This window comes from Mycobacterium sp. DL592 (genome assembly GCF_011694515.1).
Taxonomy (GTDB): domain Bacteria; phylum Actinomycetota; class Actinomycetes; order Mycobacteriales; family Mycobacteriaceae; genus Mycobacterium.
This window is the reverse complement of the sequence record NZ_CP050192.1, coordinates 4,827,212-4,884,882: the sequence shown is the minus strand read 5'-3', so window position 1 is coordinate 4,884,882 and position 57,671 is coordinate 4,827,212. Positions and strand designations below refer to the sequence as shown.

Below are 57,671 nucleotides of genomic sequence, written 5' to 3'. Positions count from 1 at the left end.
CATCATGATGATCGGCGGTGAGTTCAACACGCCGTCGGACTGGATGCGTAGCGGCAACGTGATGCCCATCATCGACGGCTACGCGAAGAGCCACGGCGGACAGGCCCCGATCTTCGTCTTCGTCGACTCCGGTGGAAGCTTCAACAACGACACCGAGTGCGTCAACGGCCCGCGCGGCAACGCCGCAGACCACCTGACCAAGGATGTCCGGCCCTACGTTGTCGATCACTTCGGTGCCTCTGACAAGGCCGCGAACTGGGCAGTGGTCGGCTGGTCGATGGGCGGCACCTGTGCTGTCGAGCTCACCGTCATGCACCCTGACCTGTTCAGCACCTTCGAGGACATCGCAGGCGACCACGGGCCCACGGCCGGTACCAAGGACCAGACCATCAGCCGGCTTTACGGCGGTGACGCCGCGGCCTGGGCTGCGTTCGACCCCCGAACAGTGATGTCGCGCCACGGACCCTATGACGGTGTCGCCGGGTGGTTCGAGGACACCGTCAAGCCGGCCAATGCCGCGTCGCCGTACGCCGGTGGGCACCGCCCGCAGTCTGACGCCCCGCTCGGGTTCGGCGGCCACGACGAATATCGCGACTCCGATCAGGCGGGTGCTGCCGACGATCTGTGTGCGGCGGCGCACGCCGTCGACATCAACTGCTCGGTGCATCGCATCATCAGCTTCCACACCTGGCAGTTCGCCGAACGCGCCTTGTCCGATGCACTTCCGTGGCTAGCCGCGCAGATCAAGACACCGGGCGCCACCGTCAGTTAGGAACGGCGCATGCTGACCACTCCGACCGCCGCGGCGCCGAGACAGGCCAGTGCCACGATGCCGGCGAACCACGGGAAGACCTCAGCCAGTGGCCACTGGGTGGCCGCCCATCCGGCCGCGATCGTCGGCAGCGCCATCGCCGTGTAGGCGAGCAGGTAGAACGCCGACATCGTCTCGCCACGGCGGTTCGCCGGAACCACATCGGACAGGTGCCGCAGCGACCCGCCGAAGCCGAGTCCGAAGGTCGCCCCGAGCAGCGCCGCCGCTGCGAACACCAGCGGCCAGCGATGCGTGAGCAGTACTGGGATCGTCACCAACAGGGCGACGGCCATGCCCACATCGCCGATCACCGCCGAACGGCGGGCGGGCAGCCGGGTGGCCACCAGTTGCGCCATCGCGGCTGAGAACGCGGTCACGCCGACGACTCCGCCGCCGAACACCAGGTTGTGGATGTGGGTCTGCTGGGCGGCTAGGGACGGGTACAGGCTCAGCAGCACCCCGAGCACCGACCAGGATGCCATCGCGCCCAGGGCCGCGAACCAGAAGTCGTCCCGAATCTCTTGTGGCACCGCCGGTTTGCTGATCCGGATCGGGCCTCCGGTGCGCCCGTCATGGGTCTCGCGCAAGGCGAGCACGCCGACGCCGACCACGGCGCACACGACGGCGACCACCGCGTACGGCGTGCGCAGCGGGTGCGCGACGTACTGGGCGAGCAGTGCCGAGCCGACGATCGCGACGGTCATGCCGATGTTGAAGCTTACGCCGCTGAGTTGCCCCGAGCGCACCCCGTGGTGGGGCCGCAGGTCCAGAAGTGCCGCCGCGCCGGCCACCACGATGGAGCCCACGGCCGCCCCGTGGATGGTGCGGGCCAGCAGCAGCATGCCGATGTTGTCGGCGATCAGGAAGACGCCGAGCCCGACGATGAGGGCGGCCAGCGCACCGAGCAGGACGGGCTTGCGGCCCACGACGTCAGAGATCCGCCCCGACACCAGCACCGCCGCCAGTGCGGCGAACGCGTACACCGCGAAAACGATCGTGGTCGCCAGCGGCGACAGGTGCCAGTTCTCCTCGTAGATGCCGTACAGCGGGGCGGGCAGCCCGGAAACCCCCAGCGCCACCCCGGACAGCACCAGGAGCAGCGGGTAGGCCCATCTCTGAGTGTCGGCGTGGTTCGTCGGTGCTTCGACGGGACACGTCATGACCACTCCCAGGTATGTTTGACGGTTATCGAACTTGCTCGAGAGTACGCTCGGTTTGACGGTCATCAAACCCGTGGTGATGGAGGACACAGCGTGAACGAAGCCGATGTGGCCGAGCACCCGACGCACCCCGTCGGCGCCCTGCCGCAGGTTCTTGCCGCCCTCCAGGACCCGGTCCGCCTCGAGATGATCCGGCGGCTCCGCAACGCCGGCACCCCCCTGCAGTGCAGCGCGCTCTACGACGGCATCAACAAGTCCACGGCGACACACCACTTCAAGATCCTGCGCGAGGCCGGACTGACCGAACGCCTGGTCTGCGGCGGGCTCATCCACCAACGACTGCGCGTCGACGAGGTCGACGAGGCACTGCCCGGCCTGCTGCAGTCGGTCGTCGACGGTGCCAACCGCGAGGCGAGCACCCGCGCCTGACTCACCAGCCGCCGCGGTGGACCACCTCGTCGAAGGGCCTGCGGTTCGGCTTGCGGATCGGCACGAGCGGGCGATCGGCGGGGTAACCGATTCCGAGCAGATAGGCCACCAGGTAGCCGTCGGGCACACCGAGGATCGCCCGCGCCCTGTCCTGGTCGCCGACCGCCGAATGCCCGGTGCCGATACCGAGATCGGTGGCCGCGATCGCCATCGCCATGGTGGCCTGACCGAGGTCGTACTGGTCCATCAGCTTGCTGCGCTCATCCGGTGGCTCAGGCAGCACCAGCGCGACGGCGGCCTTGGCGGCGGCGATGTGGCCCGCGCCCAGCCACACCGTCGAAAGGTCCTGCAGCACTGCGGGATCGGTGACTACCACGAAATCCCAGTGCTGGTTGTTCCGTGCCGACGGCGAGCGCCAGCCCGCCTCGAGGATCCGGTCGAGGTCCGCGTCCGGAATCGGGGTATCGGTGTACTTGCGGACGTTGCGCCGCGCGCGGATGGCGTCCCAGGCGTCCACGCTCAGCTCCAGATCCGGACCCGCTGCTGCGGTTCCAGGTACAGCGCGTCGTCTGGATCGACCTCGAAAGCGTCGTAGAACGCATCGATGTTGCGGACCACCCCGTTGCAGCGGAATTCCGGCGGCGAATGCGGGTCGATCGCCAGCCGCCGGAGCGCCTCTGCCTCGCGGGACTTGGTGCGCCACACCTGGGCCCAGCCGAACAGCACCCGTTGCACCCCGGTCAGCCCGTCGATCACCGGCGCCTCTTTGCCGCCCAGCGACAGCTTGTAGGCCAGCAGTGCGATGGACAGCCCGCCGAGGTCACCGATGTTCTCGCCGACCGTGAACGCGCCTTGGACATGAGGGGGGTCGTGGCGTCCGGTCAAGTCACGCGGCACGTAGGTGTCGTACTGCTCGATGAGTTTCCTTGTCCGCGCACCGAACTCGGCGCGGTCCTCATCCGTCCACCAGTCGACAAGATTGCCGTCGCCGTCGTACTTGGCGCCCTGGTCGTCGAACCCGTGCCCGATCTCGTGGCCGATCACCGCACCGATGCCGCCGTAGTTGGCGGCGTCGTCGGCCGCGGCGTCGAAGAACGGCGGCTGCAGGATGGCGGCCGGGAAGACGATCTCGTTCATTCCGGGGTTGTAGTAGGCATTGACCGTCTGCGGGGTCATGAACCACTCGTCGCGGTCCACCGGGCCGCCCAGCTTGGCGGTCTCCCGGTCCGATGCTACCTGGGCGCCCCGAACGATGTTGCCGTACAAGTCGTTTCGGTCGATCACCAGGGCCGAGTAGTCGCGCCACTTCTTGGGGTAGCCGATCTTGGCGGTGAACTTGTCGAGCTTGGCCAGCGCCCGCTGCCGAGTCTCGGGTGTCATCCACTCCAAGTCGTTGATGCTGACCCGATAGGCCTCCCGCAGGTTGTCCACCAGCACGTCCATTCGTGACTTGGCGTCCGGCGGGAAGTGCCGCTCGACGTACAGCCGGCCGACCGCGTCGCCGAGGATGCCCTCGACCAGCGACACCGCACGCTTCCAGCGGTCACGGATCTGCTCGGTGCCGCTGAGCGTGCGGCCATAGAAAGCGAAGTCTTCCTCGACCAGCGCACTGGTCAGCGCCGCTGCCCGGGCGTGGATCAGCCGCCAGCGCAGCCACCACTTCCAGTCGTCGAGCGACTCGCCGGCCCACAGCGCGGCGAAGGCCGTCAGGTAATCGGGCTGGCGGACCACGAGTTCGGCCGCCGCCTCCGGTGAGGTGCCCAGCGCGGTGATCCAGCCGATCCAGTCGAAGCCGGGCGCCTCGTCCGCCAGGTCGGCGAACTTGCGAAGGTTGTAGGTCAGGTCGGCGTCGCGGCGCTTCACGACGTCCCAGTGCGCGGCGGCGAGTTTGGTCTCCAACGCGACGATGCGGGCCGCGGTGCTCTCCCATTCTCCGGTGTAGTCCTCGCCGTAGACCAGGGTGAACATCCGCGCGATGTGGGCGGGGTAGGCGCCCAGGATCGAGGCGTGCTGATCGTCGCGGTAGTACGACTCGTCGGGCAGTCCCAGGCCCGACTGGCTGACGTGCACCAGGTAGCGCGAGGAGTTCTTCGAGTCGGTGTCGACGTACACGCCCACACCGCCGCCCACCCCGGACCGCTGCAGTGCCCCGATCGCCGCGGCCAGCGCCGTATGGTCGGTCGCGGTGTCGATGGCTTTCAGCTCGTCGAGAAGCGGCTGGACGCCCCGGCGCTCGATCGCGTCCTCGTCGAGGAAGCTGGCATACAAGTCGCCCACCCGCTGCTCATCCGTGCTCAGGCCGATCCCCGAGTCGCTGCGCTCCTGCCCGCCGGGGGCCGCCCCCGTCGCCGCGGTTTCGATAATCAGCTCGCGGACCTGCTCTTCGGCACGGTCGTACAGCGAGCGGAACGCCCCGTCGGTGGCCCGGTCGGCCGGGATGGCGTAATCGGCCAGCCAGCGGCCGTTGACATGGCCGAACAGATCGTCCTGGGGGCGAACCGAGGATTCGACATGGGACAGGTCGATGCCCGAGCGCAGAGTTTCTACCGTCACCCAACCATCCTTACCAGAGGTGAGCGGCCGTCGTCCTCGGTGCGGGGCGGGCCCGGTAGCCTCCCCTGCATGCCCGAGGCGGACGAGACGACGTCGGAGCGCACGACCGCGGCCACGCGGGTGTTCTCCGGTTACGGCATCGCCTCGGCAGTGCTGGGGGCCCTTGGCGTGGTGACGGTGGTGCTGGGCGGGTTGATCTGGTCGGATCACCGCAGCGCCGCCGACGAGCGCACCTATCAGTCCCGGGTGCTGGCCGCCGCGGCGGACTGGACCGGTGTGCTGATCAACATGAACGTCGACAACGTCGACGCCAGCCTGCAGAAACTGCACGACGGAACCGTCGGTGGGCTGAACTCCGACTTCGAGTCGTCCATCAAGCCGTACCGGGAAGTGGTCAAGACGCTGCAGGCGCGCACCACCGGGCAGATCGAGTCGGTGTCCGTCGAGGCGGTCCACCACGATCTGGACCCCGCGGCCGGACAGCGTCCACCCCAGCAGGCGCCACTGCCGCCCGAACTGGCCCAGCGCACCGACAACGTCATCGTCATTGCCACCTCGGTGAGTGAAAATGCCGGCAACAAGCCGACGACCGTGCGGTGGAACCTGCGGCTCGGGGTCTCCGACGTCGACGGAAAGCTGTTGATCTCGCGGTTGGAATCGCTGCGATGAGGAACCTGGCCCGGGTACTGGCATTCGACATCGTCGCGCCGTTAGCGGCCATCGCCGCACTGATGGGCATCGGTGTGGTGCTGGGCTGGCCGCTGTGGTGGGTTTCGGTGTGCTCGATGATCTGCCTTCTCGTCGTCGAAGGCGTGATCGTCAATTTTGTTCTCTACCGGCGTGATTCGGTCACAGTGGGCACCGACGACGACGGGCCCGGGCTGCGGCTGGCGGTCGCGGCTCTGGCCACGGCGGCATTGGTGGCAGCGCTGGCCGTCGGATACACCCGGTGGACCGTGCCCGACCGGAACTTCCACAGCGACACCGCCGAGGTGGTCCGGATCGCCACGGCTGTCGCCGAGGCCACCGCCACCTTCACCCCCGGCGCCCCCACGGCATCGATCGACCGGGCGGCCTCGTTCATGGCACCGGACCGGGCCGGCGCTTTCAAGGACGAATTCGCAAAGGCCACAGCCGATCTCGCCAAGCGTAACGTGACGGCGCAAGCGCAGACCATCTCAGCAGGCCTGGAGGCGCTAGGCACCTCCGCGGCCAGCGTCGCGGTGGTGATGCGAGGCACCCAGATTCAGCCCGGGCAGCCGCCGGACACCGCGGTGCTCGCCCTGCGGGTCGGCCTGGCCAAGCAGGATGGGCAGTGGCTGGTTCTCGACGTCGCGCCGATCAACTCCCGATGAGCCGGGCGTAATCCACCTTCAGGCACCGGTCCATCACCACGCGCAGACCAGCCGCCTCGGCTTGCGCCGCAAGGTCTTCGTCCCACAAGCCCTGTTGCAGCCACAGGTATTTCGGGCGCGGATTCAGCGCAAGGGTGTCGGCCAGCACGGTGGGCAGCTCCTCGGTGCGGCGAAACACGTCGACCATGTCGGGCACTGTGGGAAGCGCGGCAAGCGACGGGTAGGCCGGGGTGCCACCGACCGCGGCGATGGTCGGGTTCACCGGGAACAGGTCGTAGTGACTTGCCCGGGCGAGATAGTCGAACACCCCGTAGCTGGGGCGGGCGGGATCAGCGGAGGCGCCGACCACCGCCACCGTGCAGGTGTCTCGCAGAATATGTTGCAGCGCAGCCGAATCGGGGTTGGACCACACCGACGGCGTCAGCTCTCGCCGTTGGCCCGCTGGGCCCGCATCTTCGCGAACCGGTCGGAGAGCCTGCGCATCCGGATCATCAGCGACGCCGGCGGGCTGACGCTGGCGTCCAAGTAGGTACTCAGGTCGGCGGGAGCCACACCGATGCGGGAGGCGAACTCCGGCTCGGTCAGCCCCGAGCGGTCCAGCAGCAGCCGCACATGCCGGGCGGCCTCGGCGCGCTCGTTGGACTCCAGGTGATTTCTGGCCCGGATCAGCACCTCGGCGAGCGCTTTGGAGATGCCGTACGGCTGGGAGTTCTCCAGCACCTCCTCGACCTGCCGGGCGGTGCGGCCGAACGGATCACGCTTGACGGCGACCACGATGCGCTGCCACACGGTGATGTCGCCGTTCTCCAACGCCGCGCGGATGGAGGCCGTCGGCCAGAATTCGACCGGACGATCGTCAAACGCGGTCGACGTGCCCGGCGCGGGTACGGCATCAGGGAGGGAGTCCGCTGCCACCGTCACCTCGCCTCCTCCAGGATCGCCACTGCCACCGAAAGGCAACGTTGCCTGATCGTCTCCCATTCAGCGCGGCCCTCCGCACCCGCCCAACGCTCGTCGTCGTCCGACGGGGTGGGGTCGGCTAGCCTGCGCACCAACTGGGTTGCGATCCATTGTTGCTCAGTTCGCTGTGAACAGTAATACCGGTCCATTCCGCCGAGTACCACCGCAGCGGTCTGGTAATCCATCACATCGACCAGTCCGGCGAAGTCGGCGTAGTCCGCGTGGTTGTTGCGGCACAGGATCAGGAACGCCTGCAGTCGCAGTGTCTCCGCGCAGGTCGGAATCTGCAGCCGGTCGCCGGTGGGAAGCTGCACGTTGGTGGTCTCCACGGGGCTGAGCCGCTCGACACCGGCGAGGGTGACGTCGCTCTCGGTCTCCAGCGCCTCCAGCGCGATGGCCAACCGGCCGCGCCACATCGTGACCGGGTGCACCGGGCGCGGGGCCGACGTCCTGGCGCCCAGGTAGGACCGGATCGGTTTACGTTCGACGGTGGTGGTTCCGCCCGCCGGAATTCGCTGGGGCAAGGGCCGGGTGGCATCATCGCTGCCACGCACACTCCCGGCCAGGGCGCCGAGCTTTCCGCACCCGGTGAACGCCATCGGATCGGCGACGCTGACGGCGTCGGGGGCCAGGTCCTTGAGCCGGGCCGCGTCCTTGACCACCATCTTCAAATCCGCCGTCGGCGGCATCAGCGACGAGATGTCGTCAGGGATGACGACCAGATCACCGAGGTCGACTTTCGGCAGCGGCTTCTCGAAGTCGACCGACGGCAGGATGCGGGCCAGCCATCCCGGCAGCCACCAGTTCCACTGGTCGAACATCGCCATCAGCGCGGGCACCAGGATCAGCCGGACCACGGTGGCGTCGACGGCTATCGCGACCGCACACGCCACGCCCATCTGGGCCACCAGTGGCATGCCCGCGAACGCGAACCCGATGAAGACCGCGATCATGATCAGCGCCGCGGAGGTGATGGTGCGCGCACTGGTGGCCACGCCGTAGGCGACCGAATCGCGGGTGTCGCCGGTCTGCAGGTACCGCTCCCTGATGCGGGTGAGCAGGAAGATCTCGTAGTCCATCGACAAGCCGAAGGTCATGGCCAGCACCAGCGGCGGGATCGTGCTGTCGATCGACGTGATCTGCTCGAAGCCCAGGCCTTCCAGCCAGCCCCACTGGAACACCATCACCAGGCTGCCGTAGGCGGCCGCGACGGACAGCACCGTCATCAGCACGCCCTTGAGCGCCAGGAACACCGACCTGATGGCAATCAGCAGCATGACGAAGGCGATCAGCGCGACGAAGACCAGGACCAGCGGCTGTTTCTGCGACACCTGGTCGTCGAAGTCTTTGATCAGCGCGGTGGGGCCGCCGACGTCGATCTTCACGCCGGCCGCGGCAGGCACCCTCGGCAGGTTGGCGCGCATCCAGTCGACGGTTGTGCGGGCGGCCAGGTCCTCGGGGTCCACCGAGAGCACCGCCGACATCAACGCGCTGCGGTTATCGTCGGCGAACACCGGCGGTGACACCGAGACGATGTTGGGCGCCTTGCCCATCTCGCTGCTGATGCCCTCCAGCGCCGCGGCGTTCTTGGGATCCGAGGCGCCGCCGCCGGAGAACTCCGCCAGCACCCGCACCGGACCCAGGGCGCCGGGCCCGAGCGCTTGGGCAGCCGCGGCGACACCGCCGCGGATCTCGTGTGACGACGGGAACTGCCGCTGCATGCTGTTGCCGAGCACCATCGAGAACGCCGGGGCGGCCATCAGTAGCAGCACCACCGTCGCCGACATCGCCGACAGCCACGGACGGCGCATCACCTCACCGACCCAGCGGGTCCAGAACCGCGACTGGGTGGCGTCCGCGCGACGCGACCACTGCAGCAGCGGCGAGCGTTTGGCCGCCGAACGGCCGAACGTCGCCAGCACCGCCGGGATCAGCGTGGTCGACGTCAGCACCGCCACCGCGACCGCCAGGATCGCTCCGGTGGCCATCGACCGCAGAATCGGCGTGTCGATGAGATAGATGCCCGTCAGGGAGGCGATGACGGTCAGGCCGGACAGCACCACCGCCAGGCCGGAGGTCGCCATGGCCGCATCGGCCGCCTGCTGGGGGTCGCGCCCAGCGCGCAGTTCCTCCCGGAACCGCATCAGGATGAACAGCGAATAGTCCACCGCCAGCGCGATGCCGAACATCGATACCGTCGAGGTGACGAACACCGACATCGACATGATCGTCGACAGGGCGTAGACCACCCCCATCGTGATCACCACGGTGAACAGGCCCAGCACCAGCGGGATGGCGGCCGCTGCCAGCGACCCGAACACCGCGAGCAAAACAATCAGAACGATCGGAAGGTTCCAGCGCTCGGCGGCGGCGATGTCGTGCTTGGTGGTGGTCTGGGCGGCAGCGCCGAGCGCGCCCTGCCCGATGACGTAGAGGCGCACCCGACTGTTCTCGGTCTGGCCGGGCTGGTCACCCCGGACGCCGATCTTCTGGCGCAGCTGTCGGGAGACGTCGACGGCGCCGGTGTTGTTGAAGTCCAGTCGCAGCGACACGACGTAGGGGCGGTCCGGGGCGGGTGCGGGCTGCGCCGGGTTGGGCACCACCGACACGCTCGGCACCTGCTTGGCGGCCGCCTCGAGCTGGGCCACCGCCTTGTTCATGTCCTCGTAGGAGGCGTCGGCGCGCGGTGCGGCGACCATGGCCAGAGGGGATGCCCCCTGATCGGGGAAGTGGTCCTCGAGTTGGTACTGCACGTGCAGCGACTGCGACCCGTCGACGTCGAAGCCGCCGCCGGTGAGCTGGTGAGACTGAGTGAGCGCCAGGTAGATGGCCGGAACGAGGGCCAGCAACCAGCCTGCGAAGACCAGCCAGCGGAATCTGCGCAGGTAGCTGCTCAGGCGCATCATGAACTGCTGGATGGCGATCTCCCCGCATTCTTCTCGGGTTTCGTGGCTGCGAGCCTACCGCAGGGCGCTGTGCACCGACCTGCCGTGATCCGCGGAATTAGCTGGATCGAGACCTGCCGGTGCCTGTTCGTTACCGGCGGCGAAGTGGCCGCCGGCTGCCGGTGATGGCAGGATGTGCGGTGCCAAACAACGGGTCGGGGACCACCGCCGTCGCGACGTGATCGCGGCAGCGGCCGGTGATCGTCGAACCGTGAGGAGCCTCCAATGCCTTGGCCCATCCCGTCTTTTGCTGCCGGATGGCGGCGCTGTCTCGGCGGCGTGCTGGCTGTCACCGCGCTCGGTGGCGGCGCCGCGCTGGCCACCACGTCGGCCACCGCGGCCCCGGACCCCTGCGCGGCGAGCCAGATCGCCAAGACCGTCGGTGGTGTGGCGAACAACACCGGCACCTATCTCGATGCGCACCCGCAGACCAATCAGGCGCTGACGACGATTTCCCAGCAACAGGCCGGGCCGCAGACGCTGGTCGCGCTCAAGACATACTTCGACGCCAACCCGCAGGTCGCCAAGGACCTGCAGTCCATTCAGCAGCCGCTGACGAGCCTGTCCACCCAGTGCAAGTTGCCGGTGAGCCTGCCCCAACTGCTCGGGTTGATGCAGACCGCCCAGGCCGGAGGCACGACGCCCGCCCAGGCCGTCGCCGGCTCGACCGGTGCCGCGACTCCCACCACGTCGTCGGTGCCCGCCGTCCCGGCGGGACTGGGTCCGCTGCCCGGGCCGTCGGCGTCCACGGCCCGCTAGACCGGGAGACATTCTCACGATTGGTTAAGCTCAAGGCGGGAAACTCAGCAGGGTTTCTGCTTAGCTTTCTTTTGTTGGTAATCCGTACTGACACGGTCTCGCCGAACCCTCAAAGGAGTCCGAGATGTTGATTTCTGCCCGCATGGCCTGTCGCACGGTCGTCGGAGCGATCGGCGCGGGCGCTGCCGCCGGTGCGATCCTGGTTGGCACGGCCCCCTTTGCACTGGCCGACCCGCCGCCGAACTGCACTGCCGCCGATCTCGCCGGGGTGTCCGCCGGGGTTTCTGCCGCGACGTCGGCTTACCTGTTCACCCATCCGGACGTCAACGCCTTCTTCACCGGCCTCGAGGGTGCGCCGCGTGACACCATCCGCACCGAGGTCCAGAAGTACCTGGACTACAACCCGTCGGTGAAGGCTGACCTGCAGGGCATCCGCCAGCCGCTGGTCGACCTGAAGAACCGCTGCGGCGGTGGCGCTGATCTCCCAGCCTCCTAGGCCCCAATGCGGGTAGGTCAACAGCCCGCGCACGAAGGCGCCGGCCGCACCGTCCTGATGGTCGATGACGACCCGGACGTGCGAACGTCGGTTGCGCGCGGGCTGCGGCATTCCGGTTTCGACGTCCGAGTGGCTGCGACCGGCAAGGAAGCGCTGCGGTTGCTCTCGACCGAGAACCACGACGCGTTGGTTCTCGACGTTCAGATGCCCGAGCTCGACGGGGTGGCCGTGGTGACAGCGCTGCGCGCGCTGGGCAACGACATCCCGATCTGTGTGCTCTCGGCACGCGACACCGTCAACGACCGCATCGCCGGATTGGAGGCGGGCGCCGACGACTATCTGACCAAGCCCTTCGATCTGGGTGAGCTGGTGGCGCGGCTGCATGCACTGCTGCGCCGGGCTGCCAATTCCGCCGAGGGGTCCGACTCTGTCACGATCGGACCGCTGACCATCGACACCGCCCGCCGGCTGGTGTTCGTCCAGGGTGACCGGGTCGAGCTCACCAAACGCGAGTTCGATCTGCTGGCGGTGCTCGCCGAGAACTCCGGTGTGGTGCTGTCCCGGCAACGGCTGCTCGAACTGGTCTGGGGTTACGACTTCGACGTCGACACCAACGTCGCCGACGTGTTCATCAGTTATCTGCGGCGCAAGCTCGAACGCGACGGGGTGCCGCGGGTGATCCAGACCGTCCGCGGGATTGGGTATGTGCTGCGGGCGGAGCCGTGAGGTGGCCGGGACGTAGCACCTCGCTGCGCACCCGGGTCGCCATCGCCGCCACGCTGGCCGCTGCGATCGTGGTGGCGCTGCTGGCCGTACTGACCTCGATCGTTCTCGCGAATAACGATGTGGCCCAACTAGATCGGCGACTCGAATCGATCGTCGACGCGAGCATGTACCCGGAGCAACTCCAAGATCCCCGGCACGGTGTCCTGACGACGGGACGATCCCGCTCGACCGGGCAGGTGATGTTTCAGCGTGGCTTCCAGTTGCCGCAGCTTCCTCCCGGCACGGCGACCGTGAGCGTCAACGGCGTCGACTACCGGGTCCGGACCGTGCCGGTCGATCAGGCCGGTGGGATTCTGGTGTCGATCGGCATCCGCGAGGACAGTCTGCTGTTGAGCCGGGCCCGGATTCCGGTGTACATCCTGATCGGTTCGACTGCCCTGCTGGTCGCCGCCGGGCTGGGCTGGCTGCTCGCCGGGCCCGCGGTGCGGCCCCTGCGCCGGCTCACCGAGCAGACCCGCCGCCTCGGTAAGGGCACCGAGCAGATGGAGCCCGTGCACGGCGCCAAGGAGGCCGAGGATCTGTCGGAGGCGATGGCCCAGATGTTGCGCCGCCTCGCCGATGCTCAAGCGGCAACCACGAATTCACTTCAGGCCGCGCAGGATTTCGCCGCCAACGCCGCCCACGAGTTGCGCACCCCGCTGACCGCGATGCGCGCCGACCTGGACACCCTGCGCATCCACGATCTGCCTGCCGAAGAGCGCGCCGAAGTGGTGGCCGACCTGTCGCGGGCGCAGCGGCGGGTGGAGGCCATCATCACCGCACTGGGCCAGCTGGCCTCCGGGCAGCTGGCCCGTGTCGAGGACCGCGAGCCGATCGACGTCGCGGAGCTGCTCGATCGGGTGGCGCGGGAGAACATGCGCTCAGACGCCGAGGTCCAGATCACGGTCGAGGCCGACGACCCCGGCACGATCTGGGGCTGGCCGGCCGGCCTGCGGCTGGCCGTGGACAACCTGGTCCGCAACGCGGTAACCCACGGCGCGGCAACGCGTATCGTTCTCACCGCCCGTCGCAGCGATTCTGATCTGGTCATCACCGTTGACGACAACGGGCGCGGCCTGCCTGCCGAAGAACACCATGTCGTGCTCGGCCGGTTCGCCCGGGGCAGCACCGCCTCGGTGGGCGGTTCCGGTCTGGGCCTGGCTCTGGTGGCTCAGCAGGCCGCGTTGCACGGCGGCGGGATCGAACTGTCCGACGGACCACTCGGTGGTTTGCGCGCCACCTTGACGGTATCGACGGGCGCGCCGGACACGACGGCCTGACTGTGCGGACTAACCGCGGCGTCTGCCCACCAACGTCACCGCAGCCCGCCAGCCGAGAAGCAGCAACGCCGTCACCAGTGAGGCCACCACGACGAAGCTGACCGCCACGCCCTGAGAACTGGCTTTACGCAACAACATTCCGATGACAACGGTGGACACCCACACGATCAGGCCCGTCGGAGCCACAGCTGTGGGAGCCCGCCACGCCCGCGCCAGCAGCCAGCCGGCCAGCGTTCCCGACAGGAACGGCCACGCGGTCTCAGCGATGCCGCCCAGCGTCAGGCCTTCGGCGTGGCTGCGGCGCCCGATCGCGCAGAACACCACGACCATGACGATGTCAGCCGCCAGTGCCGTTGCAATGGAATGATTTTCGCTACGACTGTCCATACGTCATCACATCCAATACCAGTGGGCTGACATCGGTGTGCTCACTCGGCTGGAAGGCCGGTTGCATCACCGCGGGTTCACCGGCTTCCAGCCGGTCGACTTCGGCCGCCGACGCCAGCCGGTTGACCAGCCGGAAACCGGTGAACACGAAGGGCAGCCCGTCGGAAACCAGCGGGTCCGGACTGCTCATCACATGGAAATGCAGATGCGGCGCACTGGAATTGCCGCTGTTACCCAGTTGGGCGATCGTCTGATCGGCGGTCAGCGCATCGCCGACCTTGACCCGGATGCTGCCCGGTTTCAGGTGGGCGTAGAACGCGTAGTTGCCGCCGCCGAGGTCCTGGACTATGTAGTTGCCGCCGTACTGCTGCAACGTCAGTCCGGTGGGATCCTTGCCGGGCACCTGGTCGGGCTGGTCGTCGACCACCGCTATCACCGGCCCGTCGGACACCGCGTGGACCGCCGCACCGTAATAGGCATAGCTGGCCAGGTTCTCCCGGTCACCGTTGAAAAGCTTTCCATCAGGCTGCAATTGGACGTAGTCGACGGCGAATCGTTCGGCCGCCCACAGCCCGCCGTTGAGCGGGTTGACCGCCATGCGGTGAGCGGTCATCGCACAACAGCTGTTCCCGTCGAGCCAGTTCGCCCCGTCCAGCGGTGGGGCGATGGCAATCGGACTGCGTTGTGCCACCTTGGTCGGCGCCACGGACTCGCTCAGCGTCGGCGGCAGCAGAGGAGGCGCCGGCGTGGCCACCGAGATCGACACCCGATGGGTCAGTTTGGTGGGAGTCTGGGCACCGGTCGACAAGTCGATGGCGATATCGATCCATACGAGTGCGCTCTGGCCCGGTCCGATCTGGTCGGTCGGCGCGCCGCCGTTGCCGACCACCCGCGTCCAGTAGCTGAGTTGTTCGCCGGTCAGCGACAGCAGGGTTCGGTCACCGCTGACGACGTCGACCGAATTCAGGGTGACTTCCTGGCCGAGCATGTTGCTCAGCTGCACTTCGTAGGCGAGATGGGTCTTGCCGTCGGTGGCCGGGACCGGTACGGGTTCGGCCACCACGGATCCGACCACCGGAGTGAAGGCTGCCGGTTGGCTGGCTGTCGAGGTCTTCGTCGCCGGCACCGTCACCGTCGACTGCGAGGTGATCGTCGTCGTGGTGGTCGTGTCCGTACACGACACCGCTGTCAGCATCGCGAGCGCGCACACCGCGGCCCACGCCCCCTGCCCCCGTCGCCACATTGTTGAATCCAATCACAGTCCACGCTGGCACCGGTCAGCGTCTGCGGTCGTCCTCACCGCCGGGTTCGGGTGGTGGAAGCGGCCCCTGCAGGGCGCTGTCGCCGGGGTCGTCGAGCCGGAGCTGATCGGCGGCGTCCTCGGCGGCGAGCTCCTCGACGACGGCATCGGGATCCAATGCACCCTCGGTGCGGAACATGAAGAAGAACACCACCCAGCCGATCGCCGAAATGAAGATCCAGCTGACCAGGCGATAGATCAGCATCGCCGAGATGGCGTCGGGCAGCGTCATCCCGCTGGACACCAGACCGGGGACCAGCACGGCTTCCACCACCAGGAGGCCACCCGGCATCAACGGGATCGACCCGACCGCGCGGGCCGCGGCGTAGGCCACGGTCAGCCCGGCAAGCGACGGCTTGCCGCCGGCGGCGTAGGCCGCGAACGCCAGGCAGGCGACGTCGGCCACCCAGTTGAACAGCGACCAACTGAACGCGACCCCGAGTTCGCGGCGGTTCAGGCTCACCGACTCCAGCTGGCTCAGCGTCGCGCGCCACTTGTGCAACCCGGTCTCCGGTGGCTTTCCTCGCACCGAGTTGACCCAGCCCAGCACCCTCGCCCCGATCCCGTCGATCAGTTCGGGACGGGTCGCCACCGCCTGGGCGAGCAGCAGCAGCGCGATGAAGCCGCCGAGGGTGAACAGCAGTGAGAACGGATTGTTCTTGGCGCCCAACAAGAATGCACCGCCGAGGCCCAGCAGGGCCAGGCCCACCACCTGCAGGGCGCCTGACATCACCAGCTGCCAGGACGCCACCACCGGCGAGGCGCCCCAGGTGCGCTGCTGGCGGTAGACGAAGGTCGCCGAGAGCACCGGTCCGCCCGGCATGGTGGTGCTCAGCGCGTTGCCGGCGTAGAACGCCGCCTCCGAACGCCACTGGTGCACGATCACCCCAGCCGACCGCAGCAGGGTGCGCTGAATCTGGGCGAAGCTGTGCATCGACAGCACGGCGGCCGCGACCGCGGCCAGCACCCACCACCAGTTGGCGGTCAGTAGGCTCATCCACGCCTTGGACAATTGGTCCCACACCAGGGACGCCTCGACGGCCAAGACGATCAGCGCAACGCCGATCACCGCCCAGCGGACCCACCAGTACTTCCCGCGTGCCGGCGGTTCGTGTTCCTCGCGGGCGGCGTCGACCGGCGCGTCGTAGGACACGTGGTTCAGGGTAACGGCGAAGGGTGCTCTCGACGGTGTCCGTCGCGGGATGTCGGTCGATCATCGGGCCAGATCGCCCGCGGCCACCTACGTGGTGGTCGTGGGTGCGTTGGCCGCCACGATCGTCAGGTCGTAGTCGGCGACCTGCCAACCGGCCAGGAACACGCCGATCGGGATGGCCTTGCCCTGGCCGACATTCGGGATCTGGGCGGTGCCCGCCGGCGGGTTGTCGGTCATGGAGCTGTCGTTGACATATACCAGGCCGTTCGCGAGATCGACCTGGGTCACCACCGCGGCGTGATCGGCTTGGGTGTAGCTGGTGTCCTTGTCCGGGATGTAGCCGATGCCCGCCCCGGTCCAGACGATCGCGACCGGATAGGCGACCATCGCTGCTTTGCCCTCGGCCAGTGCGGCCTGCAGATCGCGCAGCGCCACCTGGCCGCCGGCCTGAGTGGGGTCATACAGCGTGCGGGTGGCCGTCACGTTGTAGTGCTGCTCCATCAGCGCGATGGCGTCCACTGTCGCGACACCGATATCGGTGTTGGCGTCCAGGTACATCTTGTCGCCGGGCCGGGCCACGCTGTCGGTGGTCTTGGCCCAGGTGACCCACTGCTCTTCGATATCGGCCGGGGGTGTCAGTCCGAGGGCCTGCATGACCGCGGATGCCGCAGCCTGCATCTGGCAGTTGGAGTAGCTCTGGCTGACCCAGAACTGCTTGGCCTGCTGGGCGTTGCCGTACACCCCGGTGCCGGCCACCGTGACGTTCACCGGCTCCGCGATGGTGTCGGGCTTCGCCGCACCGACCATGATCGCCAGCGAGTGCAGCAGTCCCTGAATCATTCCGGCAATCCCAGGCAGCTTCGCCTGGGTCCCGTTGTCGACGCTCACCGTGAACGAGTCGGTGATACCAGGGTTGATCAGCGCGTCGTTCGCCGTGTAGATGAACGTGCCCGGCTGCTCACCGGCGACGACGGTGCCGTACTTCGGCTGCTGGGTGATCGTGTAGGTCACCCCGTAGCCGTTGTTGCTGGCACCATTTGCGGTGACCACGATCTGCTTGTTCGGCCCGGTGCCCTGGCCGCCGACGTCGAAGGTCAGGCTGGGCGCGCGGTTGAAGAAGAGATAGCCGATCTGACGGCCGATCTCGGACAGGAACGCCTCGGGCCCCGCGGTGATGGCATGTGCCCACGCCGACACCGATGTCGGGAGTGCGGCCGCCGCGGATCCCACCGCCGCGACCGCACCCGCGGTGGGAGTTCCGTTGGCGCCGCGTCCGCCGTTCGTACCACTGGACCCGTTGGGCGTGCCGCCGTCGGCGCCCTCACCGGCCGCGCCGCCCTGACCGCCTGTCCCGCCGTCACCGCCGGCGCCGCCGTTACCGCCGGTGCCACCGTTGCCCGCGGTGGCGGTGCTGTTGCCGCCGGTCCCGCCGCCGCCGGCCGATCCGCCGACACCGCCCTGGCCGCCGGCGCCACCGTCGCCGGCGCCTCCGCCATTGCCCCCGTTGCCGCCGTTGCCACCCTGAGCGCTGCCGTACGCGCCGGTGCCGCCGGCGCCCCCGGCGCCCCCGTTGCCGCCGTCGGCCCCGCTGCCGCCGACCGCGCCTGGGCCGCCGTTGCCGGCCTTGCCGCCGCTGCCACCGACCGTCTGATCGGTCGACGTACGGCCGTTGCCGCCGTCGCCGCCCTTACCGCCCTTGCCGCCGGCGCCGCTGCTGCCGGCCTCGCCGTTGGCGGCGAAGACGAAGAACACCGCTCCGGTGCCTGCCGCGCCTCCGGCCGCGCCGCCGGGACCACCGGCGCCGCCGTCTCCGCCGTTGCCGCCGAGCAGCCCGGTGTCGATGGTGTTCGTCCATGGGGAGTAGCCGGTCCCGCCCTGGCCGCCGTCCCCGCCGGCGCCACCGTTGCCACCATTACCGCCGGCTCCGACGATCCAGCTGCCGTTACCGCCGCGACCGCCCGAGCCGCCAGCGCCGCCGGGCGAACCTGCAGTGCCGTTGATGGAGTTGCCGGGGACCTTGCCGGGATCGGCGCCGTTGATTCCGACGTAGCCGTCCTGTCCCAACCCGCCGGCACCGCCGTCGCCACCGGCGCCGAAGACCGACAGCAGACCCACGCTGCCGCCGTCTCCGCCGTCGCCACCACCGATGCCGCCGTTGCCGCCGTTGCCGCCGTTGCCTGCCCACAGACCGCCGCGCCCGCCGGTGCCGCCGTTGCCGCCGTGGTCGGTGGCGGTGACGCCCTTGGCCGGGCTGTCGCCGCCCACGCCGCCGTCACCGCCGAAGGCCAGCAGAGAGAACAGGCCGCCGCTGCCGCCGTCTCCGCCGCGTCCGCCAAAGCTGCCGCCGCCGCCTGCCCCGCCATTTCCGGCGGCCGCGCCACCGTCGGCCTTGGTGCTCCAGATCGTCAACAGGCCGGTGTCCCCGCCGTTTCCGCCGGCGCCGCCGGTCTGTCCGTTCTGGATGGCGGCACCACCGGCGCCGCCATCGGCGCCATCGCCCAGGAACAGGCCGCCGTTGCCGCCGCGGCCACCATTTCCGCCGTGGTAGGCCCCGGTCGACCTGCCGCCGTTGCCGCCGACACCGCCGTTGCCGGCCAGACCAGCCGAGCCGCCGCGGCCTCCGGTCGATCCGGCCGTGACCTGCGCGCCCGCGCCGCCCGCGCCGCCGTTACCGGCGATCAGGCCGCCGCGGCCGCCATTGCCGCCGGCACCGCCGTTGACGGTTGCCACACCGTCACCACCGGCTCCGCCGTCACCGAACCAGCCGGCGCTGCCGCCGTTGCCGCCGTTGAATCCGTTGCCGCCGTTACCGAAGACTCCGCTGTTGCCGCCATTGCAGGCAGTACCTGCCGAGCAGGTGTCCGCGTTCCAGGAATAGCCGTTTCCGGCGAGAATCCCGCCATTGGGGTTGGTGGGAGTGCCGTCGCCAACGAAGATCCGCAGGATGCTCTCGGCTGTCGGGGGAGTGAAGACTGCTGCGGCCCCCGGGGTGGACATCACCGAGGCTGCTCTGGGAGTGTCCACCGTTTCGGCGCTGCTCGCCGTAGTGGTGATCCGAGTTGCGGCTGCGGGTTTCCTGGTGGATGTGGCTGCCGTGCTCGCCGCCGATGCGGAGTCACCCTGTGCCGGCTGCGGCTTCTTCGCGGCTCGCGACGACGCGGAGTGTCCGGTCGATTTCGGTGATCCACCGGCGGTGGAACTACTCGACGCCGACGGTCCCGTCGATCCGGTCGCGCCGCCGTCGTCAGCCGACGCCACGGGCATCGACGCGATTGCCGCTCCCACGCCCAGCGCGATGGCCGATGCCCCGATCCAGGTTGCAGCGTGCGAATGATGAAGTGCTGCAAGGCCGTACTCGACACGGCTCAGGCGCATGCCACCCTTCGCGGAGCCGTCGCGCCCGTGCTGAGCGGTAGCTTGTGACGCAGCAGTACCCATTGAACCCATACCCCCACCAGGGATCAGAAGTTTCACGAAGGTCGGTCTTCACGACGATCGACGGCCGACGAAACGGACTATAGGTCTAATTTTCGCCGCGGTCTATTACGGTCTTGATCTGTTTTGCCGGAGTTTCCTGCGGCGCCGTCTTTGGGCGGCTGGGGCCGCCGCGTCGGCCTGCGGGTTTGCGAGCCGATGAGTGTTCTCGCGGGCAACGATGTCGCCTGCTACTAGGCTTGCCTCATGCCGGCCACTCGTGATTCGGACAGCGATTCGGTAGATCCGCTGATCCGCAAGGCCGCCGCGTGGTCATGGCGCCTGCTGGTCATTGCCGGGGTCATCGCAGTACTGCTGTGGCTGGTCGCCAAGCTCCAGGTCATCATCGTGCCGGTGGCGCTGGCCACCATGGTGGCCGCACTGATGCTGCCGGCCGTCGACTGGCTCGACCGGCGCGGCGCACCGCGCGGTGGCGCGGTGGCGCTGGTGCTCCTGGGCGGCTTCGGGGTGTTCGGCGGGATACTGACTTTCGTTGTCAGCCAATTCGTTTCGGGCTTGCCGAGCCTGGTCGAGGAGGTCACCCGAAGCATCGACAGCCTCCGTGACTGGCTCATCGAGGGCCCGGCGCACCTGAGCCGTGAGCAGATCGACAACGCGGGCAATACCGCGATCAAGGCATTACGCGACAACCAGGAGAAGCTCACCACCGGGGCGCTGTCGACGGCGGCCACGCTGACCGAGATCATCACCGGCGCGTTCCTGGTTCTGTTCACCCTGATCTTCCTGTTGCACGGCGGACGCAACATCTACTCGTTCGTGACCAGGATCGTCCCGTCAGGCACCCGGGAGCGGGTGCGCGCGGCCGGCCGGGCCGGATTCGGCTCGCTGATCGGCTACGTCCGGGCCACCTTCCTGGTGGCACTGGTCGACGCCGTCGGCATCGGCACGGGCCTGGCCATCATGGGCGTCCCGTTGGCCCTGCCACTGGCGTCGCTGGTGTTCCTGGGTGCCTTTATTCCGCTGGTCGGTGCGGTGATCAGCGGACTGCTGGCCGTCATCGTCGCCCTGCTGGCCAAGGGCTTCGTCTACGCCCTCATCACGCTGGGGTTGATCGTTGCGGTCCAGCAGTTGGAGGCCCACATCCTGCAGCCGTTCGTGATGGGCCGAGCGGTCGCGATCCATCCGCTGGCGATCGTGCTCGCGATCGCTGCCGGCGGTGTGCTCGCCGGAATCGTCGGCGCACTGCTGGCCGTGCCGCTGGTGGCATTCCTCAACAGCGCCATCCGGGTGCTGGTCGCCGACAACCCCGACCAGGAGGCTGCCGAGCTCGAGGCCGACGACGGCGGCGTCGTGATCGACTCCGAACCTGACACGGTTCCGCCGAAATCAGCGAAATAGCCTGTCCCGGTTAAACTTTCCTGCCGATACCTGGGCTTCGGCTAGAGCCTGCCCTCCCGGCGCAGCAGGTCGGCCGCGCTGACTCCGCCACCGCGGCGCGGACGGTCTTCGCCCTCTTTCTGGCCGCGGGCGTTGAGTTTCTCGGTGGCCACCTCGGAGTCGCCCGACTCGGGGCGGCTGATCGGGATCGCACGGGTTTCCTCCGCTGAGAGCGCAGGCGGGACGTCGTCGGTGGCGGCAGGCGGCTTCGGAATGGCCGTGGTCGCATCCTCCGGGGCGGCCATCGCATGGGTCGGTTCGGCCGACGGCTGCGGCGGCGATGCGGGCGGGGTCTTGCCGCGCAGCTCGCCGAGCCACGACTCGATCTCGCGATCCGGGGCGGGGGGCTGGTCGGGACGGCTCGATCGGGCGGCCGCCGCGGCATTGTTCACCGCGTTGCGCACCGCGTTCTTGGCCACTGTGAACCGGGTGGTCGGTGCGTCGTTGGCCGGCACGCCCTGCGGGTCGGCCAGGCGGGCGGTACCCGCCGCCGACGGTGCGTCGTGCGGCGCGGGAGCAGGCGGGTACTCGCCGCGGCCCACCGCGCGGGGGGCCGCTCGGCCTCCCGGGTGCGTGGGATCGGGGGCCGGGCGGGTGCGCGGTTCGGGTGCGGCGGTCGCACCGGCCCCGACCAGTGCCTCGGCGGGCTCGCGGACGACCGGACGCTTGCGCTCGTCGGGCAGGTGCGTCTCGCCGAGACCGATCTTGACCTGCAGTCGCTTCATCCAGCGCGGCGCCCACCAGCAGTCGTCGCCGAGCAGCTTCATGATGGCCGGCACCAGGAACATGCGGACGATCGTCGCGTCGAGCAGCAACGCGATCAGCAGACCGAAGGCCAGATACTTCATCATCACCAGGTCGGAGAACACGAACGCGCCCGCCACCACGGCCAGCACCAAGGCCGCGGCCGTGATGAGCCGGCCGGTGGTTGCGGTGCCGATCCGGATGGCCTCGGTGGTGGACATCCCGCGTTCTCGGGCCTCCACCATGCGGGACACCAGGAACACTTCGTAGTCGGTGGACAGCCCGTAGATCACCGCGATGATCAGACCGATCATCGGCGCGAACAACGGTTGTGGCGTGTAGTTCATCAGGCCGGCCCCGTGCCCGTCGACGAACATCCAGGTCAGCACGCCCATCGTGGAACCAAGGGTCAGCGCGCTCATGAGCGCCGCCTTGATGGGCAGCACCAGCGACCCGAAGGCCAGGAACATCAGGATCGTCGTCGTGGTGATGAGCAGCACGACCATCAGCGGAAGTTTGTCGAACAGGCTGTGGATACTGTCCTGCTCCAGCGCGGGCGTGCCGCCGACGTACACCGATACGCCCTTCGGTGGGGCGATCGACCGCAACTCGATGATCTTCTTACCCGCGTCAGTTCGATTGACCAGGCCGTTCTGGATCACCCGCACGGACGGGTCCTTGGAGGCGCCGTCGAGGTAGGAGCGTTCCTTCCACATGGCGTCGGGATTGTTGTCCGGGTCGGTGAAACCACTGACCGACATGGCTTTGTTGCGAACCTCGGCGACCTGCTGATCGGTGACGGGCTGACCGTTGTTGCCCTTCATCACCAGCGTGATCGGCTCGGTGCGGAAGCCGGGGAAGATCTTGTCGAACTCCTCCTGGGCCTGGCGCACCGAGTTGTCCGGCGGCAGGTACTTCTCGCTGATGCCGCCGAGAGCCAGCTTCCCCAGCGGGATGATCAGCACGATCATGAAGATGACGATCGGGGCGGCGAACAGAATCGGCCGCTTCATCACCCGGTTGACGAGCTTGCCCCAGAAGCCGTTCTCGACCTCTTCGCGCGTCTTGGTCTTCTGCGTCTTCTCCGCGAACCAGTCGATGATCCGGCGCGAGAAGGTCCAGTTGCGCAGGAACGGCACCCGCAGCAGAGTGCGCACACCGAGGGCGTCGACGTTGGGACCGAGGATGGCCAGAATGGCAGCCAGGACGGTGATCGACAGGATCGCCGCCAGCATCACCGAGGCGATGATCGCGTAGGTGATGGACTTGAGGAAGCCCTGCGGGAACAGCAACAGCGGCAGCGACGACGCCACGATGATCACCGCGGAGAACACCACCGTGCGGCCCGACGTCATCATCGTGCGCCGGATCGCCGTCTCGGTGTCGTAGCCTTCGGCGAGTTCCTCCCGGAATCGGCTGACGATGAACAACCCGTAGTCGATCGCGATACCCAGGCCGATCAGCGTGACGACGGGCTGGGCGAAGAAGTGCACGGGGGTGACCAGGGCGGTCAACCGCACGATGCCCAGGGCGCCCAGGATGGACAGACCGCCGATGATCGCGGGAAGGCTGGCGGCGATCACGCCGCCGAAGACGAAGAAGAGCAGCACCGCGACCAGCGGGATGGCGGCCACCTCGGCGCGCTGCTGGTCCTCGCCGATGGTTCCGGTCAGCTCAGCGGCCAGTGGTTGCAGGCCGGCCAGCTTGACGTTGACACCGTCGATGAAGAAGTCCTTGTCGACCTTCTTGAAGTTGTTCAGGATGGTGTCGTCGTCATTGCCCTTGAGCTGGATCGACATGAACGCGTGCTTCTTGTCCGCGTCGGCCATGTTGGACAGCAGCTCGGGGCTCTTGAAGTAGCCGATCGACCGCAGGATCTCGTCGGGATGGTCCTTCTCGACCTGGGCGAGGTTGTCCAGGATCTTCTTCTTGAACGCCGGGTCGTCGACGGTCTTGCCGTCCGGTGCGGTGTAGATCGCGATGATGTGGCCGGAGGTGTCCCGGCCGTAGGCGGCGTCGGCGATCAGCGACGCCTTGACCGACTGACTGCCCTCGTCGTAGAAACCACTCTGTGTGACGTGCTTGCCGAGGCTGGCACCGTAGATGCCGCCGCCGAGGCACAGCGCGACCATGACTGCGATCACGATGTATCGGTAGCGATACACAGTTCGACCCCACCAGGCGAACACGTAATCTCCTAACTAAGTCTGTATGACCTGCGCATCGGGTTCTCTTGCTCAGACCCGCGATGTCAGTAGCGAGGACAGCGGCCGGAATGGCTGTAGCCACGCCCCTTGCTCTGGTAGCGAATCTAGGCCGATTCGCGGCAGCGGCTCTCGGAAAACACCAGGAATGTCCTCCAGGTCGACGAACTCCAAGGTATCCGACGCTAATGCCCAGCTCGCATGTTCGCGAAATCCGAGCACGGACACCGGGATGCCGGAGCGGGCGATGTCTTCCAGGGGGGCCCGGAACGCCTGACCGTCGGCCGAGGCCACCAGTACGGCGGCCAAGCCTTCGAGGTGGCGCTGCGCGATGTGGGCGAGCATGTCGCTGTCCACGTCGCTATCCTCGTCGATCTTCGGTTTGGCGAAGACCGCGAATCCCACGTTACGCAGCGCCTCGACCCATGGGCGGACGACATCGGCGCTGCCTGGGGCGATATTGGTGAATACCGTCGCCTCAGGTTCCACAGTGATGTCGGGTTGCCCGGCGGCGATCTCGCTGGTGCGGCCGAGCAGCCAGCGGCCGAGTGCGTCGAACCGGGGCCGGTGAGCGGCCGTGGGCCGGCCGCCGAGGATCGAGCCCAGGCCCATGTCGAGGTTCGGCGCGTCCCAGACCAGCAGCACCCGCTGTGCCGTGGGGCTCGTCACGTCGCTGTCGGCGGGTGGCACGTCGGGAACCGGGACGGGTTCCGTTTCTTCCATCACACTCATGGTCGCTTCATCCAGATGAGTTCGCTGACCGAGCTGCCCGCATCGTGCGCCTTGCCTTCGTACTTTGTGGTCGGCCGCTGCACCGACATGGGCAGTTCGTCGCCCTGGTCGGCCCGGCGCAGCAGCGGTTCGGCGTCGCCGACCTCGGCGATCTGCTCGGCGTAGCCGGCGTGGTCGGTCGCGGCGTGCAGGACGCCGCCGGGACGCAACCGGTCGGCGATGAGCGCCACGGTCTCGGCCTTGAGGAACCGGCGCTTGTGGTGGCGCGACTTCGGCCACGGGTCCGGGAAGAACACTCTGACCCCCGTCAGCGTCCCGGTCGCGAACATGTTCTCCAGCACGTCCATCGCGTCGCCCCGGATCAGCCGGATGTTGGTCACGTTCTCCCGGTCGATCGCGCTGAGCAATTGCGCGAGGCCACGCCGGTACACCTCGACGGCGACCACGTCGATGTCCGGCTCGGTCTTGGCCATCGCCAGGGTCGAGGTCCCTGTTCCGCACCCGATCTCCAGGACGACGGGGGCGTGGCGGCCGAACCAGGCGTCGGTATCGAGCAGGCCCGCGGCCTGCTCCCCGAATCGGGCCTGCGTGCCGATGTCGTTCCAGCGTCTGTCCCACAAGTCCTGCTGCGCCTCGGTGAGCGTCGAGCGCCGGTTACGGAAGCTCGTGACGCGGGGATAGCCATGCGCCGACCCGAGGGTTTCGGGCGCGGCGGAGCCACCCTGCGCATGCATCCGTCCATCGTCGCTCATAGACAGGGGTGTACCCGCATCGTGGTGCAGATTGATACCCAACAGTTGCCTACGCCGGGTGGCTCGCGCGCTCCTCGCGCTGATGCCACCATGACCGCCATGGCGGCGAACACCCGAGTGGCGGTCGGGGGCCGGGCCGGGTGCGGACGGCGCACGGTCTCCCGGGCGCTGCGTGCGGCCGGTGTCGAGGTCGTCGCGCCGGAGGTGCCCCACGATGTCGACGTCTACGTTCTGGCCGAGACGGCCAAACCGGAGGACCTGGCTGTTTTGACGGCACCGCTGCGGCCCTGTGTCGCGGTGCTCAACAAGGCCGACCTGACGGGGTTCGGTGGCCAGGGCCCCGTAGCGGCGGCCGCCGAGCGCTGCCGGCAGCTGCAGGACGCGATCGGGTCGCCCGTGCTGCCGCTGGCTGGCCTGGCTGCGCTGGCCGCCCTCGACGGCTCCGTGCTGGACCAGTCGGCCATGCAGGCGCTGCAGACCTTGACTACCGAACCTGCCGACCTGAGCTGCACCGACGGCTTCGTGACCGGCGAGCATCCCGTGCCGGCGCACGTCCGGGCGCGGCTGCTGGCCGGGTTGGACCTGTTCGGTATCGCGCACGCAGTGCGGGCCCTGCGCGACGGCGCCGACCGGGCCGGAGTGATGGCGGCGCTGCGGCACGCCAGCGCGGTCGACGGCCTGCTGACGGCGATCCACCGGCTGTCCGCCGCCGCCCGCTATCGCCGACTGGTCAGCGGATTGGCGGCCGACAGCCTCGGCAATGACACGGTGCTCGCCGCCCGGATGGCCGCGGCGATCGAGGTGGTCGAAGCCGACGGCATGCACGTGGACCGCACGCTCACCGAGCAGGCGCTGCTGCGGCGGGCGCGGGACTGGCAGCGCTACAGCCGCGGGCCGGTGTCGCGGCTGCATCAGTCGTGCGGCTCGGACATCGTGCGCGGCTCGCTGCGGTTGTGGGAGCGGGCCGGCGGAGTCCCGGAGCCGCCGGAGCCGCAGGGCCGGCGACATCGAACCCCGGAGCCGCAGGGCCGGCGACATCGAGCCCTGCCGTGAGTGACGACGCCGTCGACTCCCTGGTGTGGGCGGTCGATCCCGGCCTTCCGGCGCCGGCGATCACCCGCCGCGAGGTCGTACTCGTCACCGGTCCGTGGCTGGCGGGCACCACGAGCGTGGCCGACGCGTTGCGCGATCGCGTTGCGTCGCACACGTTCGTCGAGACCGCCGACCTCGGGCCCGGCGACGCCCCGGCCGCGGTGGTGTTCGTGGTGTCGGCGACCGCGCCGCTGACGGAATCGGATTGTGAGTTGCTCGACGCTGCGGCCGCCGACACCGACACCGTGATCGGCGTGGTGGCCAAGATCGACGTACACCGCACCTGGCGCGACGTGCTGGAGGCCAACCGTGCGCTGCTGGCCGCCCACGCGGCCCGCTACCGGGACCTCACCTGGGTCGGTGCGGCGCCGGCGCCCGATCTGGGGGAGCCGGTGCTCGACGATCTCGTCGCCGCGATCTCCGAGGCCCTTGCCCGGCCCGATCTGGAACGCCGAAATCGATTGCGCGCCTGGGATAGTCGCTTGTCATCTCTGGTGGCGCGGCTCGAGCGGGATGCTGCGGGCGTCGGCCCGGAAGCCCGGCTGGCGGCCTTGTCTGAACACCGCGCCGAGGTGTTGCACCGGCGCCGGGTGGAGAAAACCGAGCGGGCCATCGCGCTGCGCTCCCGGGTGCAGCAGGCCCGGGTGCAGCTGAGTTACTTCGCCCGCGGCCGCTGCACGTCGGTGCGCGCTGAACTGCAGGACGACGCGGCATCGTTGAGCCGCCGCGGGCGGGCACCGTTCGTCGACTACGTCCGTCGCCGGGTCGCCGAGGTGGTCGACGAGGTCGACGAGGGCATCTCAATTCACCTTGCCGATGTCGGCCGGGAACTGGCGCTTCCCCTCGACGTGCCGGCGGGCCCGCCCCTTGAGGTCGACGTCTCCGGTCCGCCGCTGCGCTCGCGTCGTCTGGAGACCCGGCTGATGGTGTTGCTCGGAGCCGGATTCGGTCTCGGGGTTGCGCTCACCGTGAGCCGGTTCTTCGCCGGGGTGGCGCCCCAGTGGACGGCCGCCGGAGCGGTCGGCGCGGCGGCACTCGGGATCGTCCTGACGCTGTGGGTGGTCGGAACCCGGGGTCTGCTTCATGATCGGGCGCTGCTCGACAGGTGGGTCAGCGAGGTCGTCGCCGGCCTGCGCGCGGCGCTGGAGGAGCGGGTCGCCACCCGGGTGCTGGCCGCCGAGTCAGTGTTGAGTTCGGCCGCCGCCGAACGGGATGCCCGGGACGCCGCCGCACACGACAAGACCCTGTCCGCGGTGGACCGCGAGATCCGTGAGCACGCTCAGGCTCGGGCGCAGGCGTCCACTGAGCGAGACAAGCGGATGCCAGTGATTCGGCAGGCCATCGAGGTTGTCACCGCGGAATTGGCCGTTGCCGGCTGAACTGAATCGATGAATCGGCAGATCTGAGACTTTCTGAATCGTTCCTGTGAGTGATCGGACATAATCCCGATTAACCGCGGGTATCTCACCCGCGTTAACCTTCTTGCAGGGACGACCCGTCTCCGCTAATTGCGGCATAAGGCCTGCATCCTGGCAAGAAACCTACGCAGGAGATACCGATGACTTCAGCGACCATTCCCGGTCTGGACACGGCACCGACCAAGCATCAGGGCCTGCTGGCCTGGGTACAGGAAGTCGCTGAGCTGACACAGCCCGACCGGGTAGTCTTCGCCGACGGATCCGAGGAGGAATACCAGCGGCTGGCCCAACAGCTGGTGGCCGCCGGCACCTTCATTCCGCTGAGCGATTCCGAGGAGCCGAGCTCGTACCTGGCACGCTCGGAGCCCTCCGACGTCGCGCGCGTCGAGTCCCGCACCTTCATCTGCTCCGAGCGTGAGGTCGACGCCGGGCCGACCAACAACTGGATGGCCCCCGCCGAGATGCGGTCGCTCATGACCGAGCTGTACCGCGGGTGCATGCGCGGCCGCACCATGTATGTCGTCCCGTTCTGCATGGGTCCGCTGGGTGCCGACGACCCGAAGCTCGGCGTGGAGATCACCGACTCCGAGTACGTCGTCGTCTCGATGCGCACCATGACCCGCATGGGCAAGGCGGCCCTGGAGAAGATGGGCGACGACGGGTTCTTCGTCAAGGCCCTGCACTCGCTGGGCGCCCCCCTTGAGGACGGGCAGGACGACGTTCCCTGGCCGTGCAACGACACCAAGTACATCTCGCATTTCCCGGAGACCCGCGAAATCTGGAGCTACGGCTCGGGTTACGGCGGCAACGCGCTGCTCGGGAAGAAGTGCTACTCGCTGCGCATCGCCTCGGTGATGGCGCGCGACGAGGGCTGGCTCGCCGAGCACATGCTGATCCTCAAGCTGATCTCCCCGGAGAACAAGGCGTACTACATCGCGGCGGCCTTCCCGTCGGCGTGCGGCAAGACCAACCTGGCGATGCTGCAGCCGACCATCCCCGGCTGGCGTGCTGAGACCCTCGGTGACGACATCGCCTGGATGCGGTTCGGCAAGGACGGCCAGCTCTACGCCGTGAACCCGGAGTTCGGCTTCTTCGGGGTCGCGCCCGGAACCAACTGGAGTTCCAACCCGAACGCGATGAAGACCATCGCCGCGGGCAACACGGTGTTCACCAACGTCGCGATGACCGACGAGGGCGGCGTCTGGTGGGAGGGCCTCGAAGGAGACCCGCAGCACCTGGTCGACTGGAAGGGCCACGACTGGACGCCGGAGTCCGGCACCCCGGCGGCCCACCCGAACTCCCGTTACTGCACGCCGATGTCGCAGTGCCCCACGCTGGCTCCGGAATGGGACGACCCGCAGGGCGTGCCGATCTCGGCGATCCTCTTCGGCGGCCGCCGCAAGACGACGGTGCCGCTGGTGACCCAGGCCCGCGACTGGCAGCACGGTGTGTTCATCGGCGCCACCCTGGGCAGCGAGCAGACCGCCGCCGCCGAGGGCAAGGTGGGTGCGATCCGGCGCGACCCGATGGCGATGCTGCCGTTCCTGGGCTACAACGCCGGCGACTACTGCCAGCACTGGCTGGACCTGGGCAAGAACGCCGACGAGTCCAAGATGCCGAAGATCTTCTTCGTCAACTGGTTCCGCCGTGGTGATGACGGCCGCTTCCTGTGGCCGGGCTTCGGTGAGAACAGCCGCGTGCTGAAGTGGATCGTCGAGCGCGTCGAAGGCAAGGCCAACGGCGTATCCACGCCGATCGGCACCGTGCCGCGGGTCGAGGATCTCGACCTGTCCGGCCTGGACGTCGAGGACGCCGACGTCCTCGACGCACTGAAGGTCAACGCCGCCGAGTGGCGCGACGAGCTCCCGCAAATCGAGGAGTGGTTCGAGTTCATCGGCGAGAAGCTGCCGACCGGCGTGAAGGACGAGTTCGAGGCGCTCAAGCAGCGTCTGGCCGAAGCGGACTGATTCGACCGCAGGCAGCGAGCCCCGGGCGCTTCGGCGCACCGGGGCTCGCTGCTTTTTCGGCTAGTTTGCGGCGGCATGAGTTAAGGACACCCGAACTCATAAATTTCATGGTCCTGATCAGCACATTCGAGCAGCAAGCCAGAACATTTTGATAGCCCTGCTAAGTTGCCTGGTTGTGCGACGTGGGCTAGCCTTACCTCCAGCGAAGGGGAGTAGTTCCTCCCGCGGCCCCCGGGCCGCAGAGCGGATGGTCGACATACTGGCGGCAGTGCTGCCCGGTCATCCACCGGAGAGTTGATCCGGCGAGCGAGACCTTCGGCCGACATGAACCGTGTCGACCCGAAGTCTCGCTATGCGTCACCTCGGGTCGCTAAGCCGAGGAACCGACCATGACCAGCGTCCTGTCCCGCAACGGCGATACCTCCCCCCTGTCGGGCCAGCGCCTGCTGTGGCGCTCCCTGAGCATCACCGCGCTGCTGATCCTGCCGGCGATGGTCACCCGGTTCGGCGGGCTGCACCCCACGCCCATCGTGTCGCTGCTGATCTTCGGAGCCGCCGTCGTGGCCGCCAGCTTCCTGCTGGCCTGGGCCGCCGAAGCCGCCCAGATCGACGTCTCGGGTGGTCTCGCGATCGCAGTGCTCGCGCTCATCGCCGTGCTGCCCGAGTACGCCGTCGACCTCTATTACGCCTACACCGCGGGCCAGCATGCCGAGTACACCCAGTACGCGGCGGCCAACATGACCGGCTCCAACCGTCTCCTGATGGGCATCGGCTGGCCGATCGTCGTCCTGGTCAGCCTCTATGTGGCCCGCCGGGTGACAGGGCGCAAGACCACGACCCTGATGCTCGATCCGGGCAACCGCGTCGAGCTCGGCTTCCTGCTCGTCGCCGGCATCGCGGCGTTCATCATCCCGGCCACCGGCCGCATCACGCTGACTCTGGGTATCGCCCTGCTGGCCTGGTTCGGCTTCTACCTCTACAAGCTGACCCGCGGGGATGTCGAAGAGCCCGAACTGATCGGCACCGCCGCCGCGATCGGCGCGCTGTCGGACCGGCGCCGCCGCATAACCGTCGTCGCGCTGTTCGTGATCGCTGCCGGCGTCATCCTGGCCTGTGCGGAACCCTTCGCGGAGAGCATGATCGGCGCCGGCACCCAACTCGGGGTGGACCGCTTTCTGCTGGTGCAGTGGCTCGCGCCGCTGGCTTCCGAGGCGCCGGAATTCATCATCGCCGTCATCTTCGCGGCCCGCGGCAAGGGCACTGCGGCCATCGCCACGCTGATCTCGTCGAAGGTCAACCAGTGGACCCTGCTGGTCGGCTCGCTCCCGATCGCCCACCTGGCCGGCGGCGGTGGGACCGCCCTGGTGCTCGACGGCCGCCAGATCGAAGAGGTGTTGCTGACCGCCACGCAGACGATGATGGGCATCGCGCTGATCCTGGCCCTGCGATTCCACCGCCATACCGCATGGATGTTGTTGGCGCTGTTCGTCATTCAGTTCCCCATCACCTCCACGCACGGCCGCATGATTCTTTGCGGCGTGTACGCGGTGCTGGCGGTCGCTGGCATGGTGATCAACCGGAAGCACCTGCTGGCGACGCTCCGCGCGCCATTCGCGAGGTAAAAGGGCACCGGCTGGAACTTTGCCGCGCTAGCCTCTTGGCGAGTCAGTCAAGAGAGGTGCTGGTGATGGACAACCTGATGTCGAGAAGGGCCCTGCTCGGGGCGGCCGGCGTGTCGGCAGCCGCCGCGGCCCTAGCGGCCTGCGGGGCGCCCACCAACACAGCGACGACAACCACCGTGACGGTGCCCGCGACCCCGGTGATCGCCACCGAGTCGCCCCGGCCGAACATCTCGGATGCGGACATGGCCCTCGCCGAGCTCAAGCAGGGCAACGCGCGCTTCGTCGAGGCGCGCATGATGCACCCCGACCAGAATCCGGAAACCCGGCTCTCGCTGGCAAAGTCGCAGTCGCCGTTCGCCATCGTGTTGAGCTGCTCGGATTCTCGGCTGCCACCGGAGGTCGTCTTCGACCAGGGCCTCGGTGACCTGTTCGTGGTGCGGGTCGCCGGCAATATCGTTGACCCCGCCGGAATGGGCAGCATCGAGTACGCCGTCGGCCACCTCGGCTCGCCGCTGATCGTGGTTCTCGGTCACCAGAACTGCGGCGCGGTGTCGGCGACGTTGGAGTCGCTGCAGACCCACCACCCACCGCACGGTGACGTCGCTGCGCTGGTCACGGCGATCACCCCCGCCGTCGCCGTCGCCGAGACACAGCCGGGTGATGATCTGCTGGCCAAGACCATCAAGGCCAACGCCGAGCAGTCGCGCGATCAGATTCTGCAGTCCAGTGAACTCAAGCCGGCCCTGGATTCGGGGAAGCTGAAGGTCGTCACCGGCTACTACAGCCTGGACGACGGCGTGGTCACGCTGGCCTGAAACACCTAGTCGACACCCGTCAAATCGGCTGTCGTAAAGTGCTCGCATGCAGATCCGTGAGCACGCCGAGGCCACCCCGGACAAGCCCGCCGTCATCATGTACCCGTCGGGCACGACCGTCACGTTCGGGGAGATGGAAGCCCGGGCAAATCAGTTGGCCCACTTGTTCCGTGAGGCCGGCCTGCGCGAGGGCGACGCTGTCGCGATCCTGCTGGAGAACAACGAGCACTTCCACACCGTGATGTGGGCGGCCCGCCGCAGCGGGCTGTACTACGTGCCGATCAACACCCACCTCACCGCAGCCGAGGCCGCCTACATCATCGACAACAGCGCCGCCAAGGCGATCGTCGGGTCGGCCAAGCTTCGCCCGGTGCTGGAAGGCCTGGCCGAGCAGCTCCCCAACGGGCTGCCCGAACTGCTGATCGTCATTGACGGAGCCGAATCGTCGGCGACAGACGCCTCCAGCGATCTGGACGGGTGGCACAGCTACCCGGAATGCGTTGCGGATCAACCTATTACACCCATCAGCGACGAGATCGAGGGCGATCTGCTGCAGTACTCGTCGGGAACCACGGGCCGCCCCAAGGGCATCAAGCGCGAGCTTCCGCACCTGCCGCCCTCGGAGGCGCCCGGCCTGATGACCATGCTGGTCTCATTCTGGATGAACCCCGACGGGGTGTACCTCAGCCCGGCGCCGCTGTACCACACCGCCCCCTCGGTGTGGTCGATGACGATGCAGGCCGCGGGCATCCCGGTGGTCGTGATGGAGAAGTTCGACGCCGAGGGCACCCTGGACGCCATCCAGCGCCACCAGATCACGCACGGCCAGTTCGTACCGGTGATGTTCACCCGCATGCTGAAACTGCCCGAGACAGTGCGTAACTCGTACGACGTCTCCAGCCTGCAGCGTGTCATGCATGCGGCCGCCCCCTGTCCGGTCGAGGTCAAGAAGCAGATGATCGACTGGTGGGGCCCGATCGTCGACGAGTACTACGCCTCCTCCGAGGCCATCGGCTCCACGCTGATCAGCGCCGAGGAGTGGCTGGCGCACCCGGGGTCGGTGGGCAAACCGATGGTGGGCAACCTGCACATCCTCGACGAGCAGGGCAACGAGCTACCGCCCGGCGAGCCCGGCGAGATCTACTTCGAGAGCGCGAACACGTTCGAGTACCTCAACGACGCCGAGAAGACCGCCTCCTCGCGGCACCCGAAGGGCTGGATGACCGTCGGTGACATCGGCTACCTCGATGACGAGGGCTACCTCTATCTCACCGACCGCCGCCACCACATGATCATCTCCGGCGGGGTGAACATCTACCCGCAGGAAGCCGAGAACATGCTCGTCATCCATCCCAAGGTGATGGACGCCGCGGTATTCGGCATTCCCGACGACGAGATGGGACAGCGGGTCAAGGGTGTGGTCCAACTCGTCGACCACGCCGAGGCCTCCGACGAGCTCGCCGAGGAGCTGCTGGTCTGGCTGCGCGAGCGGCTGGCGCACTACAAGTGCCCGCGGTCGATCTCGTTCGAGCCGCAGCTGCCGCGCACCGATACCGGCAAGCTCTACAAGCAGGAGCTGATCGCCAAGTACTCGGCGCCTGCGCCCACTGGGTAGACGAACGCAAACGAATGCTCCTCGTCGACCTCGCAGACCCGCCGCCCATCGGCGTGACCGGCGTACCCGGGGTCGTCGTGGCCATCGGCGAATCGTCCTCGCCGGAAGCGGAATTCTGGCTCGAAACAGCGACATTCGCACTCACTGACGTCGAACACGAAGACCGCCGGTTCGTCGCGGTGGACTCGGTCGCCGACACGGTGGCCGAGCTGGAGCAGCGTTGCGCACACTGGCCGCACGCGAGCGCGGTCTGCGATGACGTCCTGCGCTCTGTCGACGTCACCCGCCCGGCGTTTCCGGCGATCGTCACCGAGTCGCTGGCCTACTCCACCCTGCAGTCCGGTCCGGAGTTCGCCCGGTGGCTGGCGCAGCGCGGTCCCGCCCGGCTGCCGCAGATCGACGATCCAGTGCTGGCCGAGCGCGACGGATCCACCGTGCGGGTCATGTTCAACCGCCCGCAGCGGCACAATGCGTTCACCACGGATGCCCGCGCGCTGCTGCTTGAGGCTCTGACGGTGGCATTGCTGGACGACACCGTTACCGAGGTGGTGCTCGGCGGTACCGGCCCGTCCTTCTGCAGTGGTGGGGATCTCGGTGAGTTCGGGACCTTCGCCGACCCGGCGAGCGCACACCTGGCGCGGACGCGGCACAGCCCGGCACTGGCGCTCGACGAGCTGACCCGCCGGCTCGGGCGGGCACACCGCGCCGAGATCCACGGCCGCGTCCTGGGCAGCGGGCTGGAGATGGCCGCATTCTGCGGCTGGGTCAGCTGCCGGCCCGACGCGGTGCTGGGTCTGCCCGAACTCGCGCTGGGCCTGATTCCCGGAGCCGGTGGAACGCTGAGCATCACCCGCCGGATCGGGCGTTGGCGCACCGCGTATCTGGTGCTGTCCGGCCGCACCGTCGACCCGGCCACCGCGCTGTCGTGGGGACTGGTCGACGAGATCAGCTCGAGCGGCGCAGAGTGACCCGATAGGTGTACTGCTCGGGCAGGAAGTGGCTCACCGACAGTTCGACGGGCGTGCCGGTGGTATCGGAGTAGAGCCGGTCCACCCGCAGCATCGCATGTCCCGGTTCGCATTTCACCGCATCGGCGACGAGGTCGTCGGCCGAGGCGACAGTGATCAGCTGTGCCGCTTCGGCAATCGGCTCGGGCAGGTGCGGCTCGAGGATGCCGATGACGGTGTTGGTGCCCACAGCGCCGGAGAGCAGTTCGGGGGAGTCGATCACCCGTCGCGCCACCGGTTCGGGAAGGTGCACGGTGGTGACGACGAACGGCACTCCATCGTGGAAGCGGCGGAACACCACTGTGTAGACCGCGTCGTCGTCCAGGCGCAGCCGACTGGCCGCGTTGACATCAACCCGCCGCGAAAGTCCCTGCAGGACTTCCATCGTGGTGTCCTGCGACAGGTTCATCAGGTCCTCGATCGAGCCGAGCTGACGCAGGTACCCGCGACCGGTGGCATAGGTTCCCCGCCCGGGCACCCGATACACCACGCCGTCGGCGACCAGGTCCTGGAATGCGCGACGGACGGTCTGGCGAGACAGGCCGTACTGCGCGACCAGTTCGGACTCGGTGGGCAGCCGAACCCCCTCGGGGTAGGCCCCGGCCGCGATGTCGTCGCGAAGCCGTTGCCGCAGAACCTGATACGCGGGCTCGGGCTTCATGGCGCTCAGATTCCTCGCAGGATCGATGTCGGCATCAAATGCCTCGCAGGATCAATGTCGGCATCAAATGCCTCCGCGCGCGACGAGCTGGCCGGCGATCACATTGCGCTGAATCTCGTTGGTGCCCTCACCGACGATCATCAGCGGGGCGTCACGGAAGTAACGCTCGACGTCGTACTCGGTCGAATAGCCGTAACCGCCGTGGATGCGCACCGCGTTGAGCGCGATCTCCATCGCGACCTCCGAGGCGAACAGTTTGGCCATCCCGGCCTCCATGTCGCAGCGCTGCCCGCTGTCGTAACGCTGCGCCGCATAGCGCGTGAGTTGGCGGGCGGCAGTCAGTTTCGTGGCCATGTCCGCCAGGTAGTGCCCGATCGCCTGGTGCTTCCAGATGGGCTGCCCGAAGCTCTCCCGGTCCTGCGCGTAGGCCAGGGCGTCCTCGAGTGCGGCGGTGGCGACGCCCAAGGCACGCGACGCCACCTGGATACGGCCCGTCTCGAGGCCCTTCATCATCTGAGCGAAACCCTTGCCTGGCACGCCACCGAGGATGGCCGATGCCGGAACCCGGCAGTCGTCGAAGACCAACTCGCAGGACTCGACGCCCTTGTAGCCGAGCTTGGGCAGATCCTTCGACACCGTCAGGCCGGCGGTCGGGTTCTCGACGAGCACCACCGAGATACCCGAGTGCCGGGGGCTGGCCTGCGGGTCGGTCTTACACAGCAGGGCGATCAGCCCGGAGCGGCGGGCATTGCTGATCCAGGTCTTGGAGCCGGTGATCACCAACTCGTCGCCGTCGGTGCGCGCGATGCACGCCATGTTCTGCAGATCGGAGCCGCCGCCCGGTTCGGTCAGCGCCATCGTCGCGCGCAGTTCACCGGTGGCCATCGATGGCAGATAGGTGCGCTTTTGCTCCTCGGTGCCGAAGATCTCCAGCAGTTTGGCGACGACCGTGTGGCCGCCCATCGCACCGGCCAGACTCATCCAGCCCCGGGCGAGTTCCTGGGTCACCTCGACATAGCAGGGCATCGAGACCGGGGAGCCGCCGTACTCCTCGCTGATGGCAAGTCCGTAGATGCCGATGCGCTTCATCTGGTCGATCCACGCCTCCGGGTAGGTATTGGCGTGCTCGACGTCGCGGACGGTCGGTTTGACCTCGCGGTCGATAAAGACGCGGACCGTCTGCACCAGCATGGTTTCTTCGTCGTTGAGGTCGCTCACCAGTTCCCGCTCTCGAGATTGCAAATGTACGGCCATATTGACACAGTGGCCAAGGAACTGCCAGCATGGGCCACTGTGACTTTGTACGGCCATATCGGCGCGGGCGAGGCGGGCGGTCCGTACTTCGACGACCTCGTCGTCGGCCAGGTCTTCGACTGGGCCCCCTCGATGACCCTGACGTCCGGCGCTGCCGCCAGCCACCAGGCGATTCTCGGCGACCGGTTGCGGCTGTCCCTGGATGCCGAGCTGGCGCACGCCGTCGTGGGCGCCAACGCCCCCCTGGCCCACCCGGCCCTGGTGTGCGACGTCGCCATCGGCCAGAGCACCCTGGCGACCCAGCGCGTCAAGGCCAACCTCTTCTACCGGGGGCTGACCTTCTATCGCTACCCGGTCGTCGGCGACACCCTGTTCACCCGCACCGAGGTGGTCGGGCTGCGGCAGAACAGCGCCAAGCCCGGCCGCGCGCCGACGGGACTGGCGGCCCTGCGGATGACCACCATCGACCAGGTCGGCCGCCTGGTCCTCGACTTCTACCGCTGCGCCATGCTGCCGCTGAGCCCGGGCGCGCCCGACACCGGCCACGCTGACGACCTGACCGGCATCGGGGTGGATCTCGGCGCCGCCCCGGACTCGACCGCCGACTGGAATGCGGCGGCGTTCCGGGAGCGGGTCCCCGGCCCGCACTTCTATCCCGATATCGCCGGCTCGGTTCTGCGCAGCACCGGCGACGTCGTCAGCTCCGCGCCCGAGCTGGCTCGCTTGACGCTGAATGTCGCTGCCACCCATCATGATTCGCGGGTCGGTGGTCAGCGTCTGGTGTATGGCGGCCACACCATCGGGCTGGCGCTGGCACAGGCCGGCCAGCTGCTGCCGAACCTCGTGACCGTGCTGGGGTGGGAGTCGTGCGACCACACCGGTCCGGTGCACGAGGGCGACACCCTCTACAGCGATCTGCACGTCGAGGCGGCCACCCCGCTGCCCGGCGACCGCGGCGGTGTGCTGACCCTGCGGTCGGTGGTCTACGCCGTGGCCGCCGAGGGCGACGACCGCCAGGTGCTCGACTGGCGGTTCACCGCACTGCACTTCTAGGCCCGCATCCAGATCGACGTGGACAATGGCCGGGTGGACCATTCCGCGACCGGCTGGGCCGCCAGCGGCCTGGCGTGGCTGACCGGCTTCGCCGACGGCCCGACCGATGACTCCCGGGCGGCGGTCCTCACCCGCGCTGAAGCGGTCGCCGCCCAGCTCACCGCCGGGTTCGGGGTGCATGTCGATGCTGTCGAAGCTCTCACCGGCCGCGCCGCGCTACTGGGCCTGCACCGCGGCGGCCGTATCTCGGCGGGTGGCGCCACCAGGCTGCTGCCGAGTGCCGACGGCTGGTGCGCCCTGACACTGTCGCGACCCGACGACCTTGCCGCCGTGCCCGCCCTTGTCGAGGCCGACGACCTCTCCGCGGACCCCTGGACGGTGGTCGCCGATTGGGCGGCCCGCCGCAGCAGCGCCGACGTCGTCGACCGCGCTGTTCTGCTGGACATCCCGGTCGCACGGCTGGGCGAGACCACACCCGAGCCGCCACGGGTTCTCGCGGCCGGGCCGAGGTCCGGATCCCGTTCGGCGGCCGGGCTGCTGGTGGCCGACCTGACCTCGATGTGGGCCGGCCCGCTGTGCGGACAGTTCCTGGTCGGCGCCGGCGCCACCGTCGTCAAAGTGGAGAGCCCGCACCGGCCCGACGGAACCCGCAGCGGCCACCCGGATTTCTACGACTGGATCAACCACGGGAAGCTCTCGTACGCAGTCGATTTCGACCGGGACGTGCCGCGGTTGCGGGTGTTGCTGGGTGCCGCGGACATCGTCATCGAAGGTTCTCGCCCCGGTGCGCTGGCGCGGCGAGGGCTGGACCCGCAGACCGTGCCCGGCCCGCCAGGGCGGGTGTGGCTGCGCATCAGCGGCCATGGCGGCAACTCCGGGCGCGCGGCGTTCGGCGACGACGCGGCCGTCGCGGGCGGGCTGGTCGCGACGGGTCCGGTGTTCTGTGGCGACGCGATCGCCGACCCGCTCACCGGACTGGAATCAGCTCGGGCACTGATGGATTCGCTGTCCCGCGGTGGTGGTGAGGTCATCGAGGTGGCGATGTCACGGGTGGCCGCCACCTATGCGGCGCTGCCTGCCGAGCCGGTGACGGCCGGTGCGGTCCTGCCGCCGCAGCGGCCCGCGCCGGTACCCCGCGCCGCGCGGCTGGGGGCGGACAACGCGCACGTCGACCACATCGTCTCCCAAACCGGTTCGCTGCCATGCTGATTCAGCGTGCGACCCTGCTCGACGGGCGATCTGTCGACATCCGGCTGGGCGAGCGGATCGACGAGGTCGGCGAATCCCTGGCACCGCAACCGCATGAGGACGTCTTCGACGCCGCCGGCGGCACCGTACTACCGGGCCTGCACGACCATCACGTCCACCTGCGGGCCGCCGCCGCGGCACTGGACTCCGTGCAGGTCGGCCCGGCCCACGCGCACGACCGCGCCGGGCTCGCGGCGCTACTCGCCGCGGCCGCGGTCGGCACGGACGGCTGGATCCGGGCCGTCGGCTACCACGAGTCGGTGGCCGGGCACCTCGACCGGCACGTCCTCGACGCGTTGACACCCCCTGTGCGCGTGCGGATCCAGCACCGCAGCGGGGTGCTGTGGATGCTGAACTCCGCGGGACTGGCCGACGTCGGCCTACCCGATCACCCCGACGGGCGGCTGCGCAGCTATGACGGCTGGTCGGACAGCGTCGGCCGCCGTGACGTCCCGCTGGCCGCCCTCAGTACCCGGCTCACGTCCTACGGGGTCACCGGGGTCACCGACGCCACCCCCGACCTCGACGCCGACGCGATCGTGAACCTGACCCAGGCCCAGCAGCACGGCGAGCTGCAGCAGCGGGTGCACTGGCTGGCCCCCGGCAAGCGAATCCTGCACGACGACAACCTCGATCTCGACGAGCTGACCGAGTGGATCACCACCCGCCACCGGGACGGCCCGGTCGCCGTGCACTGCGTGACGGCCAGTCAACTGATCGTCACGCTGGCAGCCCTGGACGTGGCGGGTGTGCATCCCGGCGACCGCATCGAGCACGCGGCGGTGGTGCCTGCCGACAGCCTCGCCGATCTGGCCCGCCTGGATCCGGTGGTGGTGACCCAGCCGAACTTCGTCGCCGAACGGGGCGACCAGTATCTGCTCGACGTCCCCGCCGCCGATCAGGAGGGCCTGTGGCGGCTGGCCTCGCTGCGCAGCGCCGGGGTGCGGGTGGCACTGTCGACCGACCTACCGTTCGGCGGCGCCGACCCGTGGGCGGCGATGCGAGCCGCGGTGCACCGGACCACCAGCCGTGGCGCGGTGCTCAATGCCGCCGAATGTGTCACGCCCGCGCAAGCTTTGGCGATGTTCTTCGGGCACGCCGACCGCCCGGGCGTTGCGCGCACCATTGCAGCGGGACAGCCGGGCGAGCTGTGCGTGCTTGCCGGGTCACCGAGCGAGGTACTCGACACCCTGGCAGCCGAGCAGGTGGTGGCCACAGTCATCGGTGGCCGGCTGCATGAGGTCAGGAACTAGTGCACTAACTGATTTAGGGGCTGCGACTGAGAATGTCACGCAGTCGCTTGGCTCTTGCTACATATTTTGATCATTGGTGCGCCCAGCGCGAATGACCGAAATATCGATCATTCGCGTAACTCGATGTCATGATCGAAATACTGATCATGTAGTCGTACGGCGCCTATGATCGGAATATGTATCATTCGGTACCTCTGGTGTACGACACCGTCGACCTCGGCGAGCACGTCCGGCGCGCGCGTCAGGCAAGAGGCTTCCTTCAGGATGAGCTTGCTAGCCGTATCGGAGTCACCCGTATGACCATCTCGCGTCTTGAGCGGGGGGAATCCGTCAGCGTCGACATTGCGCTGCGCGCTCTATCGGAATGCGGCATCGCGCTCGCACTAGTGCCAAAGTTCTCTCGAGTGACGGTGACCGATGGCACCTAAGGCACTCGGCGTTTGGTTGTACGGTGTCCACGTCGCCGGGCTGAGTGAGCCCCGCCGATTCCGGCTGCGTTTGGAATTCACCGAGGACGCGCTCGACACCTTCGGCGAGGGGAGCCGAGTCCTGTCTTTGGCGTTGCCTGTTTCGCGAAAGCCGATCCAGGATAAGGACGGCGCGCGGCAGGTGTCGGCATTCATCGAGGGCCTTCTGCCCGAGGGAAACCTGCGCCGCCACATCGCGACTGAGGCCGGCGTACCAGTCAACGACACGATGACGCTATTGGAACGGGTAGGCGCAGAATGTGCCGGGGCTGTCCAGATTCTCACCGACGGTGCAAAGCCCGACGCTGGTCACGTCCGACCCCTGACCAAACTGGAAGTCGACACTCTAATCACGGATCTGCCGACCTACCATCTCCCTGAGGGCGCTACTCCGCAGGCATCATTAGCCGGCATTCAAGACAAGGTGCTATTGGTGGCATTCCCCGATGGCAGCTGGGGCTGGCCCGAAGCCGGCGCAGCCTCGACCCACATCATCAAGCCCGAGCCGCACGGTGGCTCAGTGAAACATCTTATTCAGAGCGAAGATTGGGCGTTGCGTGTCGCGCGCGAGGCAAGCATGAATGCTGCAGAGTCGCGCGTGGAGCGGTTTCAGGAGCGCCAGGCGATCATCGTTACCCGATATGACCGTGGGTCTGATGGGAACCGACTGCATCAAGAGGATTTCTGTCAGGCGCTAGGTCTCGACCCCCAGGCCAAGTATGAGAGCACTGGCGAAGCAACCCGTTCGGGGTCGAGGCTGCGACGCATAGCGCGCGCGGCTGCACCAAGGGCTCTGGACCCTGACGCGTTTCGGTCTGCATTGCTGGAAGCTGTGACGTTCAACGTCGTGATTGGTAACGCTGACGCCCATTCCAAAAACTACTCAGTGATGATCGGTCGCGAGGGGAGCGTGTCCCTGGCACCGATCTACGACGCCGCCCCGGTGAGGTACCTCGCCCCGGCCTTCAACGGCACAGGTCATGTCATCAACGGCAAGACGAGTATCAACAACATCGATATCGATGACCTGGTTGCCGAAGCCTCATCATGGGGAATGGGGACGCGACGAGCACATGTCGCGGTACGGACTTGTATGGAGCGGGTATATAGCTCGGTCGAACGGGTCGAGCTTCCACGAGGAGCCGAGTCGGTTAAGTCGAACCTTCATCAATTGTGGGCCCGACGCTCTTGGCCGACAGCGGCTTTGAGATCCGGAGATTCCGACGCCACGGCGGAAGGCTCGGACGCCTAACGGTTGCTGTGGGCGTGAAATTTGCCTTCCGCGCTTGCGAGGGCCACGTGATCGCCTCGTTTCTCTACGAATCAGATAGAGGATCAGCTTGGCTGGTCGTCCTAGTCACGATCGTGATGGCAGACCGCCTCTAGCCTCAATCCGAAGGGGTCGAGCCAGAAGGTGGCGTAATAGTGCCCGGGATACTGTGGGAAGTGCTGAGGAGCGTAGAGAATGGTGTTGCCGTTGCTGACTGCGAACTCGTGTACTGCGTCGACGAGTGAGCGCCCACGAGTCATGAAGGCTAAGTGCTGCAGCCCCGTTCGGTCTGATGAGTAGTCGCCGGCAATGGCGGATGGATAGAAAAACAGATAAGTGCCCGGTTTGCCATCTGCCGGCCTGAATGCGAACTCATTGTCGGCATCAAGGAATGGTTCGAAACCGACGAGGGGCAGCAGCGCCGCGTAGTACCGCTTTGCGGAGGCGAGATCGGGCACGTTGACGCCGAGATGACCAAGCATCGGACGAGTATCCCCCGCCCAGCACTCACCAACATCTGGCTTCGAATGGAGGAAGGTGAGAAAGGTTCTGATCGGTCTCATTTCTCTCAGAAGAGACAAACCCCTCTGGCCGGACTGTAACGAGCGTTGAGCGCGGCAAGATTAGCCGCGTGAAGTCGGTGACGGCGTCACGTGGCGACGGGACGTCGCTTCACGTCAGTGTAGTGGGCGACGGAACAGACGCGGTGGCGCCAATGGTGGTCTATAGCCTTCTCCGAGCACAGCCGTCGTCGCGCCTAGTCGTTGATCCTCGCCCCGGGTATCACCCGAGTGAATGAGCGTCCGTGCAATGAACCTTCGATTACGGCCCCGGACATGACCGTGAGGTCACCGCCCTCATTAATAGCGTCGCCCCTGCACCATCCGCGGAGCTTGGCCCTGCCGCCCGGCTCAACAGTGAGTCGTTCCACCATGCCGATAATGAGGGCGCGACCGCCTGAAGCGATCGTCAGCGTGCCTGCGACATAGCCAACCAGAATGAGTTTCCCGCCGCTCCCCACGCGAAGGTCGCCCTGAGTCGCACCGAACTTCACGCGCAGGCCTGAAACGATCACGGACACAGTTGCTGACGATACGCTGCACCTCCAGCCAAGAGGAACCGTCACATACTGTGAGTTCCGGCGATCATCCCGTCGCCGCCTCAGTGCGGCAAATCCCGGAACGCGGTAGTGCGGTAGGGCTCAGGCTCTTTCGGCAGCCCGAGGACACGTTCGCCGACGATGTTGCGCTGAATCTGGTCGGTGCCGCCGCCGATCGAGGTGAAGTAGGCGTTAAGCGTCCGGAACGTCACCGCGTCACCGACCGGGTTGTCCGGACCGGTCAGCATCGACTCCGGACCGACGATCTCGGTCTGGACCCGGGCGGTCTCGTGCAGGATTCGCGACATCGCGATCTTGCCCAGTGCCAGCAGGGTGGCAGCCTCGGCCCGGTCGGTGGTTGCCTTGGCGCGCTGGGTGTTCCACCGGTTGACCGCCGTGTAAGCCTCGACCCTGGCGATCTCCTGGCGGATGTGGGAGTTGGAGAGGGTACCGGCCTGGCGCGCCAGCGCGATCAGACTCTCGTTGTCGGCCTGCGGCTTTCGTGCAGAGCGGGCGGTGCGGGCCAGGTCGCCCATCAGGCGGCGCTCGTAGGCCAGCGCCACCTGTAGCACCGACCAGCCACCGCCGGGCTCGCCGACGAGGTTCGCATCGGGGACGCGCGCCCCGGTGATGAACACCTCGTTGAACTCCGACTCCCCGGTGATCTGGTGAATCGGCCTGATCTCCACCCCGGGCTGGCGCATCGGGAACATGAAGAAGCTGATCCCGTTGTGCTTGGGCACATCCCAGTCGGTACGGGCCACCAGCAGGCCGTAGTCGGCGGACTTCGCGAACGACGTCCACACCTTCTGGCCGTTGATCACCCAGTCGTCGCCGTCGCGGTCGGCCCTCGTGCGTAGGCCGGCCAGATCGGAGCCTGCACCCGGTTCGGAGTACAGCAGGCACCACTTCGTCTCGCCGCGGATCGACGGCGGGATCAGTCGGTGCTTCTGCTCGTCGGTGCCGAGGTCGTGCAGGGTGGTGGCGAACAGGTTGGCCCGGTCATGGCCGGTTCCCGGTGCGCCGACGGCAGCGAATTCGGCTGCCACGATCCGTGATTGGGGATCGGTCAGGCCCCGACCCCACCACTGTGGTTCCCAGCTCGGGACGGCCCAGCCGGCGTCGAACACCAGCTGCGCCCAGGCGCCGCGCTCGATGGCCGGATCCCAGTTTGCCGTCAGCCACGCCCGGACTTCGTCGCGCACGTCGTCGTCGGTCATGACTGTGCCTCCCGCAGCCGGATGTAGCGTTCCCGGTGCCAGGCCGGATCGCCGAAGATCTGGGCATCGGTGCGTGCCCGCCGCAGATACAGGTGGGCCGGGTGCTCCCAGGTGAAGCCGATACCACCGTGGATCTGGATGTTGCTGGCGGCAACGGACACTAACGCCTCGGAGCAGAATGCCTGGGCCAGAGCAAGATCGGCCAGCCGATCCGGCTCGGCGATGTCAAACGCCGACGCGACGTGCCGGGCCGCCGACAGCGCGGACTGCGCTTCGAGCAGCATGTCGGCGCACATGTGCTTGATGGCCTGGAAGCTGCCGATCGCGCGGCCGAACTGGAAGCGGGTCTTGGCGTAGTCGGCCGCCATCTGCATAACATGCATTGCGGCGCCGGCCTGTTCACCGAGCAGCGCGACCGCGGCCCGGTCCAGCGCTGCGTCCAGCGCGGCCGAACCGGCCTCGATCGAGCCGACCAGTCGGGCCGGGGTCCGCTCCAGGGTGAGCCGGCCCTGTTTGCGGGTCTGGTCGACGGTGGCCAGCGGGGCCACGGTCACCCCGGGCGCGTCGCGCTCGACGGCGAACACACCGGTGCCGGCGGTGACGTAGAACAGCTGCGCCGCAGCCGCGTCGAGCACATAGGTCTTGGTGCCCGACAGCCGCCACTGGTCGCCGTCCGGTGTCGCGATGGTGGCAGGTACGGCCGGCGGCCGCGCTGACCCCGCCTCGGCGAAGGCGACGCCTGTGACCAGTTCACCGGCTGTGATTCGCGGCAGGATGTCGGCTTGCTCAGCCGAATCGCCAAGGGCCAGAAGAAGGTTCGGGGTCAGTACCGCGGTGGACAGATACGGTGCGCACAGCAGCGCCGCACCCATGCGCTCGGACACCACGCCCAGCTCGACGGCGCCGGCACCGGCTCCGCCGAACTGTTCGGGGATCGCCAGACCGAGGATGCCCATCGCGGCCAGCTCAGCCCACAGCGCGGGGTCGTATCCGCTGTCCTCGGCCATCAGCCGGCGGACCTCGGCCTCCGGTGACCGCTTGGCCAGCAGGTCGGTGACGGCATCGCCGAGGTCACGCTGCTCGGTGCTCAGCGCCGGTGACGCCGCGCTCATGACAGGTAGGGCCGAAGGCTGTCGCACTGGCTGTCGAAGAATGCCCGGGAGATCGAGGCCTTCGGCACGATCCCGTCGAAGCCGTGGAACGCACCGGGCACCACGTGCACCTCGCACGGAACCCCGGCGGCCTTCAGTCGCTCCGCATACGCCAGGTCCTCGTCGTGGAACAGGTCCAGCGTGCCCACCCCGAGCCAGGCGGGCGGCAGCCCGGCGAGGTCGGTGCGACGGGCGGGCACGGCCACCTGCGGGTCGGCCCCGCCCAGGTAGGACTGCCAGCCGTAGCGGTTGCTGGTGGCGTTCCACAGCCGGTGTCCCGCGTCGTGAAGATGGGCGCCGACGGTGCGGTCGTCGAGCATCGGATAGACCAGCACCTGGAACACCGGGTTGAGTTCGCCGCGGTCGCGGGTCAGTAATGCCAGCGCAGCCGCCAGGCCGCCGCCGGCGCTGGCGCCGCCGATCGCGAGGTGGTCGCGGTCCACACCGGGCAACGCGGCCAGCCAGGTCAACGCGCTGTAGCAGTCTTCCAGCGGCGCGGGGTAGGGATGTTCGGGAGCCAGCCGGTAGTCGACGGAGGCGACGGTGATGCCCAGCGTGGTGACGAACCGGCGGCACAGCGCGTCGTCCTGGGCGGCGGTGCCGATCACGTAGCCGCCGCCGTGAATCCACAGCAGTGCAGGCGTGGGCGTGGTCGTCCCGGCGGGCCGGTAGAGCCGCACGCCGACCCCGGAGGGCAGGGTGAGCACCTCGACGCCCTCGTTGTCGACGCGCTGCAGGCTGGTCAGCTTCCGGATGAACGGGGTCGTGAATCCGGAGATGAGCTTGCGCGGGACGTACCGCGCCGCACTGCGCAGTTCGGGGTGGATGTCGGTGTTCGCCACGCCGCCAGTATGGCCTTGCCGCTGGCACGGGCCGGGAGTGCCCCCAGTGGGAGCGGCCCTTGATCCGTGCCGGAGCCGACAGTATCGTGAGGTCCGCTATTACGGAACTACGCGTAGCGTAATTGCCGATCGGTGAGAGGAACCCGGTGTGACGCAGAATCCCTATGCCGGCCAACCATTCACGACGTCCGACGAGCAGATCGCCGCCGCGTTGGAGGATGTCAGCATCCCCACCCTGCTGCTGTCGCTGGTGCACATCACCGGCGACCCGCGCTACATCCGGGAGTTCGCCCAGGCCGGCCTGTTCCTCAACGAGGTTCAGGGCTTCATGTCCGAGGAGGACAAGGCCAAGGCCCGCGCGCTGGCCCTGCCGGTGATCATCGACTACCGCGACCGCGGCTGCCCAGGTCCGGTCGCGCTGAGCCCCGAGCTGGTCCAGGAGATGCTCGACTGGGCGGCCTGCGAACACGTCGACGCCGAATACCAGCCGATGGTCCTCGAAGAGATGGACCTCGAGGGTGTCGATCCGCGCCGCCCCGCAGCGCTGGATCCCGCCGACACCGCCGACTTCCCCGTCGTGGTCATCGGCTGCGGCGAGTCCGGCCTGTTGGCGGCCATCCGGCTCAAGCAGGCCAACATCCCGTTCACCGTCATCGAGAAGAACGCGGGCCCCGGCGGGACCTGGTGGGAGAACAGCTATCCCGGCGCCCGGGTCGATGTCGCCAACCACTTCTACTGCTATAGCTTCGAGCCGTCCAACAACTGGTCGCACTACTTCGCCGAGCAGCCCGAGCTGCGGGCCTACTTCGAGGAGGTGCTCGACCGCCACGGCCTCGACGACAACATCCGCTGGCAGACCGAGGTGGTCTCGGCGGTCTGGAATGACGACGACGGAACCTGGCTGGTCACCGTTCGCGGCGCCGACGGCGTCGAATCCGGGATCCGGGCCCGCGCGGTCATCACCGCCGTCGGCCAGCTCAACCGGCCGCAGATCCCCGACATCGACGGCGCCGACACCTTCGAGGGCCCGGCTTTCCACTCCGCGGCGTGGGATCACTCCGTCGACGTCACCGGCAAGCGGGTCGCCCTGATCGGCGCCGGGGCGAGCGGATTCCAGATCGCACCGGCCATCGCCGACTCCGTCGAGCACCTCACGGTGTTCCAGCGGACCGCGCAATGGATGTTCCCGAACCCGATGTACCACGACAGCGTGCCCGACGGTGTGCGCTGGGCGATGGACCACCTGCCGTTCTACGGCCGCTGGTACCGGTTCCTGCTGATGTGGCCCGGCGCGGACAAGGGCCTGGATGCGGCGCGTTCGGATCCGGACTACATCCATCCCGAGGACCCCGACTACGCGGTCAGCGAGATGAACGCCATGGCCAGGCTGATGTTCAGCGACTGGATCACCACCCAGGTCGACGGTGACGACGAACTGCTGGCCAAGGTCATGCCCGACTACCCGGCCACCGGCAAGCGCACCCTGCAGGACAACGGAACCTGGCTGAAAACCCTGCGCCGCGACAACGTCGAGCTGGTCCGCACCCCGATCGAACGGATCACCCCGCACGCGGTGGTCACCGCCGACGGCGTGTCCCACGAGGTCGACATCATCGTCTACGCCACCGGTTTTCGCGCCACCGAGGTGCTGTACCCGTTGACGATCACCGGCCGCGACGGCGTCGACCTGCGCACCGCATGGGGAACCAGGCCGGTCGGCTATCTCGGCGTCACGGTCCCCGGCTTCCCCAACTTCTTCATGCTCTACGGCCCGGGCAACCACCTGGCCCACGGCGGCAGCCTGATCTTCAACTCCGAACTGCAGATGCGCTACGTCAACCTCCTGCTCGCCGAGATGATCGGCAAGCATCTGCACTCCATCGAACCGACGACCGAGGCCACCGACGAGTGGCACCGCAGGCACCAGGCGGAGATCAACACCATGGTGTGGGCGCACCCGTCGATCAAGCACTCGTACTTCAAGAACTCCGACGGTGAGATCCACACGGTCAGCCCGTGGCGACTCCCGGTGTTCTGGAACGCCGTTCGCGAACCCGAATGGTCGAACTTCGTCATCAAGTAGGGAGCCTGAAATGCGCGCGGTGCTCATCGACACTCCGGGGTCGGTTCGGGTCGACACCTGGCCCGACCCCGTCCTGCCCGGCCCCGACGGCGCTGTCGTCCAGATCAGTGCGACCGCGATCTGCGGCTCGGACCTGCACTTCTACGAGGGCGACTACCCGCTGTTCGCGCCGGTGTCGCTCGGCCACGAGGCCGTCGGCACCGTGGTCGAGGCCGGTCCGGATGTGCGGACCGTGCGCGTCGGCGACCAGGTGCTGATCTCCTCGGTCGCCGGCTGCGGGGCCTGCATCGGCTGTGCCACCAAGGATCCCACCCGGTGTGTGTCGGGCCCGCAGATCTTCGGCTCGGGTGGTCTCGGGGGAGCTCAAGCCGAACTGCTGGCCGTCCCGGCGGCGGACTTCCAGCTGCTGCGGATTCCCGAAGGCATCTCCACCGAGCAGGCGCTGCTGCTCACCGACAACCTGGCCACCGGGTGGGCGGGCGCCAAGCGGGCCGACATCCCGCTCGGCGGCACCGCCGTCGTGGTCGGCCTGGGCGCAGTCGGCCTGTGCGCTGTGCGTGGCGCGTTGTTCCATGGTGCAGCAAGGGTTTTCGCCGTCGATCCGGTCGAGGCCCGCCGCGACAGGGCGGCCGCTCTGGGGGCGATTCCGCTGCCGCCGCCCGCGCTGTCGGCGGTCATGGAGGCCACCGGAGGCCTCGGCGCCGACTCGGTCATCGACGCCGTCGCCAGCGACACCTCGCTCGACGACTCGATCGCGACGGTGCGCGCCGGCGGTACCGTGTCGGTGATCGGCGTGCACAACCTCAACCCGTATCCGTTCCCGGCGTTGGCCTCCCTGGTGCGTGGGCTGACTGTGCGCTGGACTACCGCACCGGTGCAGCAGACCTGGCCCGAGCTGATCCCGCTGCTGCAGAACGGGCGCCTGGACGTCGAGGGGATCTTCACCACCCGGCTGTCGCTGGACCAGGCCGCCGACGGGTATGCCGCCGTCGCGTCGCGATCAGGTGAGCATGTGAAGGTGCTGCTCACTCCTTAGGCGTGGTAGATGGTCTGGCCTTCCTTGATGGTCTCGACCACGCTGATGTCCTTGATGGCCATCGGGTCCACGGTCAGTGGATTGCCATCCAGCACAACGAGATCGGCGAGCTTGCCGACCTCCAGTGAGCCCTTGAGGTCGTCCTCGCGGTACTGGCGCGCAGCGTTGATCGTGATCGCCTTGAGTGCCTCGAGCGGGGTCACCCGCTGGTCGGCGCCGATGACCGCCCCGCTGCGCGAGACCCGATTGACGGCCGTCCACACCACGAACATCTGATCCAGCGGCGTCACCACGAAGTCGGTGTGATTGGTCGGACGCAGCCCGAGGTCGATCGCCGCCCGCATCGGCGAGAGGAAGTCGGCCTGCGTCTTACCCCGCAACTGCACGTGGGCGTCGCCGAAGTAGAAGGCGTGCGGGGTGAAGAACGACGGCAGGATCTTGTAGTCGACGTAGCGCTGCAGCTGGTCGGGCCGCACGAACTGGGAGTGCACCATCACCGTCAGCCGGTCGGCGCCCAGATCGTCGGCCGCGGCGAACTCGTGGGCGGCCAGTGCGACGTCGATGGCGGCATCGCCGTTGGCGTGGATGTCCAGCGGCAGCCCGAGGTCGTACACCTGCTTGAACCAGCCGTTGACGACGTCCTGGGAGAAGCCCAGTTCGCCGCACCAGTTGTGCTGGCCGTCGGGGCCCTCGACCAGGTACGGCGTGGTGAAGTAGGCGGTGCGGCCCTGCGGGGAGCCGTCGAGGGTGACCTTCACCCCGCCGAGCTTGACCCGATTGCGGTAGCTGCCGAACTCCTGCGGCGGATGCTGCGCCAGTACCTCGTCGAGTTCGAGGATGAACGGGTAGGCCACGACGTCGATCAAGTTCGCCCCGCCGGCGGCCGCACGGTAGATCAACTCCACGTCGGCGGCGTGGGTGGCGCCCTCGTGCGCGGTGGTGATGCCCGCCGCGGCGTAGAGCATCTGGCCGGCCCGGCTCCAGGCGATCTCCTGTGAGTGCGTGGGTTTGGGCATCGCGGCGAAGATGGGTAGGAAGGCGGTCTCCATCACCAGGCCGTCGGGTTCGGTGGAACCCTCCTTGCGGACGATGATGCCGCCGGGCGGTGTCGGGGTCGCCGCGGTGATGCCGAACTGCCGCATCGCCGCGGAGTTCAGCACCGCGCCGTGCATGGAGACATGCCCGACGAGCACCGGATTGTCTCCGAAATCGGCGTCGAGGTCCTCTTTGTGCAGCGTTCGCCCGCCCGGCATTAGGGTGTCGTCATAGCCATAGGCGACGATCATCTCGCCCGGCGGGATCTGCTGCGCATCCCGAAAAGCCTTGAGGGCGGCGACGATTGCGCCGACGTCGGCGCCGGGGCCGGCGGGTGGTGCGAATACGTTGACCTGGTTGGCGACGGTCAGCGAATTGATGTAGTGGCTGTGCGGATCCAGGAAGCCGGGCAGCAGCGTCGCCCCGTCCAGATCCACCATCCGGGTGCCCGGGCCCCGCTGGGCCAGGACTTCGTCGCGAGTCCCGACCGCGGTGATACGACCAGCGCGCACCGCCAGCGCCTGCGCGGTGGGGTTGGCGTCGTCGATGGTGACGATGGCGCCACCGGTGTAGATGGCATCGGCTGCAGTAGACATTGCGGGCCTCCTGAGGGTCAGCCGAAGTCTAGGTCAGCGTGGCTGTCGGCAGGCCTCGTTACCCGATCACGGCAAACTTCGTGTCCGGCGGTAAGTCAAGGGATCAGGCGGGCCTGGCGGTTTGCGCACCCTGCGCAGCAAAGATCACCCGATCCGGTGAGATTGTCGTTTCCGCCCTCGCTCGGCAGGGTACGCTCGCGCAATGACGGCACGACCGTGGGACCGACTGCGTTGGATGCTCGACGCCGGGCCCGCTGACTATGCGCTGGCGATGAGTGTGGCCTCGGCTCAGCTGCCGGTGATCGGACGCCACCTCGAACCGCTCGGCGCCGCGACCGCGATGAGTGTGTGGGGCTACCGCCACATTCCCGACTTCATGGGTTCGGCTGCGCGGTCCTGGCTGAGCCCGGGAGCCGGGCAGGTTCGCAAGACGGATCGGGAAAGCACCCACGAGGTCTCCGATGCCGCGTTGCGCGGTGTGGTGGCCCCCGAGCATCTGCAGATCGACTGGCCGGCCCCGGACCGGATGCCGCCGCTGTGGAAAGCCTTCGAACACCGCCGCCACCTCTACCGGTCCTCGGTGCGCTACGGCAACCACCCCACCCAGCGACTCGACGTCTGGCGCCGCAGGTATCTGCCCGCCGAGCCCGCCCCGGTGCTGCTGTTCATCCCCGGCGGGGCGTGGGTGCTGGGCACCCGCATGCTGCAGGGCTACGCGCTGATGTCGCACCTGGCCGCCCAGGGGTGGGTGTGCCTGTCGATCGACTACCGGGTCGCCCCACATCACCGGTGGCCCAACCACATCCACGACGTGAAGACGGCGATCGCCTGGGCGCGCGCCAACGTCGACCGCTTCGGCGGTGACCGGGATTTCGTCGCAGTCGCGGGTGCGTCGGCGGGTGGGCATCTGGCCGCGCTGGCCGGCCTGACCATCGACGACCCGGAGTTCCAGGAGCATCTGCCCGAAGGCTCGGACACCTCCGTCGACGCCGTCGTGGGCATCTACGGCCGCTACGACTGGGAGGACCGGTCCACCGAGGAGCGGGACCGGTTCGTCGACTTCCTCGAACGCGTCGTGGTCAGCAAGCGTCAGGACCGTCACGGCGAGGTGTTCCGCAAGGCTTCGCCGATCGCGCGTATTCATCCCGAAGCTCCGCCGTTCCTGGTGGTCCACGGTTCGGCCGACAGCGTGATACCCGTCGAGCAGGCCCGCGGTTTCGTCGACGAACTCAAGACGGTGTCGCGATCCCCGGTCGGTTATGTCGAATTGCCCGGTGCCGGACACGGTTTCGACATGATCGACGGTGCCCGCACCGGCTCGGCGGCCACCGCTATCGGACTGTTCCTTAATCAGGTTCACCGCGACCGCGCCCTGATGTCGGCCAAAGAGGTCATCTGAGCGGTCGCCGATTGTATGGTCCCGAGTGGGAGGTGCAGCGGTGAAGAGACTCAGCGGCTGGGACGCGGTGCTGTTGTACAGCGAGGCGCCCAACGTTCACATGCACACCCTCAAGGTGGCGGTGATCGAGCTCGAGGACCTCGGCGGTCGGACGTTCGGAGTCGAGGAGTTCCGCCAGGTGCTGCGGGGCCGGCTCTACAAACTCGACCCGTTCCGCTATGAGCTGGTGGATATTCCGCTGAAGTTCCACCACCCGATGTGGCGGGAGAACTGCGACGTCGACCTCGACTACCACATCCGGGGATGGCGGGTGGCCCAGCCGGGCGGTCGCCGCGAGCTCGACGAGGCCATCGGCCAGATCGCCAGCACACCCTTGGACCGCACCCGCCCGCTGTGGGAGATGTACTTCGTCGAAGGTCTGGCCAACGGCCGAATCGCGGTGGTCGGCAAGATCCATCACGCGCTGGCCGACGGTGTCGCCTCGGGCAACCTGATGGCGCGGGGCATGGATCTGCAGGAGGGTCCCGATCCCGACCAGGACTACCGGACCGACCCGGCCCCCACTCGCGGTGAGCTGATCCGGTCGGCCTTCGCCGACCATATGCGCCAGATCGCCCGGGTGCCGGCCACGGTGAAGTACACCGCCGACGGCCTGGCCCGGGTGCGTCGCAGTGCACGCAAGCTGTCACCGGAACTGACCATGCCGTTCACCCCGCCGCCGTCGTTCCTCAACCATGTGCTCACGCCCGAACGCCGTTTCGCCACAGCAACGTTGGCGCTCGCCGACGTCAAGGAGACCAGTAAGCATCTGGGGGTGACGCTCAACGACATCGTGCTGGCCACCGCCGCGGGCGCACTGCGCAGCCTGCTGCTGCGGTACGACGGGGTCGCCGACCATCCGCTGCTGGCCTCGGTGCCGGTGAGTTTCAACTTCGACCCGGACCGGGTGTCGGGCAACTACTTCACCGGCATGATGGTGGCGCTACCGGTTGAGGTCGCCGACCCGCTGGAGCGGGTGCGGCAGACCCACGACGCCGCGGTGCTGGCCAAGGAGGGCCACCATCTCGTCGGGCCGGAACTGATCAGCCGGTGGTCGGCCTATCTGCCGCCCGCGCCCGCCCAGGCGCTGTTCAAGTGGTTGTCGGCCAAGGACGGCCAGAACAAGGTGATGAACCTGCCGATCTCCAACGTGCCGGGCCCGCGCCAGCGCGGCCGGGTCGGCGGTGCACAGGTCACCGAGATCTATTCGGTGGGCCCGTTGACCGCGGGCAGCGGACTCAACATCACCGTGTGGAGCTACGTCGACCAGCTCAACATCTCGGTGCTCACCGACGGCGCCACCGTCGACGATCCGCACGAGGTCACCGACGCCATGCTTACGGCATTCGCTGAAATCCGCTCGGCGGCAGGGCTTTCCGCCGAACTCACAGTCGTCGAGACGGCGATGGCCCAGGCAACCGCACAGGCTTAGGTCTGCTCGACCGATTCGTCGTCGGAGTTCTCGGCGCGTTCGATGGCCAACTGGTGGCGGAAGCCCATGAGTATGCCTGAGATCAACGAGATGGAGATGACGGCCTCGGCGATGAAGAACGAGCCGAAGTCGATGATCGACCCGATCGGTGGGTTGCCTGGCACGGCATTGCGCAGCGGAATCAGCGCGAACAGGATGGCGGCCATCATCGAACACGCGGGGAAGATGAGCCCACGTCTCCAATGCAGCACGTAGTAACTCGCCACCGCAGCGGCGACTGCCAGGCCCAGCATCAGCACCATGACGAACACCGCGAAGACCAGGGTGGGCGTGCTGCGGTAGATGCCGAGGTCGACCGCCACCCCGCCGGTCGTTGTGCTCTTGAAGTACGGGCCCGGTGCGGATCTGATGCCGAAGAATGGATCGGTGTTCACAACCGTGAGGGCGACCGGCAGTTCGGCGCCCGCTGCGTTTACGGCGTGTACCTCGAGGCGGCCCGTATAGCGGTCGAACGGGTAGTCGGTGATGGCGCCGTCGATGGTGACGCGCTGTTCGATGTCAGGGGCGGAATCGCCGGCTTTGATGTCGGCACGCCAGTTGCCGATCGCGGCGGTTCCGATGGTGGTGTCCTCGGCGAAGTTGCCGCTCGCGTCGGCCAGGGACCCACTCGGGACGATGTCGATAACGGAAACCGAAAGCGCTTGTGTCACCGCGTCGACTTTCGTTATCCACACGGTGACGTTGACGCGATTCGGGTTGTCCACGTCCCCGAAATAAGTGGCGTTGTCGGTGGTGTGACTGCTGGCGAGATAGCCGCCGACGCTCGCGGCGATCACGGCGCCCAAGGCAATCAGAGCGATCACCAGCCTGCGCACGCCGAGGTCCCGTACCCGGCGGAGAGGTCGGCGCATGAGCTCAGTCCTCCCTTGACATCCGGCTGGCGTACACCCAGGACAGGAACTGGCCGACGGCCTCGGCCGACTGGTGTGCCCGCGGCGAGGAGAAGATGTCGAAAGCGTGTTGGGCGCCGGGCAGTTCGGCGTAGAGCACCGGCGACTGCGACACCTTCTGCATTCCCGCGACGAACTCCCGGGCCTCCACGACCGGGATCAGCGAGTCGTGCTCGCCGTGCAGGATGAAGAACGGCGGCGCGTCGGGCCGTAACCGGCGGATCGGCGAGGCGTCGAGGTAGATGTCGCGGAAGCGGGTGAACTGGCGCTTGACCACCAGCCGCTCCAGGTAGCCGATGAACTCCCGTCGCCCGCTGCCGTGTGTGGTGTACCAGTCGTAGCGCCCGTACACCGGCACCGCGGCCACCACCGAGGTGTCGGCGTCTTCGAAGCCGGGTTGGTATTCGGGGTCGTTCGGTGTCAGCGCGGCCAGGGCGGTCAGGTGACCGCCGGCCGAACCACCGGTGATCGCAACGAAGTTCGGGTCGCCGCCGTAGTCGGCGATGTTCTCCTTGACCCAGGCCAGCGCGCGTTTGACGTCCACGATGTGATCGGGCCAGCTGTGCGCGGGGCTGACGCGATAGTTCATCGCCACACAGATCCAGCCGCGGTCGGCGAGGTGGCTCATCAGCGGGTAGGCCTGCGGCCGGCGCCAGCCGATGGCCCACGCGCCGCCGGGCACCTCGAGCAGTACCGGGGCCTTGCCGTCGCGCGGTAGGTCGCGCCAGCGCCACACGTCAGCCAGGTTGGCCCGCCCGTGCGGACCGTAGGTGACGATGTTGGTCTTCTCCACGAACTGGCGCCGTGACCATGTGGTGCGCCAGGCGGTCGGCCGCCCCGACGCCGACGGTGTGCTCGGCAGGGTGTCGAGTACGTCGGCGAAGTCCTCGCCGAGGCCGTCGACGAGTGCCTTGCGCAGCACCGGCCGCGGTGTGGTGCGGTTGCGGTGCTGGATCGCCGCCAGGAATCCCCACGACGCCGCGGTCAGCGCCAGCGCGACCAGGCCGCGGCGGCCCCGGAAGTCCCCGCGCAGACCACGGCGCACCGCGTCGAGCATCGATCCGGCGGCGTAGAACGCGGGCAGCTCCGAGGTGGGCCAGCCCACCCAGAACACCGCCAGGGTGGGGTAGCCCCGGCGGGCCAGCGGCCGGAAACCGTTGGCGGCGTTGGCCAGTTCGACGGCGGCCCGCAGCAGCGGCCGCGGCCGGCGCAGCTCAGTTATCAGGCGTGATACGGGCGAGGAGTTCATTACGCAGAATCTTGCCAGTGCTGCCGCGCGGCAGCTCGGTCAGGATGGTGATGTCGCGGGGGACTTTGTAGTTGGCCAGGTTCTCGCGGACGTGGGCTTTCAGGTCGTCGGAGGTGACGGCCCCGCCGCCGCCGAGCACCACGAACGCGATGAGCCGCTGGCCGTACTTCTCGTCGTCGACTCCCAGCACGGTCGCCTCGGCGACATCGGGATGGGCGGTCAGCGTCTTCTCGACCTCGATGGGGTAGACGTTCTCGCCGCCGGAGACGATCATCTCGTCGTCGCGTCCGACGACGAACAGCCTGCCTGCCGCGTCGATCCGGCCCAGGTCTCCCGACGACATGTAGCTGTCGTGAAAGTCCTTGGTGTTGCCGGAGGTATAGCCGTCGAACTGGGTGGAGTTCTTCACGAAGATCCGCCCGACAGTCCCTGCGGGCACCTCCTGGAACTCCTCGTCGTAGATCCGGATCTGGGTGCCCACGGCAGGCCGGCCCGCGGTGTCGGGCGCGGCGCGCAGGTCTTCGGGGGTGGCGGTGGCGATCATGCCCGCCTCGGTGGCGTTGTAGTTGTTGTAGATGACGTCGCCGAACCGGTCCATGAACGCGATGACCACGTCGGGCCGCATCCGCGACCCCGAGCACGCGGCGAAGCGCAGTGAGCGTCCGCTGTAGCGGTCGAGCACCTCGGCGGGCAGGTCCATGATCCGGTCGAACATCACCGGCACCACGCACAGCCCGGTCGCCTGGTGCCGGTCGACGAGGGCCAGGGTGGCTTCCGGGTCGAACTTGCGTCGCGTCACCACCGTGCACGCCATCGCCGAGGCGAACACCAGCTGGGAAAAACCCCAGGCGTGGAACATCGGCGCGACGACGACCGTCGTCTCGCCGAGCCGCCACGGCGTGCGCCGCAGGATCGCGACGAGGTTGCCCGCGCCTCCGCCGGAATGCTTGGCGCCCTTGGGAGTTCCGGTGGTGCCTGAGGTGAGCAGGATGAGCTTGCTCTTGCGGGTGGCCTTCGGCGCGCGGCGGCCGCGGTGCGAGTCGACGAGCGCCTCGACGGTGGTCGAGTCGGTGGCATCGTCGGTCCAGGCCAGAATGCGCCGTGCGTTCGGCTGGTCGGCCAGCGCCTGGTCGACTGAGGC

48 protein-coding genes and 1 pseudogene (2 of these 49 running past the window's edge) are annotated in these 57,671 nt (G+C 68.0%); 26 read left to right on the top strand and 23 right to left on the bottom strand.

The features are described 5' to 3' along the window. Positions 1 to 772, top strand: partial view of an alpha/beta hydrolase family protein gene (locus HBE64_RS23360; protein WP_167107870.1) — the 3' portion only. Its footprint begins 662 nt before the window's first position; only the last 772 of its 1,434 coding nucleotides appear in the window; the start codon falls outside the window, past its left edge; the stop codon is at positions 770 to 772. Here HBE64_RS23360 and HBE64_RS23355 read toward each other — a convergent pair. Further along, positions 769 to 1,971, bottom strand: a complete 1,203-nt coding sequence (locus HBE64_RS23355; protein WP_167107867.1) for an MFS transporter — start codon at positions 1,969 to 1,971, stop codon at positions 769 to 771. The two genes, HBE64_RS23360 and HBE64_RS23355, sit on opposite strands and share 4 nt — an antisense overlap. Positions 1,972 to 2,064: 93 nt before the next feature. Between HBE64_RS23355 and HBE64_RS23350 the strand changes: the two genes are divergently transcribed. After that, a complete protein-coding gene (locus HBE64_RS23350) occupies positions 2,065 to 2,400 on the top strand; it encodes a helix-turn-helix transcriptional regulator (protein WP_167107864.1) in 336 nt (111 codons plus the stop codon). Between the two features lies 1 nt (position 2,401). On the opposite strand, the gene HBE64_RS23345 is transcribed toward HBE64_RS23350, so the two are convergent. Together HBE64_RS23345 and HBE64_RS23340 are read right to left on the bottom strand one after the other, a co-directional pair. Beyond that, on the bottom strand, positions 2,402 to 2,917 hold the full coding sequence (locus HBE64_RS23345) for a nitroreductase family protein (RefSeq protein ID WP_167107861.1): 516 nt from the start codon (positions 2,915 to 2,917) through the stop codon (positions 2,402 to 2,404). Positions 2,918 to 2,919: 2 nt separating this feature from the next. Next, on the bottom strand, positions 2,920 to 4,953 hold the full coding sequence (locus HBE64_RS23340; RefSeq protein ID WP_167107858.1) for a M13 family metallopeptidase: 2,034 nt from the start codon (positions 4,951 to 4,953) through the stop codon (positions 2,920 to 2,922). A gap of 69 nt (positions 4,954 to 5,022) precedes the next feature. Here HBE64_RS23340 and HBE64_RS23335 point away from each other — a divergent pair, with 69 nt between their 5' ends. Both HBE64_RS23335 and HBE64_RS23330 read left to right on the top strand, forming a co-directional pair. Then, entirely contained in the window at positions 5,023 to 5,622 is a 600-nt protein-coding gene (locus HBE64_RS23335) for a hypothetical protein (RefSeq protein ID WP_167107855.1), read from the top strand. After that, a complete protein-coding gene (locus HBE64_RS23330) occupies positions 5,619 to 6,308 on the top strand; it encodes a hypothetical protein (protein WP_167107852.1) in 690 nt (229 codons plus the stop codon). Before HBE64_RS23335 ends, HBE64_RS23330 begins: the two co-directional genes overlap by 4 nt. Here HBE64_RS23330 and HBE64_RS23325 read toward each other — a convergent pair. The 3 genes from HBE64_RS23325 to HBE64_RS23315 are packed head-to-tail and all read right to left on the bottom strand — an operon-like array spanning position 6,295 to position 10,174. Next, the gene (locus HBE64_RS23325) at positions 6,295 to 6,720 is read right to left on the bottom strand and encodes a CoA-binding protein (RefSeq protein ID WP_167107849.1); all 426 of its coding nucleotides are present in this window, start codon (positions 6,718 to 6,720) and stop codon (positions 6,295 to 6,297) included. The two genes, HBE64_RS23330 and HBE64_RS23325, sit on opposite strands and share 14 nt — an antisense overlap. Before the next feature lie 8 nt (positions 6,721 to 6,728). Beyond that, on the bottom strand, positions 6,729 to 7,229 hold the full coding sequence (locus tag HBE64_RS23320) for an XRE family transcriptional regulator (protein ID WP_167107846.1): 501 nt from the start codon (positions 7,227 to 7,229) through the stop codon (positions 6,729 to 6,731). Next, a complete protein-coding gene (locus HBE64_RS23315) occupies positions 7,226 to 10,174 on the bottom strand; it encodes an efflux RND transporter permease subunit (RefSeq protein WP_167107843.1) in 2,949 nt (982 codons plus the stop codon). Before HBE64_RS23315 ends, HBE64_RS23320 begins: the two co-directional genes overlap by 4 nt. Before the next feature lie 264 nt (positions 10,175 to 10,438). Between HBE64_RS23315 and HBE64_RS23310 the strand changes: the two genes are divergently transcribed. The 4 genes from HBE64_RS23310 (at position 10,439) to HBE64_RS23295 (ending at position 13,513) form a co-directional block, all read left to right on the top strand. Continuing rightward, entirely contained in the window at positions 10,439 to 10,972 is a 534-nt protein-coding gene (locus HBE64_RS23310; protein ID WP_167107840.1) for a hemophore, read from the top strand. 124 nt (positions 10,973 to 11,096) lie between these two features. Further along, positions 11,097 to 11,468, top strand: a complete 372-nt coding sequence (locus HBE64_RS23305) for a heme-binding protein (RefSeq protein WP_167107837.1) — start codon at positions 11,097 to 11,099, stop codon at positions 11,466 to 11,468. 6 nt (positions 11,469 to 11,474) lie between these two features. After that, the gene (locus tag HBE64_RS23300; RefSeq protein WP_167107834.1) at positions 11,475 to 12,194 is read left to right on the top strand and encodes a response regulator transcription factor; all 720 of its coding nucleotides are present in this window, start codon (positions 11,475 to 11,477) and stop codon (positions 12,192 to 12,194) included. Continuing rightward, complete coding sequence (locus tag HBE64_RS23295; protein ID WP_167107831.1) at positions 12,191 to 13,513, top strand: HAMP domain-containing sensor histidine kinase; 1,323 nt, start codon at positions 12,191 to 12,193, stop codon at positions 13,511 to 13,513. Before HBE64_RS23300 ends, HBE64_RS23295 begins: the two co-directional genes overlap by 4 nt. Before the next feature lie 9 nt (positions 13,514 to 13,522). Here HBE64_RS23295 and HBE64_RS23290 read toward each other — a convergent pair whose 3' ends face one another. From HBE64_RS23290 to HBE64_RS24930, 4 genes and pseudogenes are all read right to left on the bottom strand, one after another. Next, complete coding sequence (locus HBE64_RS23290) at positions 13,523 to 13,900, bottom strand: DUF3054 domain-containing protein (RefSeq protein WP_167107828.1); 378 nt, start codon at positions 13,898 to 13,900, stop codon at positions 13,523 to 13,525. Next, positions 13,887 to 15,143: a M23 family metallopeptidase gene (locus tag HBE64_RS23285; RefSeq protein ID WP_167107825.1), complete on the bottom strand. Its 1,257-nt coding sequence runs from the start codon at positions 15,141 to 15,143 to the stop codon at positions 13,887 to 13,889. The genes HBE64_RS23290 and HBE64_RS23285 overlap by 14 nt, the downstream gene beginning before the upstream one ends. A gap of 168 nt (positions 15,144 to 15,311) precedes the next feature. Then, positions 15,312 to 16,349, bottom strand: a pseudogene (locus HBE64_RS23280) (YbhN family protein); the annotation flags it as partial. A 91-nt stretch (positions 16,350 to 16,440) separates the two neighbouring features. Further along, a complete protein-coding gene (locus tag HBE64_RS24930; protein WP_167107822.1) occupies positions 16,441 to 19,377 on the bottom strand; it encodes a hypothetical protein in 2,937 nt (978 codons plus the stop codon). Here HBE64_RS24930 and HBE64_RS23270 point away from each other — a divergent pair. Together HBE64_RS23270 and HBE64_RS23265 are read left to right on the top strand one after the other, a co-directional pair. Further along, on the top strand, positions 19,370 to 19,687 hold the full coding sequence (locus tag HBE64_RS23270; protein ID WP_167107819.1) for a hypothetical protein: 318 nt from the start codon (positions 19,370 to 19,372) through the stop codon (positions 19,685 to 19,687). The two genes, HBE64_RS24930 and HBE64_RS23270, sit on opposite strands and share 8 nt — an antisense overlap. A 347-nt stretch (positions 19,688 to 20,034) precedes the next feature. Beyond that, entirely contained in the window at positions 20,035 to 21,186 is a 1,152-nt protein-coding gene (locus tag HBE64_RS23265; protein WP_167107816.1) for an AI-2E family transporter, read from the top strand. A gap of 41 nt (positions 21,187 to 21,227) precedes the next feature. Here HBE64_RS23265 and HBE64_RS23260 read toward each other — a convergent pair whose 3' ends face one another. From HBE64_RS23260 to trmB, 3 genes are read right to left on the bottom strand one after another with little or no spacing between them, the layout of a single operon-like run. Beyond that, complete coding sequence (locus HBE64_RS23260) at positions 21,228 to 24,158, bottom strand: MMPL family transporter (protein ID WP_167107813.1); 2,931 nt, start codon at positions 24,156 to 24,158, stop codon at positions 21,228 to 21,230. A 48-nt stretch (positions 24,159 to 24,206) separates the two neighbouring features. Continuing rightward, positions 24,207 to 24,905: an NYN domain-containing protein gene (locus tag HBE64_RS23255; RefSeq protein ID WP_167107810.1), complete on the bottom strand. Its 699-nt coding sequence runs from the start codon at positions 24,903 to 24,905 to the stop codon at positions 24,207 to 24,209. Further along, complete coding sequence (trmB, locus tag HBE64_RS23250; RefSeq protein ID WP_167107807.1) at positions 24,902 to 25,657, bottom strand: tRNA (guanosine(46)-N7)-methyltransferase TrmB; 756 nt, start codon at positions 25,655 to 25,657, stop codon at positions 24,902 to 24,904. The genes HBE64_RS23255 and trmB overlap by 4 nt, the downstream gene beginning before the upstream one ends. A 99-nt stretch (positions 25,658 to 25,756) precedes the next feature. Between trmB and HBE64_RS23245 the strand changes: the two genes are divergently transcribed. The 7 genes from HBE64_RS23245 (at position 25,757) to HBE64_RS23215 (ending at position 35,154) form a co-directional block, all read left to right on the top strand. After that, on the top strand, positions 25,757 to 26,710 hold the full coding sequence (locus HBE64_RS23245; protein ID WP_208300535.1) for a hypothetical protein: 954 nt from the start codon (positions 25,757 to 25,759) through the stop codon (positions 26,708 to 26,710). Next, positions 26,707 to 28,128: a hypothetical protein gene (locus HBE64_RS23240; RefSeq protein ID WP_167107804.1), complete on the top strand. Its 1,422-nt coding sequence runs from the start codon at positions 26,707 to 26,709 to the stop codon at positions 28,126 to 28,128. Before HBE64_RS23245 ends, HBE64_RS23240 begins: the two co-directional genes overlap by 4 nt. 179 nt (positions 28,129 to 28,307) lie before the next feature. Further along, on the top strand, positions 28,308 to 30,134 hold the full coding sequence (locus tag HBE64_RS23235) for a phosphoenolpyruvate carboxykinase (GTP) (protein WP_167107801.1): 1,827 nt from the start codon (positions 28,308 to 28,310) through the stop codon (positions 30,132 to 30,134). Positions 30,135 to 30,523: 389 nt separating this feature from the next. Next, a complete protein-coding gene (locus HBE64_RS23230) occupies positions 30,524 to 31,756 on the top strand; it encodes a sodium:proton exchanger (RefSeq protein WP_167107798.1) in 1,233 nt (410 codons plus the stop codon). 65 nt (positions 31,757 to 31,821) lie between these two features. Beyond that, complete coding sequence (locus tag HBE64_RS23225) at positions 31,822 to 32,571, top strand: carbonic anhydrase (RefSeq protein ID WP_167107795.1); 750 nt, start codon at positions 31,822 to 31,824, stop codon at positions 32,569 to 32,571. A gap of 46 nt (positions 32,572 to 32,617) precedes the next feature. Next, a complete protein-coding gene (fadD4, locus tag HBE64_RS23220) occupies positions 32,618 to 34,186 on the top strand; it encodes a fatty-acid--CoA ligase FadD4 (RefSeq protein ID WP_167107792.1) in 1,569 nt (522 codons plus the stop codon). Between the two features lie 14 nt (positions 34,187 to 34,200). Continuing rightward, on the top strand, positions 34,201 to 35,154 hold the full coding sequence (locus HBE64_RS23215) for an enoyl-CoA hydratase/isomerase family protein (protein WP_167107788.1): 954 nt from the start codon (positions 34,201 to 34,203) through the stop codon (positions 35,152 to 35,154). Here the strand turns inward: HBE64_RS23215 and HBE64_RS23210 are convergent. After that, positions 35,132 to 35,854 carry a GntR family transcriptional regulator gene (locus HBE64_RS23210; RefSeq protein ID WP_167107785.1) on the bottom strand — a complete coding sequence of 241 codons (723 nt, stop codon included), beginning with the start codon at positions 35,852 to 35,854 and terminating at the stop codon, positions 35,132 to 35,134. The genes HBE64_RS23215 and HBE64_RS23210 overlap by 23 nt on opposite strands. Positions 35,855 to 35,917: 63 nt before the next feature. Beyond that, positions 35,918 to 37,108: an acyl-CoA dehydrogenase family protein gene (locus HBE64_RS23205; protein ID WP_371744030.1), complete on the bottom strand. Its 1,191-nt coding sequence runs from the start codon at positions 37,106 to 37,108 to the stop codon at positions 35,918 to 35,920. A gap of 132 nt (positions 37,109 to 37,240) precedes the next feature. Here HBE64_RS23205 and HBE64_RS23200 point away from each other — a divergent pair, with 132 nt between their 5' ends. The 5 genes from HBE64_RS23200 to HBE64_RS23180 all read left to right on the top strand — a co-directional run bounded on the left by HBE64_RS23200 (position 37,241) and on the right by HBE64_RS23180 (position 42,381). Further along, entirely contained in the window at positions 37,241 to 38,161 is a 921-nt protein-coding gene (locus HBE64_RS23200) for an acyl dehydratase (protein ID WP_167109570.1), read from the top strand. A 33-nt stretch (positions 38,162 to 38,194) separates the two neighbouring features. After that, complete coding sequence (locus tag HBE64_RS23195; protein WP_167107782.1) at positions 38,195 to 39,370, top strand: CoA transferase; 1,176 nt, start codon at positions 38,195 to 38,197, stop codon at positions 39,368 to 39,370. Further along, positions 39,364 to 40,662: an amidohydrolase family protein gene (locus HBE64_RS23190; protein WP_167107779.1), complete on the top strand. Its 1,299-nt coding sequence runs from the start codon at positions 39,364 to 39,366 to the stop codon at positions 40,660 to 40,662. The genes HBE64_RS23195 and HBE64_RS23190 overlap by 7 nt, the downstream gene beginning before the upstream one ends. A 197-nt stretch (positions 40,663 to 40,859) precedes the next feature. After that, positions 40,860 to 41,090 (top strand): helix-turn-helix transcriptional regulator, encoded by a 231-nt coding sequence (locus HBE64_RS23185; RefSeq protein ID WP_243841430.1) that lies wholly within the window; start codon positions 40,860 to 40,862, stop codon positions 41,088 to 41,090. Beyond that, a complete protein-coding gene (locus HBE64_RS23180) occupies positions 41,080 to 42,381 on the top strand; it encodes a type II toxin-antitoxin system HipA family toxin (protein ID WP_167107773.1) in 1,302 nt (433 codons plus the stop codon). Before HBE64_RS23185 ends, HBE64_RS23180 begins: the two co-directional genes overlap by 11 nt. Before the next feature lie 101 nt (positions 42,382 to 42,482). Here HBE64_RS23180 and HBE64_RS23175 read toward each other — a convergent pair whose 3' ends face one another. The 4 genes from HBE64_RS23175 to HBE64_RS23160 form a co-directional block, all read right to left on the bottom strand. Continuing rightward, positions 42,483 to 42,881, bottom strand: coding sequence for a VOC family protein (locus tag HBE64_RS23175; protein WP_167107770.1), 399 nt, complete (start codon positions 42,879 to 42,881; stop codon positions 42,483 to 42,485). A 679-nt stretch (positions 42,882 to 43,560) separates the two neighbouring features. After that, the gene (locus tag HBE64_RS23170; protein ID WP_167107767.1) at positions 43,561 to 44,718 is read right to left on the bottom strand and encodes an acyl-CoA dehydrogenase family protein; all 1,158 of its coding nucleotides are present in this window, start codon (positions 44,716 to 44,718) and stop codon (positions 43,561 to 43,563) included. Next, on the bottom strand, positions 44,715 to 45,830 hold the full coding sequence (locus HBE64_RS23165; RefSeq protein WP_167107765.1) for an acyl-CoA dehydrogenase family protein: 1,116 nt from the start codon (positions 45,828 to 45,830) through the stop codon (positions 44,715 to 44,717). The genes HBE64_RS23170 and HBE64_RS23165 overlap by 4 nt, the downstream gene beginning before the upstream one ends. Beyond that, positions 45,827 to 46,711, bottom strand: a complete 885-nt coding sequence (locus HBE64_RS23160; protein ID WP_167107762.1) for an alpha/beta hydrolase — start codon at positions 46,709 to 46,711, stop codon at positions 45,827 to 45,829. The genes HBE64_RS23165 and HBE64_RS23160 overlap by 4 nt, the downstream gene beginning before the upstream one ends. Before the next feature lie 148 nt (positions 46,712 to 46,859). Here HBE64_RS23160 and HBE64_RS23155 point away from each other — a divergent pair, with 148 nt between their 5' ends. Both HBE64_RS23155 and HBE64_RS23150 read left to right on the top strand, forming a co-directional pair. Then, positions 46,860 to 48,794 (top strand): NAD(P)/FAD-dependent oxidoreductase, encoded by a 1,935-nt coding sequence (locus tag HBE64_RS23155; protein WP_167107759.1) that lies wholly within the window; start codon positions 46,860 to 46,862, stop codon positions 48,792 to 48,794. A 10-nt stretch (positions 48,795 to 48,804) separates the two neighbouring features. Continuing rightward, positions 48,805 to 49,830 (top strand): alcohol dehydrogenase catalytic domain-containing protein, encoded by a 1,026-nt coding sequence (locus HBE64_RS23150; protein WP_167107756.1) that lies wholly within the window; start codon positions 48,805 to 48,807, stop codon positions 49,828 to 49,830. On the opposite strand, the gene HBE64_RS23145 is transcribed toward HBE64_RS23150, so the two are convergent. Continuing rightward, entirely contained in the window at positions 49,827 to 51,461 is a 1,635-nt protein-coding gene (locus HBE64_RS23145) for an amidohydrolase (RefSeq protein WP_167107753.1), read from the bottom strand. The two genes, HBE64_RS23150 and HBE64_RS23145, sit on opposite strands and share 4 nt — an antisense overlap. Positions 51,462 to 51,663: 202 nt before the next feature. On the opposite strand from HBE64_RS23145, the gene HBE64_RS23140 reads away from it, so the two are divergent. After that, positions 51,664 to 52,860, top strand: coding sequence for an alpha/beta hydrolase (locus tag HBE64_RS23140; RefSeq protein ID WP_167107750.1), 1,197 nt, complete (start codon positions 51,664 to 51,666; stop codon positions 52,858 to 52,860). A gap of 40 nt (positions 52,861 to 52,900) precedes the next feature. Then, positions 52,901 to 54,331, top strand: a complete 1,431-nt coding sequence (locus HBE64_RS23135) for a wax ester/triacylglycerol synthase family O-acyltransferase (protein WP_167107747.1) — start codon at positions 52,901 to 52,903, stop codon at positions 54,329 to 54,331. Here the strand turns inward: HBE64_RS23135 and HBE64_RS23130 are convergent. The 3 genes in view from HBE64_RS23130 to fadD12 are tightly spaced (at most 4 nt apart) and all read right to left on the bottom strand, a layout consistent with a single transcriptional unit that may run on beyond the window. After that, positions 54,328 to 55,242 carry a DUF4436 family protein gene (locus HBE64_RS23130; protein WP_167107744.1) on the bottom strand — a complete coding sequence of 305 codons (915 nt, stop codon included), beginning with the start codon at positions 55,240 to 55,242 and terminating at the stop codon, positions 54,328 to 54,330. The two genes, HBE64_RS23135 and HBE64_RS23130, sit on opposite strands and share 4 nt — an antisense overlap. A gap of 4 nt (positions 55,243 to 55,246) precedes the next feature. Next, a complete protein-coding gene (locus HBE64_RS23125; RefSeq protein WP_167107740.1) occupies positions 55,247 to 56,530 on the bottom strand; it encodes an alpha/beta hydrolase in 1,284 nt (427 codons plus the stop codon). Then, positions 56,496 to 57,671, bottom strand: partial view of an acyl-CoA ligase FadD12 gene (fadD12, locus tag HBE64_RS23120; RefSeq protein ID WP_167107737.1) — the 3' portion only. The gene runs 453 nt beyond the window's last position; only the last 1,176 of its 1,629 coding nucleotides appear in the window; its start codon lies off the right edge, out of view; its stop codon occupies positions 56,496 to 56,498. The genes HBE64_RS23125 and fadD12 overlap by 35 nt, the downstream gene beginning before the upstream one ends.

Bases quoted from the DNA above. Each gene is read 5' to 3' on its own strand.
- HBE64_RS23245 (WP_208300535.1), top strand. From the start codon at position 25,757: ATGGCGGCGAACACCCGAGTGGCGGTCGGGGGCCGGGCCGGGTGCGGA.
- HBE64_RS23190 (WP_167107779.1), top strand. From the start codon at position 39,364: ATGCTGATTCAGCGTGCGACCCTGCTCGACGGGCGATCTGTCGACATC.
- HBE64_RS23315 (WP_167107843.1), bottom strand. From the start codon at position 10,174: ATGATGCGCCTGAGCAGCTACCTGCGCAGATTCCGCTGGCTGGTCTTC.
- HBE64_RS23235 (WP_167107801.1), top strand. From the start codon at position 28,308: ATGACTTCAGCGACCATTCCCGGTCTGGACACGGCACCGACCAAGCAT.
- HBE64_RS23290 (WP_167107828.1), bottom strand. From the start codon at position 13,900: ATGGACAGTCGTAGCGAAAATCATTCCATTGCAACGGCACTGGCGGCT.
- HBE64_RS23145 (WP_167107753.1), bottom strand. From the start codon at position 51,461: ATGTCTACTGCAGCCGATGCCATCTACACCGGTGGCGCCATCGTCACC.
- HBE64_RS23300 (WP_167107834.1), top strand. From the start codon at position 11,475: ATGCGGGTAGGTCAACAGCCCGCGCACGAAGGCGCCGGCCGCACCGTC.
- HBE64_RS23125 (WP_167107740.1), bottom strand. From the start codon at position 56,530: ATGAACTCCTCGCCCGTATCACGCCTGATAACTGAGCTGCGCCGGCCG.
- HBE64_RS23205 (WP_371744030.1), bottom strand. From the start codon at position 37,108: ATGGCCGTACATTTGCAATCTCGAGAGCGGGAACTGGTGAGCGACCTC.
- HBE64_RS23210 (WP_167107785.1), bottom strand. From the start codon at position 35,854: ATGAAGCCCGAGCCCGCGTATCAGGTTCTGCGGCAACGGCTTCGCGAC.
- HBE64_RS23230 (WP_167107798.1), top strand. From the start codon at position 30,524: ATGACCAGCGTCCTGTCCCGCAACGGCGATACCTCCCCCCTGTCGGGC.
- HBE64_RS23150 (WP_167107756.1), top strand. From the start codon at position 48,805: ATGCGCGCGGTGCTCATCGACACTCCGGGGTCGGTTCGGGTCGACACC.
- HBE64_RS23310 (WP_167107840.1), top strand. From the start codon at position 10,439: ATGCCTTGGCCCATCCCGTCTTTTGCTGCCGGATGGCGGCGCTGTCTC.
- trmB (WP_167107807.1), bottom strand. From the start codon at position 25,657: ATGAGCGACGATGGACGGATGCATGCGCAGGGTGGCTCCGCCGCGCCC.
- HBE64_RS23330 (WP_167107852.1), top strand. From the start codon at position 5,619: ATGAGGAACCTGGCCCGGGTACTGGCATTCGACATCGTCGCGCCGTTA.
- HBE64_RS23140 (WP_167107750.1), top strand. From the start codon at position 51,664: ATGACGGCACGACCGTGGGACCGACTGCGTTGGATGCTCGACGCCGGG.
- HBE64_RS23225 (WP_167107795.1), top strand. From the start codon at position 31,822: ATGGACAACCTGATGTCGAGAAGGGCCCTGCTCGGGGCGGCCGGCGTG.
- HBE64_RS23215 (WP_167107788.1), top strand. From the start codon at position 34,201: ATGCTCCTCGTCGACCTCGCAGACCCGCCGCCCATCGGCGTGACCGGC.
- fadD4 (WP_167107792.1), top strand. From the start codon at position 32,618: ATGCAGATCCGTGAGCACGCCGAGGCCACCCCGGACAAGCCCGCCGTC.
- HBE64_RS23170 (WP_167107767.1), bottom strand. From the start codon at position 44,718: ATGACCGACGACGACGTGCGCGACGAAGTCCGGGCGTGGCTGACGGCA.
- HBE64_RS23305 (WP_167107837.1), top strand. From the start codon at position 11,097: ATGTTGATTTCTGCCCGCATGGCCTGTCGCACGGTCGTCGGAGCGATC.
- HBE64_RS23355 (WP_167107867.1), bottom strand. From the start codon at position 1,971: ATGACGTGTCCCGTCGAAGCACCGACGAACCACGCCGACACTCAGAGA.
- HBE64_RS23130 (WP_167107744.1), bottom strand. From the start codon at position 55,242: ATGCGCCGACCTCTCCGCCGGGTACGGGACCTCGGCGTGCGCAGGCTG.
- HBE64_RS23200 (WP_167109570.1), top strand. From the start codon at position 37,241: ATGACCCTGACGTCCGGCGCTGCCGCCAGCCACCAGGCGATTCTCGGC.
- HBE64_RS23335 (WP_167107855.1), top strand. From the start codon at position 5,023: ATGCCCGAGGCGGACGAGACGACGTCGGAGCGCACGACCGCGGCCACG.
- HBE64_RS23165 (WP_167107765.1), bottom strand. From the start codon at position 45,830: ATGAGCGCGGCGTCACCGGCGCTGAGCACCGAGCAGCGTGACCTCGGC.
- HBE64_RS23285 (WP_167107825.1), bottom strand. From the start codon at position 15,143: ATGTGGCGACGGGGGCAGGGGGCGTGGGCCGCGGTGTGCGCGCTCGCG.
- HBE64_RS23255 (WP_167107810.1), bottom strand. From the start codon at position 24,905: ATGAGTGTGATGGAAGAAACGGAACCCGTCCCGGTTCCCGACGTGCCA.
- HBE64_RS23175 (WP_167107770.1), bottom strand. From the start codon at position 42,881: ATGCTTGGTCATCTCGGCGTCAACGTGCCCGATCTCGCCTCCGCAAAG.
- HBE64_RS23265 (WP_167107816.1), top strand. From the start codon at position 20,035: ATGCCGGCCACTCGTGATTCGGACAGCGATTCGGTAGATCCGCTGATC.
- HBE64_RS23180 (WP_167107773.1), top strand. From the start codon at position 41,080: ATGGCACCTAAGGCACTCGGCGTTTGGTTGTACGGTGTCCACGTCGCC.